The 56918-nt window shown below is 63.5% G+C and carries 56 protein-coding genes and 4 tRNA genes (1 of these 60 running past the window's edge); 32 read left to right on the forward strand and 28 right to left on the reverse strand.

Annotation, left to right across the window (positions count from 1 at the left end):
- The 5 genes from VIM95_RS04440 to VIM95_RS04460 form a co-directional block, all read right to left on the reverse strand.
- A partial coding sequence (locus tag VIM95_RS04440) for a GTP-binding protein (protein ID WP_331983620.1) occupies positions 1-159 on the reverse strand: 159 nt, incomplete at its 3' end.
- A 38-nt stretch (positions 160-197) separates the two neighbouring features.
- Positions 198-272 (reverse strand) — tRNA-Thr (locus VIM95_RS04445).
- 17 nt (positions 273-289) lie between these two features.
- Positions 290-363: transfer RNA gene (locus VIM95_RS04450), tRNA-Gly, on the reverse strand.
- Between the two features lie 73 nt (positions 364-436).
- Positions 437-521: transfer RNA gene (locus VIM95_RS04455), tRNA-Tyr, on the reverse strand.
- A 231-nt stretch (positions 522-752) separates the two neighbouring features.
- Positions 753-2723: a cation:proton antiporter gene (locus VIM95_RS04460; protein ID WP_331983433.1), complete on the reverse strand. Its 1971-nt coding sequence runs from the start codon at positions 2721-2723 to the stop codon at positions 753-755.
- A gap of 118 nt (positions 2724-2841) precedes the next feature.
- On the opposite strand from VIM95_RS04460, the gene VIM95_RS04465 reads away from it, so the two are divergent.
- From VIM95_RS04465 to VIM95_RS04520, 12 genes are all read left to right on the forward strand, one after another.
- Positions 2842-3813: a KpsF/GutQ family sugar-phosphate isomerase gene (locus tag VIM95_RS04465; RefSeq protein WP_331983622.1), complete on the forward strand. Its 972-nt coding sequence runs from the start codon at positions 2842-2844 to the stop codon at positions 3811-3813.
- 58 nt (positions 3814-3871) lie between these two features.
- The gene (locus tag VIM95_RS04470; RefSeq protein WP_331983624.1) at positions 3872-4357 is read left to right on the forward strand and encodes an HAD family hydrolase; all 486 of its coding nucleotides are present in this window, start codon (positions 3872-3874) and stop codon (positions 4355-4357) included.
- Between the two features lie 2 nt (positions 4358-4359).
- Entirely contained in the window at positions 4360-4935 is a 576-nt protein-coding gene (lptC, locus tag VIM95_RS04475) for an LPS export ABC transporter periplasmic protein LptC (RefSeq protein WP_331983435.1), read from the forward strand.
- A gap of 262 nt (positions 4936-5197) precedes the next feature.
- Entirely contained in the window at positions 5198-5680 is a 483-nt protein-coding gene (lptA, locus tag VIM95_RS04480; RefSeq protein WP_331983437.1) for a lipopolysaccharide transport periplasmic protein LptA, read from the forward strand.
- The gene (lptB, locus tag VIM95_RS04485; RefSeq protein ID WP_331983439.1) at positions 5677-6402 is read left to right on the forward strand and encodes an LPS export ABC transporter ATP-binding protein; all 726 of its coding nucleotides are present in this window, start codon (positions 5677-5679) and stop codon (positions 6400-6402) included. Before lptA ends, lptB begins: the two co-directional genes overlap by 4 nt.
- A gap of 11 nt (positions 6403-6413) precedes the next feature.
- Complete coding sequence (locus VIM95_RS04490; protein ID WP_331983441.1) at positions 6414-7880, forward strand: RNA polymerase factor sigma-54; 1467 nt, start codon at positions 6414-6416, stop codon at positions 7878-7880.
- Between the two features lie 43 nt (positions 7881-7923).
- Entirely contained in the window at positions 7924-8277 is a 354-nt protein-coding gene (gene hpf / locus VIM95_RS04495) for a ribosome hibernation-promoting factor, HPF/YfiA family (RefSeq protein WP_331983443.1), read from the forward strand.
- Between the two features lie 462 nt (positions 8278-8739).
- On the forward strand, positions 8740-9195 hold the full coding sequence (gene ptsN, locus VIM95_RS04500) for a PTS IIA-like nitrogen regulatory protein PtsN (RefSeq protein ID WP_331983445.1): 456 nt from the start codon (positions 8740-8742) through the stop codon (positions 9193-9195).
- A 219-nt stretch (positions 9196-9414) separates the two neighbouring features.
- Entirely contained in the window at positions 9415-10356 is a 942-nt protein-coding gene (gene hprK, locus VIM95_RS04505) for an HPr(Ser) kinase/phosphatase (protein ID WP_331983447.1), read from the forward strand.
- A 2-nt stretch (positions 10357-10358) separates the two neighbouring features.
- The gene (rapZ, locus tag VIM95_RS04510; protein ID WP_331983449.1) at positions 10359-11228 is read left to right on the forward strand and encodes an RNase adapter RapZ; all 870 of its coding nucleotides are present in this window, start codon (positions 10359-10361) and stop codon (positions 11226-11228) included.
- Positions 11225-11857 carry a flavin prenyltransferase UbiX gene (locus VIM95_RS04515; RefSeq protein WP_331983451.1) on the forward strand — a complete coding sequence of 211 codons (633 nt, stop codon included), beginning with the start codon at positions 11225-11227 and terminating at the stop codon, positions 11855-11857. Before rapZ ends, VIM95_RS04515 begins: the two co-directional genes overlap by 4 nt.
- 80 nt (positions 11858-11937) lie before the next feature.
- Positions 11938-12729, forward strand: a complete 792-nt coding sequence (locus tag VIM95_RS04520; protein ID WP_331983453.1) for a TIGR00266 family protein — start codon at positions 11938-11940, stop codon at positions 12727-12729.
- Positions 12730-12789: 60 nt separating this feature from the next.
- Here VIM95_RS04520 and VIM95_RS04525 read toward each other — a convergent pair whose 3' ends face one another.
- From VIM95_RS04525 to VIM95_RS04540, 4 genes are all read right to left on the reverse strand, one after another.
- Positions 12790-14133, reverse strand: coding sequence for a TolC family outer membrane protein (locus tag VIM95_RS04525; RefSeq protein WP_331983455.1), 1344 nt, complete (start codon positions 14131-14133; stop codon positions 12790-12792).
- A gap of 165 nt (positions 14134-14298) precedes the next feature.
- Positions 14299-17352, reverse strand: a complete 3054-nt coding sequence (locus VIM95_RS04530; protein ID WP_331983457.1) for an efflux RND transporter permease subunit — start codon at positions 17350-17352, stop codon at positions 14299-14301.
- A 21-nt stretch (positions 17353-17373) separates the two neighbouring features.
- Positions 17374-18420, reverse strand: a complete 1047-nt coding sequence (locus VIM95_RS04535; protein ID WP_331983459.1) for an efflux RND transporter periplasmic adaptor subunit — start codon at positions 18418-18420, stop codon at positions 17374-17376.
- Positions 18417-19106 (reverse strand): TetR/AcrR family transcriptional regulator, encoded by a 690-nt coding sequence (locus VIM95_RS04540; protein WP_331983461.1) that lies wholly within the window; start codon positions 19104-19106, stop codon positions 18417-18419. Before VIM95_RS04540 ends, VIM95_RS04535 begins: the two co-directional genes overlap by 4 nt.
- 158 nt (positions 19107-19264) lie before the next feature.
- Here VIM95_RS04540 and argB point away from each other — a divergent pair, with 158 nt between their 5' ends.
- Entirely contained in the window at positions 19265-20167 is a 903-nt protein-coding gene (argB, locus tag VIM95_RS04545) for an acetylglutamate kinase (protein ID WP_331983463.1), read from the forward strand.
- Between the two features lie 297 nt (positions 20168-20464).
- On the opposite strand, the gene VIM95_RS04550 is transcribed toward argB, so the two are convergent.
- Positions 20465-20719 (reverse strand): hypothetical protein, encoded by a 255-nt coding sequence (locus VIM95_RS04550; RefSeq protein WP_331983465.1) that lies wholly within the window; start codon positions 20717-20719, stop codon positions 20465-20467.
- 638 nt (positions 20720-21357) lie between these two features.
- On the opposite strand from VIM95_RS04550, the gene VIM95_RS04555 reads away from it, so the two are divergent.
- The 7 genes from VIM95_RS04555 (at position 21358) to VIM95_RS04590 (ending at position 26737) form a co-directional block, all read left to right on the forward strand.
- Positions 21358-21789 carry a CBS domain-containing protein gene (locus VIM95_RS04555; RefSeq protein ID WP_331983467.1) on the forward strand — a complete coding sequence of 144 codons (432 nt, stop codon included), beginning with the start codon at positions 21358-21360 and terminating at the stop codon, positions 21787-21789.
- 69 nt (positions 21790-21858) lie between these two features.
- Complete coding sequence (locus VIM95_RS04560; RefSeq protein WP_331983469.1) at positions 21859-22683, forward strand: hypothetical protein; 825 nt, start codon at positions 21859-21861, stop codon at positions 22681-22683.
- Between the two features lie 5 nt (positions 22684-22688).
- Positions 22689-23333 carry a pyrimidine 5'-nucleotidase gene (locus VIM95_RS04565; RefSeq protein WP_331983471.1) on the forward strand — a complete coding sequence of 215 codons (645 nt, stop codon included), beginning with the start codon at positions 22689-22691 and terminating at the stop codon, positions 23331-23333.
- A gap of 125 nt (positions 23334-23458) precedes the next feature.
- Positions 23459-24466, forward strand: a complete 1008-nt coding sequence (locus VIM95_RS04570; RefSeq protein WP_349258177.1) for a methionine ABC transporter ATP-binding protein — start codon at positions 23459-23461, stop codon at positions 24464-24466.
- A complete protein-coding gene (locus tag VIM95_RS04580) occupies positions 24463-25131 on the forward strand; it encodes a methionine ABC transporter permease (protein ID WP_331983473.1) in 669 nt (222 codons plus the stop codon). The genes VIM95_RS04570 and VIM95_RS04580 overlap by 4 nt, the downstream gene beginning before the upstream one ends.
- Before the next feature lie 56 nt (positions 25132-25187).
- Positions 25188-25967, forward strand: a complete 780-nt coding sequence (locus VIM95_RS04585; RefSeq protein ID WP_331983475.1) for a MetQ/NlpA family ABC transporter substrate-binding protein — start codon at positions 25188-25190, stop codon at positions 25965-25967.
- A gap of 170 nt (positions 25968-26137) precedes the next feature.
- Positions 26138-26737 (forward strand): 6-carboxytetrahydropterin synthase, encoded by a 600-nt coding sequence (locus tag VIM95_RS04590; protein WP_331983477.1) that lies wholly within the window; start codon positions 26138-26140, stop codon positions 26735-26737.
- A gap of 550 nt (positions 26738-27287) precedes the next feature.
- Here the strand turns inward: VIM95_RS04590 and VIM95_RS04595 are convergent.
- From VIM95_RS04595 to mutM, 4 genes are all read right to left on the reverse strand, one after another.
- Entirely contained in the window at positions 27288-28409 is a 1122-nt protein-coding gene (locus VIM95_RS04595; protein WP_331983479.1) for a VanZ family protein, read from the reverse strand.
- Between the two features lie 102 nt (positions 28410-28511).
- Positions 28512-28835 carry an H-NS histone family protein gene (locus VIM95_RS04600; protein WP_331983481.1) on the reverse strand — a complete coding sequence of 108 codons (324 nt, stop codon included), beginning with the start codon at positions 28833-28835 and terminating at the stop codon, positions 28512-28514.
- A 148-nt stretch (positions 28836-28983) separates the two neighbouring features.
- Positions 28984-30942 (reverse strand): dynamin family protein, encoded by a 1959-nt coding sequence (locus VIM95_RS04605; RefSeq protein WP_331983483.1) that lies wholly within the window; start codon positions 30940-30942, stop codon positions 28984-28986.
- 265 nt (positions 30943-31207) lie between these two features.
- Complete coding sequence (gene mutM / locus VIM95_RS04610; protein WP_331983485.1) at positions 31208-32035, reverse strand: bifunctional DNA-formamidopyrimidine glycosylase/DNA-(apurinic or apyrimidinic site) lyase; 828 nt, start codon at positions 32033-32035, stop codon at positions 31208-31210.
- An 89-nt stretch (positions 32036-32124) separates the two neighbouring features.
- Here mutM and VIM95_RS04615 point away from each other — a divergent pair, with 89 nt between their 5' ends.
- The 11 genes from VIM95_RS04615 to VIM95_RS04665 all read left to right on the forward strand — a co-directional run bounded on the left by VIM95_RS04615 (position 32125) and on the right by VIM95_RS04665 (position 42504).
- Positions 32125-33888, forward strand: coding sequence for a tetratricopeptide repeat protein (locus VIM95_RS04615; RefSeq protein ID WP_331983487.1), 1764 nt, complete (start codon positions 32125-32127; stop codon positions 33886-33888).
- Between the two features lies 1 nt (position 33889).
- The gene (lolB, locus tag VIM95_RS04620; protein WP_331983489.1) at positions 33890-34495 is read left to right on the forward strand and encodes a lipoprotein insertase outer membrane protein LolB; all 606 of its coding nucleotides are present in this window, start codon (positions 33890-33892) and stop codon (positions 34493-34495) included.
- A 20-nt stretch (positions 34496-34515) separates the two neighbouring features.
- The gene (gene ispE, locus VIM95_RS04625; RefSeq protein ID WP_331983491.1) at positions 34516-35355 is read left to right on the forward strand and encodes a 4-(cytidine 5'-diphospho)-2-C-methyl-D-erythritol kinase; all 840 of its coding nucleotides are present in this window, start codon (positions 34516-34518) and stop codon (positions 35353-35355) included.
- Positions 35356-35377: 22 nt separating this feature from the next.
- A tRNA-Gln gene (locus tag VIM95_RS04630) sits at positions 35378-35452 on the forward strand.
- Positions 35453-35563: 111 nt separating this feature from the next.
- Positions 35564-36514 (forward strand): ribose-phosphate pyrophosphokinase, encoded by a 951-nt coding sequence (locus VIM95_RS04635; RefSeq protein WP_331983493.1) that lies wholly within the window; start codon positions 35564-35566, stop codon positions 36512-36514.
- 98 nt (positions 36515-36612) lie between these two features.
- Positions 36613-37212 carry a 50S ribosomal protein L25/general stress protein Ctc gene (locus VIM95_RS04640; RefSeq protein WP_331983495.1) on the forward strand — a complete coding sequence of 200 codons (600 nt, stop codon included), beginning with the start codon at positions 36613-36615 and terminating at the stop codon, positions 37210-37212.
- Positions 37213-37311: 99 nt separating this feature from the next.
- A complete protein-coding gene (gene pth, locus VIM95_RS04645) occupies positions 37312-37938 on the forward strand; it encodes an aminoacyl-tRNA hydrolase (protein ID WP_331983497.1) in 627 nt (208 codons plus the stop codon).
- Positions 37939-37987: 49 nt separating this feature from the next.
- Positions 37988-39079 (forward strand): redox-regulated ATPase YchF, encoded by a 1092-nt coding sequence (gene ychF, locus VIM95_RS04650; protein ID WP_331983499.1) that lies wholly within the window; start codon positions 37988-37990, stop codon positions 39077-39079.
- 266 nt (positions 39080-39345) lie between these two features.
- Positions 39346-39618 carry an oxidative damage protection protein gene (locus tag VIM95_RS04655; RefSeq protein ID WP_331983501.1) on the forward strand — a complete coding sequence of 91 codons (273 nt, stop codon included), beginning with the start codon at positions 39346-39348 and terminating at the stop codon, positions 39616-39618.
- 124 nt (positions 39619-39742) lie between these two features.
- The gene (gene ppk1, locus VIM95_RS04660) at positions 39743-41842 is read left to right on the forward strand and encodes a polyphosphate kinase 1 (RefSeq protein ID WP_331983503.1); all 2100 of its coding nucleotides are present in this window, start codon (positions 39743-39745) and stop codon (positions 41840-41842) included.
- 203 nt (positions 41843-42045) lie between these two features.
- Positions 42046-42504, forward strand: a complete 459-nt coding sequence (locus VIM95_RS04665) for a SixA phosphatase family protein (protein WP_331983505.1) — start codon at positions 42046-42048, stop codon at positions 42502-42504.
- A gap of 18 nt (positions 42505-42522) precedes the next feature.
- Here VIM95_RS04665 and VIM95_RS04670 read toward each other — a convergent pair whose 3' ends face one another.
- The 14 genes from VIM95_RS04670 to VIM95_RS04735 all read right to left on the reverse strand — a co-directional run bounded on the left by VIM95_RS04670 (position 42523) and on the right by VIM95_RS04735 (position 56516).
- On the reverse strand, positions 42523-42966 hold the full coding sequence (locus VIM95_RS04670; RefSeq protein WP_331983507.1) for a DUF4124 domain-containing protein: 444 nt from the start codon (positions 42964-42966) through the stop codon (positions 42523-42525).
- Between the two features lies 1 nt (position 42967).
- Positions 42968-43411: a DUF2214 family protein gene (locus VIM95_RS04675; RefSeq protein WP_331983509.1), complete on the reverse strand. Its 444-nt coding sequence runs from the start codon at positions 43409-43411 to the stop codon at positions 42968-42970.
- The gene (locus tag VIM95_RS04680; protein ID WP_331983511.1) at positions 43408-44622 is read right to left on the reverse strand and encodes a heme biosynthesis HemY N-terminal domain-containing protein; all 1215 of its coding nucleotides are present in this window, start codon (positions 44620-44622) and stop codon (positions 43408-43410) included. Before VIM95_RS04680 ends, VIM95_RS04675 begins: the two co-directional genes overlap by 4 nt.
- Positions 44619-46430, reverse strand: coding sequence for a uroporphyrinogen-III C-methyltransferase (locus tag VIM95_RS04685; protein WP_331983513.1), 1812 nt, complete (start codon positions 46428-46430; stop codon positions 44619-44621). The genes VIM95_RS04680 and VIM95_RS04685 overlap by 4 nt, the downstream gene beginning before the upstream one ends.
- Before the next feature lie 4 nt (positions 46431-46434).
- Positions 46435-47364, reverse strand: coding sequence for a hydroxymethylbilane synthase (hemC, locus tag VIM95_RS04690; RefSeq protein ID WP_331983515.1), 930 nt, complete (start codon positions 47362-47364; stop codon positions 46435-46437).
- 312 nt (positions 47365-47676) lie between these two features.
- On the reverse strand, positions 47677-49011 hold the full coding sequence (locus VIM95_RS04695; protein WP_331983517.1) for a deoxyguanosinetriphosphate triphosphohydrolase: 1335 nt from the start codon (positions 49009-49011) through the stop codon (positions 47677-47679).
- 78 nt (positions 49012-49089) lie between these two features.
- Complete coding sequence (locus VIM95_RS04700; protein ID WP_331983519.1) at positions 49090-50718, reverse strand: isovaleryl-CoA dehydrogenase; 1629 nt, start codon at positions 50716-50718, stop codon at positions 49090-49092.
- 216 nt (positions 50719-50934) lie between these two features.
- Positions 50935-51627 (reverse strand): monofunctional biosynthetic peptidoglycan transglycosylase, encoded by a 693-nt coding sequence (gene mtgA, locus VIM95_RS04705; protein WP_331983521.1) that lies wholly within the window; start codon positions 51625-51627, stop codon positions 50935-50937.
- 27 nt (positions 51628-51654) lie between these two features.
- On the reverse strand, positions 51655-51840 hold the full coding sequence (locus VIM95_RS04710; protein ID WP_331983523.1) for a zf-HC2 domain-containing protein: 186 nt from the start codon (positions 51838-51840) through the stop codon (positions 51655-51657).
- A complete protein-coding gene (locus tag VIM95_RS04715) occupies positions 51837-52412 on the reverse strand; it encodes a sigma-70 family RNA polymerase sigma factor (protein ID WP_331983525.1) in 576 nt (191 codons plus the stop codon). The genes VIM95_RS04710 and VIM95_RS04715 overlap by 4 nt, the downstream gene beginning before the upstream one ends.
- Positions 52409-54307, reverse strand: coding sequence for a diguanylate cyclase (locus VIM95_RS04720; RefSeq protein ID WP_331983527.1), 1899 nt, complete (start codon positions 54305-54307; stop codon positions 52409-52411). Before VIM95_RS04720 ends, VIM95_RS04715 begins: the two co-directional genes overlap by 4 nt.
- An 81-nt stretch (positions 54308-54388) precedes the next feature.
- Complete coding sequence (locus tag VIM95_RS04725) at positions 54389-55333, reverse strand: homoserine kinase (RefSeq protein WP_331983529.1); 945 nt, start codon at positions 55331-55333, stop codon at positions 54389-54391.
- Between the two features lie 72 nt (positions 55334-55405).
- Positions 55406-55732 (reverse strand): DUF2782 domain-containing protein, encoded by a 327-nt coding sequence (locus tag VIM95_RS04730; protein WP_331983531.1) that lies wholly within the window; start codon positions 55730-55732, stop codon positions 55406-55408.
- Between the two features lie 49 nt (positions 55733-55781).
- Positions 55782-56516, reverse strand: a complete 735-nt coding sequence (locus tag VIM95_RS04735) for a TIGR00730 family Rossman fold protein (RefSeq protein ID WP_331983533.1) — start codon at positions 56514-56516, stop codon at positions 55782-55784.
- 94 nt (positions 56517-56610) lie between these two features.
- Here VIM95_RS04735 and polA point away from each other — a divergent pair, with 94 nt between their 5' ends.
- Positions 56611-56918 carry the start of a DNA polymerase I gene (gene polA, locus VIM95_RS04740; RefSeq protein WP_331983535.1) on the forward strand. 2461 nt of this gene lie beyond the right edge of the window, so the window shows 308 of its 2769 coding nt (coding positions 1-308); its start codon is at positions 56611-56613; its stop codon lies off the right edge, out of view.

Consider the following 56918-nt stretch of genomic DNA (forward strand, 5'->3'; position numbering starts at 1 on the left):
CGCGCTGTCGATCTGGTCGTAGCCCTTGGCTTCGCCACCGAACTTCTTCGACAGAATGGTGGTGATCGCGGCGGTCAGCGTGGTCTTACCGTGGTCAACGTGACCGATGGTGCCAACGTTTACGTGCGGTTTGGTCCGCTCAAATTTCTCTTTTGCCATTTTGGAGTCCTTGATTGCGAATAGAAACGATCAAGCGATGGTGCCCATGGGCAGAATTGAACTGCCGACCTCTCCCTTACCAAGGGAGTGCTCTACCCCTGAGCTACATGGGCATTCCACACAAAACAGATGGAGCGGGTGAAGGGAATCGAACCCTCGTCGTAAGCTTGGAAGGCTTCTGCTCTACCATTGAGCTACACCCGCACGACAGGACTTCGAACCACTTGCCGCACAGCGCCTGGTACGCCGCACAACTAACCTGCTACTTCAGTAATTCTGGTGGAGGGGGAAGGATTCGAACCTTCGAAGGCAGAGCCGTCAGATTTACAGTCTGATCCCTTTGACCGCTCGGGAACCCCTCCTGAATGAGCCGCGCATTATGGGCACACTCTCCCCACCTGTCAAACCCCTTTGCAAAATATTTCGCAGGTGGCGGTTAATTTTTTTGCCCATTGCCCGCCAAGCGAGCCGGCAAGCGGCTTGCAGGGCGTCGCATGGCGGCAACACCCTGCCTGTCAGATCAAGAAGTTAGCCTCGAAGGGCAGGGCTGAAACGCATAGATATAGTTAGTAGCGAGGACGTGCCGCCGGCACCTATTCACCGCGCAGCAAACGCCGTTCTGCCCGCGCCAACAGTTCCGGCGCCCCCAGCAGCACCAGTACATCACCGGCCTGCAGGGTCTCGCCATTCTCGGGCTCGTCGATACGGGCGCCGCCACGCCGCAGGGTCTTGAGCAGCACGCCCAGCTCAGCCAGGCCAACCTCGCCCACGCTGCAGCCTACCGCGCGGGCGCTGGCATCGAGCTGTAGCGAATGCAGCCTGGGCTGCGCCTGCTCATCCAGGCTCTCATCGGTAGCGCCGCGGAAGAAACCCTTGAACAGGCTGTAGCGCTCCTCGCGCGCGCCGCGGATATGCCGCAGCACCCGGCTCAAGGGCACGCCCAGCAGCATCATGGCGTGCGAGGCCAGCATCAGGCTGCCTTCCATGATCTCGGCCACCACCTCGTCGGCCCCGGCAGTACGCAACCGCTCGATATCGCTGTCGTCCCAGGTCCGCACGATCACCGGCAGGTCCGGCCGCTCCTTGCGCACCACGCTCAGGATCTTGAGCGCCGAGCCGGTATCGTCGTAGGTCACGATCAAGGCGCGCGCCCGCGCCAGGCCGGCCGACATCAACACTTCGCGGCGGGTAGCATCGCCAAAGGAGACATTCTCGCCAGCCACCGCCGCTTCCTTGACCCGCTCCGGGTCGAGGTCCAGCGCATAGATATTGATGTCCTCCTTCTGCAGCAGCCGCGCCAGGGCCTGGCCACTACGGCCGTAGCCGCACAGGATGACGTGGTCCGAGGTGGCCATGGTCTTGGCGGCCAACTGGGTCAAGCGCATGGCCTGCAGCATCCAGTCCGAGGCAATAAAGCGTCTTACGAGCGCATCCGAATGCTGGATCAGGAAGGGTGCGGACAGCATGGATAGCAGGATGGCTGCGAGGCCGACCTGCTCGGCCGCGGCCGGCAAGAGGCCGGAGCCTGCCGCCAACGCCAGCAGCACGAAGCCGAACTCCCCGCCCTGCGCCAGCGCCATGCCGGTACGCACGGCGGTGCCGGGACTACGACCAAAGACACGGGTCATCAGTGCAATTGTCGCCGTCTTGCCCACGGTGAGGAATAGAAATACCAGCAACACCGCACCCAGCTGCTGCCAGACCGCCGGCAGGCTCAAGCGCATGCCCACGGTAATGAAAAAGAGGCCGAGCAAGAGATCACGAAAGGGCCGGATGTCTTCTTCCACCTGGTGCCGGTATTCGGTCTCGGCGATCAGCATGCCGGCCAGGAAGGCGCCCAGCGCCAAGCTCAGCCCAGCCTGGGCGGTGGCGTAGGCGATGCCCAGCGTCACCAGCAGCACGTTGAGCACAAACAATTCGGTGGAACGGCCCTTGGCCACCAGGTGGAACAGCGGTCGCAACAGGCGCGGACCGAAGTAGAGCAGGATCACCAGGGTCAGGGCGATCTTGAGTACCGCCCAACCCAGCACCTCCCACGGATCGCCACCAGCACGCCCCAGGGCCGGGATGATGATGAGCAGCGGCACCACGGCCAGATCCTGGAACAAGAGGATACCGATGGCGTGCTGGCCGTGCGGCGCATTGACCTCCATGCGCTCGGCCAGGAGCTTGCTGACGATGGCAGTGGACGACATCGCCAGTGCGCCACCCAGCGCCACACCGGCCTGCCAGGGCAAGCCTGCCAGCATTGCGCCGCCCAGCACCAGCACCAGGGTGCCGATGACCTGTGCGGAACCAAGACCAAATACCACGGTACGCATGGCCATGAGCTTGGGCAGGCTGAACTCCAGCCCCAGGGTGAACATCAGGAAGACCACACCGTACTCGGCCAGCTCGCTCGCTTCAGCCGATGAGGCGATCAACCCCAGTGCGTGCGGGCCGATGGCAATCCCCACCACCAGGTAACCCAGCATGGCCGGGAGCTGTGCCTGCCGGCACAGGGTGACGACCGCCACAGCGGCGGCAAGCAGGAGCAGGACGACTTCTAGAGCGTGGTGGGGCATGGCAGGCGCAAGGTGGGCAATGCAAGGATTATACGAAGATGCGCGGCGGGCATAGGCGCCCGCGACGGGACGAGGAACGGCGCATCCCTTATACTTCTGTCCTATGACTGCACAAAGCATACCTACTTCGCAGGATCTGCTCGATCTTGCCCGCGAAGTCCTGACCATCGAGGCCGACGCCATCCGCGGCGTGGCCGCGCGCCTGGACGAATCCTTCGTCGCCGCGCACGCCATGATGCTGACCTGCAAAGGCCGGGTCGTGGTCAGCGGCATCGGCAAATCCGGCCACATCGGCCGCAAGCTCGCTGCCACCCTGGCCTCCACCGGTACGCCTGCCTTCTTCATGCACCCGGCCGAGGCTGCGCACGGCGACCTGGGCATGATCACCGGTGACGATGTGGTACTGGCGCTGTCCTATTCCGGCGCAGTGGAGGAGCTGGTAAGCCTTTTGCCGGCCATCAAGCGCCGCGGCGCCCGTATCGTGGCCATTACCGGCAACCCGGACTCCGCCCTGGGCCAGGCAGCCGATGTGCACCTGAACGCCCGCGTGGACAAGGAAGCCTGCCCGCTCAATCTGGCACCAACCGCCAGCACCACCGCCACGCTGGCGCTGGGCGATGCACTGGCGGTGAGCCTTTTGGAAGCGCGCGGCTTCAGTCGCGACGACTTTGCCCTTTCGCACCCTGGTGGCAGCCTGGGCCGCAAGCTGCTGGTCCATGTGCGCGACGTGATGCACCAGGGCGAGGCGCTGGCCGTGGTCGGCCGCCACGCCAGTGTGCGCGACGCGCTGTTTGAAATCACCCGCAAGGGCCTGGGCCTGACCGCCGTGGTGGACGAGGCCGGCAACCTGCTGGGCGTCTTTACCGACGGCGACCTGCGCCGGGCCATGGACCAGGATGTCGACCTCAAGTCGGCCCGGATCGAGACCGTGATGACCCGCCAGCCCAAGACCATCGAGGCCGGCCGGCTGGCGGTGGAGGCGGTGCAGCTGATGGAGAAGTCCAAGGTCTACGTGCTGCTGGTCCTGGAGCACGGCAAGCTGGCCGGCGCCGTGCGCATGCACGACCTACTGCAGGCCGGCGTGGTCTGACCCCCGAATACCGAGACAAGGAAGCCCTGTGCTGGAACGCGCCCAACCCGTAAAACTGATGATCTTCGACGTCGATGGCGTCATGACCGACGGCAGTCTGTTCTATACCGATGCCGGTGAAGAGATCAAAGCCTTCAATTCGCTCGACGGCCACGGTCTCAAGATGCTGACCGGCACCGGCGTGCAACTGGCCATCATCACCGGCCGCACTTCGCGCCTGGTTGAGCACCGTGCCCGCAACCTGGGTGTGCAGCACCTGATCCAGGGTGCGCATGACAAGCTGGCCTCCTTCGAGCAATTGCTGCTTGAGACCGGCTACACCGCCGAGCAGTGCGGCTACATGGGTGACGACGTGATCGACCTGCCGGTCATGCGTCGCGTCAACTTCGCAGTCGCCGTGCCGGATTCACCCACCCTGGTACGCCAGCACGCCCACTATGTGACCGGCGCCCGGGGCGGCCACGGAGCGGTTCGGGAAGTCTGCGAGTTCATCATGCAGGCGCAGGGCACCTTTGACGCACTGATGGCGCACTACCTCCGGTGAGCATGCTGCCCGACCGCGCCGCGCGCGCCCTCCCGCTGCTGCTGCTCGGCCTTTTGGCCGGGCTGGCCTTGTTGCTTGACCGTGCGACCAGCCTGCCCTTCTTCTCGCCGGGCATGGGCCGCAACGACCCGGACCTGCAGATCAGGCGCTTCGTGGCCACCGGCTTTGGCCCGGACGGCAAGCCGCTCTATACGCTGACCGCGGACGCCATGCAGCATTACCCGCTGGACGACCGCTCCGAACTCGCCCATGCCAAACTGGTCCGCACCCTGCCGGGCGAGCCCACGCTGGACGTGACCGCCGCCCAGGCAAGAGTGACTGAGAGCGGCGACAAGATTGAATTCGAGAAAGATGTCGTCATGTACCGGGAGCCGACGCCCGCCCTGCCCGCCATGACTCTGCGCACCAGCCACATGACCATGGATACGGTCGCCGGCCAGGCCAACTCGGAAGCCCCCGCCACCTTGCTCAGCAACGGCGATAAGGTGCAATCGACCGGCTTCGATTACGATCATACGAATGCGCGCCTACAGCTGCGCTCCAAAGTGAGCATCAACTATGCCCCGCCAAAACGCTAAGCTCGCCCTGCATATGGCTGAGATTCTGAACTGCAACGCTGCGACCGGCGTAGCCGGTCGTTTTGACGTCCCAGCTCAGCCACCGCAATCGCGTTTCCCTGATTTATCCCTCTCCCCCCGAGCTTTGCACGCACAGGTTCTAGGCTCGCAAGCTCGCCAAGAACTCTGGCAGCCTCGCCGCCGCGAGGGGGCCGCGCTTGAGCGCGTCAGTGGGTTTTTCCGGCGTGGTTTAGGCATTCTCGCCAGCCTGGCGCTGCTGCCCGTGTTGGCCCACGCCGAGCTGGCCGATAGCTACAAGCCCATCAATGTCGACGCCGGTCGCGTCGCGCAGGACCAGAAGGCCGGCCGTGCCGTGCTGGAGGGAGGCGTCCATCTTACCCAGGGCACCCTTTCGCTTGATGCCGACACCGCCACCATCATCGACATGCCCAACGGCGAACGCGTGGTGCACGCGGTGGGCCGGCAGGTGAAGTTCCGTCAGAAGATGGAAGGCCAGAACCTGTGGCTGGACGCCAAGGCCGACAAGCTCGACTACGACAGCAAGAGCGGCGAGGTAAAGCTGACCGGCAATGCCTGGGTCAAGAAGGGCGAGGATGAAAGCACCGGCAGCCTGATGACCTACAACTCGGTCAGCGAACAGTTCAGTGCCGAAGGTGGCGCCGGCACCAGCAGCAACGCCGACGGCCGCGTGCGCATGGTCATCCAGTCCAAGAAGAAGGCACCGGAGGGCGAAGCCAAGCCATGACCGCCCGTCTGTCCGCGCAACACCTGCAAAAACGCTACAAGACCCGCACCGTGGTGCGCGACGTGTCCATGCACGTCGATGCCGGCGAGGTGGTCGGCCTGCTCGGCCCCAACGGTGCCGGCAAGACCACCAGTTTCTATATGATCGTGGGCCTGGTGGCCCTCAATGGCGGCCAGATCTTCCTCGACGACACCGACATCACCCATCGCCCCATCCATGAGCGTGCGCGCCTGGGCCTCGGCTACCTGCCGCAGGAAGCCTCCATCTTCCGCCGCATGACCGTGGCCGAGAATGTGCGCGCCATTCTGGAGCTGCACGAGCGCAACAGCGATGCGGTCGAACATCGCTTGGACGAACTCCTGCGCGAGCTCAATATCGGTCACCTGCGCGAAAGCAGCGCACTCTCGTTGTCCGGTGGCGAGCGCCGCCGGTGCGAGATCGCCCGCGCCCTGGCTGCCAACCCGCGCTTTATCCTGCTGGATGAGCCCTTCGCGGGCGTCGACCCGATTGCGGTGATGGATATCCAGAAGATCATCCGTTTCCTCAAGGACCGCCAGATCGGCGTCCTGATCACCGACCACAACGTCCGGGAGACCCTGGGCATCTGCGACCGCGCCTACATCATCAATGAAGGCAGCGTGTTGGCCTCGGGGACCGCCGAGGAGATCGTCCATAATGACAACGTTCGCCGGGTCTACCTCGGCGAGCATTTCAGACTGTAGACAAGCCCGGCATGAAACAGTCTCTCCAGCTCAAAGTCTCGCAGTCCCTGACGCTGACCCCTCAGCTGCAGCAGTCGATCAAGCTGCTGCAGCTCTCCACGCTCGACCTCAACCAGGAGATCGAGCGCTTCCTGCAAGACAACCCCATGCTCGAGCGGGAAGACGAGAACGAACCCGAGGTGCACCAGGTCCGCGAGGACGGCACGCCGGTCGAAGCCGCGCCGGAAACCCCCTCGCTCGATGAAGCCCCCTCCAGCGACAGCGCCGAGCCGGACTTCGACATGGACGACGCGCTGGGGGACAACTACTGGAACGAGGCCAGCGGCAGTGGCAAAAGCCGTGACGGCGACGACGACGAGTTTGATCCCCAGGCCAACGTGGCGCGCATCTCCACCCTGCGCGAGCACCTCTTGGAGCAACTTGGCCTGTTGCCACTCAGCATGCGCGACCGCGCCATCGCCAATCTGGTGATCGATGCCCTGGACGACCACGGTTACCTCGGCCTGAGCCTGGAGGAAATCTTCGAGCTGATCCCGGTCGAGCTGCGCGAGGAGCTGGAACTGGAGCTCGAGGAACTGCAGATCGGCTGGCAACTGGTGCGTCAGCTGGAACCTTGTGGCGTAGCGGCGGTCGACCTGAAGGACTGCCTGAGTTTGCAGATCAGGCAGTTGCTGGCGCATGAACCGGCTAGCGGATTGGCCCTCTCCATCGTGGCTGAACATCTCGATTTATTGGCCAACAAGGACTACAGTAAGCTTAAGAGAACGCTGAAATGCGACGACACGGCACTGCGGGCCGCCCAGCTGTTGATACAGCGGCTGAACCCGCGGCCTGGCGCCGAATTCGGTGAAATGGACACGCGCTACGTGGTGGCCGATGTGACGGTAAAGAAGCTGCGTCAGGGCTGGACGGTACAGCTCAACGAAGCGGCGATGCCCAAACTCAAGGTCAACCAGCTGTACGCCAACCTGCTCCGGCAGCAGCGCGAAAATGGCGCCGGGCTGTCAGGGCAGTTGCAGGAAGCCAAATGGCTGATCAAGAACGTCCAGCAACGCTTCGATACCATCCTCCGGGTGGCGCAGGCGATCGTCGAGAAGCAGCAACGCTTCTTCGAGCACGGCGAAGTGGCCATGCGGCCTCTTGTGCTGCGCGACATTGCCGAGGAGCTCGACCTGCATGAATCGACCATCTCCCGCGTCACCACCCAGAAATACATGCTTACGCCGCGAGGCATCTATGAATTCAAGTATTTCTTTGGCAGCCATGTTGAAACCGATTCCGGCGGCGAGTGTTCCGCGATCGCCATCAAGGCCCTGATCAAGCAACTGATCCAGACTGAAGACCCCAAGAAACCGCTCAGCGACAGCACGATTGCCGAGGTGCTCGGCAAGCAGGGTATCAATGTTGCCCGCCGTACCGTCGCCAAGTACCGAGAAGCCATGCAAATCCCTCCCGTGAACCAAAGAAAGTCCCTGTAGCCGCCTTGCAGTTCGGCGGCGTCCTTAACACAAGGAGAGTCGTATGAACCTGACCATCAGTGGGCACCACCTCGACGTAACCCCAGCCATCCGCGAATACGTGGAGACGAAGCTGGAGAGGGTCACACGCCATTTCGATCATGTGATCGATATGGGCGTGATGCTCAGTGTCGATAAGCTGCGGCAGAAGGTGGAAGTGAATGTCCACCTGCGCGGCAAGGATATACACGTGGAAGCCACCGAGCCCGATATGTACGCCGCCATCGACCTGGTCGCGGACAAGCTGGATCGGCAGGTACTGAAGCACAAGGAAAAGCGTTACGGCGATCGCCACAGCGATGCAATGAAGTACCAAACCGGCCCGGAAAGCCAGGAAAGCGCACAACCGGCCGCCTGAGCGCGGTCCAAATAATCGCAGCATAGTGCGAGAGGGAGCGGGAACGGTACAGGGACACCGTTCCCGTTTTCACGTGCACGGTCAGATTTCACTGCAGGCTGAATCTTCAGCGCATCAGCCGGGTGTTAATCGGCAAATGATGTTCACAGGCGCATTTGCTTCTATATCTCTCACTCCCCCGCCCTCGCTCCGCGAGGGAGCCTCGCTGACGCTCGTCAGTGGCTTCGATGACCTTCTTCCGTGACACTCGTAGGGCGGGTCTTTAGACCCGCGCGGACCGCCTTCGCAGAAGGCGTATTACTCGCCGAAGCGTCTGTCTCCCTTTGCTCAATCCTCACATCGCGAGGCTCTGTAGCATCTGCGCACGATCTGTCAGCTAGCTCTCAGCAATATGTGCTTGCTTACCTTGTTCTCGGGATTGTCCGGCGTACAATGGCGGCCTATTTCAGCACCAGCACATTCATGGCTTCGATCGCCTCCATCCTGCCGCCAAGCAACGTCTTTCTCGATCTTGACCTCACCAGCAAGAAGCGCTTGTTTGAGCAGGCCGGGCTCTTGTTCGAGAACAGCCACGGCATTGCCCGCAGCGCCATCTTCGACGCCCTGTTCGCGCGCGAGAAGCTCGGCTCCACCGGCCTTGGCCAATGCGTCGCCATTCCGCACGGCCGTATCAAGGGGCTCAAGGAAGCGGTCGGCATGTTTGTGCGCCTCAAGCAGCCCATTCCCTTCGAGGCCCCGGACGGCAAGGCCGTGCAGCTCGCCTTCGTGCTGCTGGTGCCGGACCAGGCTACCGATCTGCACCTGATGATCCTGTCCGAGCTGGCCCAGCTGTTCAGCGACAAAAAGGTGCGCGAAGCCTTGCTGCAAGCCCCTACCGCCGAAGCAGTGCACCAGCTGCTCACCCAGTGGCAAAGTTGAGGGCCTGCGGCTACCCCAAGGTCGTATCCGCCTCGTAAACGCCCGGCTCACCCGGGCGTTTGGTATTTAATAGGCTCCTGGCCCGCTGTCGCTATATTGGTATCCGGTCATAAACGGCTACAGCCCACGCCCGCCACACGCTAAGATGACGGCAATGACGCGTCGGTCCTATGCCGACACCGTTTCGCTCCTATCAGTCCACGGAATACCACCGCCGCCATGCCGCAGATCACCGTCCGCCAGCTATTCATCGATAACGCCGAGAAGCTGCGCCTGACCTGGCTGGCAGGGCAAAGCGGCGCCAATAACCTACTCTCCAACGAAGCCGACAGCCAAAAGCCGGCGCACGCGCTGGTGGGCCACCTCAACTTCGTCCACCCCAACCGCATCCAGGTGCTGGGCCTGGCCGAGATCGCCTACCTGCAGGAGGTGGAGCCCGCGGCGCTGAAGAAGTCGCTGGACCATCTCTTCAGCACCGATATGGCCGCCATGATCGTGGCCAACGCCCAGGCCACGCCCGACGTGCTGCGTGAGGCCTGCGAGCGCGCCCACGTGCCGCTCCTGACTTCGCCCGAGCAGTCGCCCTACCTCATGGACGTGCTGCGCTTCTATCTGGCCAAGGCGCTGGCCGTCTCCACCAATCTGCACGGTGTGTTCCTCGATGTGCTGGAGGTCGGTGTGCTGATCACCGGCGAGAGCGCCATGGGTAAGAGCGAATTGGCGCTGGAACTGATCTCGCGCGGCCATGGCATCGTCGCCGACGACGTGGTCGAGCTCTACCGCATCGCCCCCGATACGCTGGAAGGCCGCTGCCCGCCACTACTGCGCGACTTCCTGGAAGTGCGCGGCCTCGGTGTACTGAATATCCGTACCATCTTCGGTGAGACGGCGGTACGGCCCAAGAAGAACCTCAAGCTCATCATCCACCTGACCAAGCAGGCCGAATCCATCACCCCGCTCGACAGGCTGCAGATGCAGGCCGCCACCCAGTCGGTGCTGGACGTGGCTGTCCGCAAGGTGGTCCTGCCGGTGGCCGCCGGCCGCAACCTCGCCGTGCTGGTCGAGGCCGCGGTGCGCAACTACATCCTGCAGCTACGCGGCATCGATTCCACCCGTGAGTTCATCGAGCGTCACCAGCGCTTTATGGAGTCGGGAGAATAGCCATGCCCATGGCCACCACCCAGATCGTGCTGATCTCCGGCCTCTCCGGCTCGGGCAAGAGCGTCGCACTTAAGCTGCTCGAGGATCTGGATTACTTCTGCATCGACAACCTGCCGGCCACCCTGCTCTTGCAGACGGTCTGCATGCTGCGCGAACAGGGCCACCAGCGCATCGGCATCAGCGTCGACATCCGCGGCGCGCAGAGCCTGCCAGCCCTGCCGGCCTGCGTGGCTGAGCTCAAGGCGCAGCGCGCCGATGTGCGGGTGCTGTTCCTGGAGGCCAAGACCGAATCCCTGCTCAAGCGTTTCTCCGAGACCCGCCGCAAGCACCCCTTGAGTACCCAGAACCCGGACCTCACGGTGACCGAATGCATCGTGCTTGAGCGCGAGGTCCTGGCCGAGATCGCCGACCTGGCGCACCGCCTCGACACCAGCGACCTTTCGGCCAATGCCCTGCGCGGCTGGGTCAAACAATGGCTGGCACTGGACCAGTCGCGGCTCACACTGATCTGCCAGTCCTTTGGCTTCAAGCACGGCCTGCCGCTCGATGCCGACTTCGTGTTCGATGTGCGCTGCCTGCCCAACCCCTACTACGACCCGGTCCTACGCCCGCTGACCGGTCGCGACAAGCCGGTGATCGATTACCTCGAAGCCGAAGCCACCGCCCAAGCCATGTACGAGGACGTACGCGGCTACCTGATGCACTGGCTACCCCTGTTCGATCGTGACAACCGCAGCTACGTCACCGTTGCCATAGGCTGTACCGGCGGCCAGCACCGCTCGGTCTGGCTGGCCGAAAAGCTGGCCGAGCATTTCGGTGCCGAGCGCCAGGTGCTGGTGCGGCACCGTGAATATCCCGGGGACCTGGCATGAGACCCGTCCCCCGTACCGTCACCCTGGCCCTGACCGGAGCCTCTGGCATGCCCTTCGGTCTGCGCCTCTTGGAATGCCTCTTGGCCGCCGGGGTACAGGTCTACCTGCTCTACTCGCAGGCCGCCCAGGTGGTGGCACGCCAGGAGCTGGGCGAGACCTGGCCCTCGCGGGCGCGCGAACTGGAAGCCCTGCTCAGCCAGCGCTACGGCGTTGCCACACCGCAGCTCAGGGTGTTCGGCCGTGAAGAATGGTTTGCCCCGGTTGCCTCCGGCTCCAACCCGGCCGACGCCATGGTCGTCTGCCCCTGCACCATGGGAACCCTGGCGGCCATCGCCGCCGGCATGAGCGACAACCTGATCGAGCGTGCCGCCGATGTCAGCATCAAGGAGGGGCGCCCCCTGGTCCTGGTTCCGCGCGAAACGCCCTACTCGGCCATCCACCTTGAGAATATGCTCAAGCTGGCCCGCCTCGGCGTCTGCATCCTGCCGCCCAACCCCGGCTTCTACCACCATCCACAGAGCATGGCCGACCTGGTGGACTTCGTGGTCGCCCGCATCCTCGACCAGCTCGCCGTGCCGCACCAGCTGATGGCCCGCTGGGGCAGCGAAGACGCCCCGGACGCCGCCTGAGCCGGCATCCCCCGGCACCACACAAACACATAGAACCTAATAACGGAGGCGAGTCACGCCTCGCTACAAAGGAGAAGCAGATGACGATGGATGTAGTGGACTACGAGATCTTTGGCGACGACATGCAGTACGTCGAGGTCGAGCTCGACCCGGGCGAAGCCGCTGTCGGTGAGGCAGGCACGATGTTCTATATGCAGGATGGCATCCAGATGGACACCATCTTCGGCGATGGCTCGGCGCAGCAAAGTGGCTTCATGGGCAAGCTCATGGGCGCCGGCAAGCGCCTCCTGACCGGCGAGTCGCTGTTCACCACCGTCTTCGTCAATCAGGGCATGGGCAAGAAGCGGGTCGCCTTCAGCGCCGCCTATCCGGGCAAGATCATCCCGGTGCACCTGCCGGACGTGGGCGGCACCCTCTTGTGCCAGAAAGATGCCTTCCTCTGCGCCGCCAAGGGCGTGTCGCTGGGTATCGCCTTCCAGAAGAAACTCGGTGCCGGCTTCTTTGGCGGCGAAGGTTTCATCCTGCAAAAGCTGGACGGTGACGGCCTGGCCTTTATCCATGCCGGCGGCGCCATCATGGAAAAGACCCTGCAGCCCGGCGAGACGCTGCGGGTCGATACCGGCTGCGTAGTCGCCTTCGCCCCGACCGTGGACTTCGACATCCAGTACGTGGGCAATATCAAGAGCGCCCTGTTCGGCGGTGAAGGCCTGTTCTTCGCTACCCTGCGCGGCCCAGGCAAGGTCTGGCTGCAGTCGCTGCCACTGGCGCGCCTCGCCAACCGCATCGTCGGCGCCTCAAAGGTTGGTGGCAGCAAGGGCGGCGAGCAGGGCTCGGTGCTAGGCGGCTTGGGCAACCTGTTCGAACAAGAGTAAGTCAGCGCCCCAAACAAAAAAGCCACCCTAAGGTGGCTTTTTTGTTGCCTGCCAATCGCGTTACCGGGCCAACTTGTTGTTGATGGACTCAACGTCACGCTCGCTCAGGTTACCCACCGCTGCCGACAAGCGCAGCTGGTTCAGCAGATAGTTGTAACGAGCCTGCGCCAGGTCGCGCTTGGTCGAATAGTACTGCTGCTGTGCGTTCAACAGGTCCAAGGTGGTGCGCACGCCCACTTCCTTACCCAGCTTGGTCGAATCAAGCGAACTCTGGGCCGATACCAGGGCCTGCTCCAGTGCCTTGATCTGTGCCGCGCCGGATTCCACGCCCAGATAGGCCTGCTTGGTGTTTTGCGCCGTGCTGCGGCGGGTTGCTTCCAGGTCGAACTGGGCCTTGTCGCGCAGGGCGATGGATTCACGCAGCTTGGAACTGGTGGCACCACCGGTGAAGATGGGGATATTCAGCTGCACACCGATCGAGGTATTGCTGCTGTTGTTGGCACCACGCGCCACGGCCAGGCCATTCTTGTTCCAGGTCTCGCCGTACTGGGCAACCAAATCCAGGGTAGGCTGGCGCAGGAGGCGATAGCGGTCGATCTCGGCCTCGGCAATCGCCAAGGTGCCGCGCTGGCTGTCGATGGCCAGGCTCTTCTGCTCGGCCTGCTTGAGCCAGACATTCATGTCAGCCGGCTCGGGCGGCTGGGCCGCCATCTTGCCCGGCAGCACCGAAAGACCTTCACCCGGCACACCGGTCACCTGCAGAAAGGCGTTCTGCTTCACCGCCAGGTCGTTCAGCGCGGCGATCTCGCTGGCCACGATGGCGTCGTACTTGGCTTGCGCTTCGTGGGTGTCGGTAATGGTGGCAACGCCCACCTCGAAGCTCTTCTTGGCCTGGGCCAGCTGCTGCGACACTGCGTCCTTCTGGGCGCGCACGTATTCCAGGCTGTCCTGGGCGTACAGCACGTCGAAGTAGGCCTGGGCCACTCGCAGGATCAGGTCCTGACGAGCGGAGGCGAAGCTCACCTCGGCAAGGCGGGCCTGCTCCTGCAGCTGGCTGCTGCCTACGCTGCTTGAGGCCCGATAGATGGGCTGGGTGGCCTGCACGGTATAACCATAGGTGTTGCCCGAAGCGGAACCGCTGGCGGTCGTACCGGCGGCGGTCATGCCCTCGCTCTCGGTCTTGGCATGGGTATAGTTGCCATCCAGACCTACCTGCGGCAACCACAGCGCCCGCGCCTGGTTGGCCTTTTCCTGGCCGGCACGCAGGGCGGCCTCGGCACCAGCGTAGGTGGCGTCGTATTTCTTGGCTTCCTGGTAGACCTGCAGCAGGTCGGCGGCCAGGGCGTGAGAACCCGCGGCGAGCATCACAGCCAGCGACAGGGCGCGGATTGCATAGCGTTGCATGGTTGATCCTCTGAATGAGCGCGTTATATAAGCATACCGATCGGTATCTTACTATGAGTCGTAACTGAATTCTAAGTCAGTTTATTGTCCTAGGGTGGAATCCTTGCATAAATCCCACCGCTGGCAACAAGGCCGGCCGGGCATCCGGCCAGCCTTGTCGGATCGCTAGTGGGCGTCCAGGGGCTTCTTGACCCCGTACCAGGTGGCGTACAACGCCGGCAGGAACAAGAGCGTCAGCACCGTGGCCACCAGGAGCCCCCCCATGATGGACCAGGCCATCGGGCCCCAGAAGGTGGAGCGGGTCAGCGGCACCATGGCCAGGATGGCCGCCGCCGCCGTCAGCATGATGGGCCTGAAGCGCCGCACCGCCGATTCAACGATGGCGTGCCAGGGGTGTTCCCCCTCGCGGGTGTGCTGGTCGATCTGGTCCACCAGGATCACCGAATTGCGCATGATCATCCCAGCCAGTGCGATCACCCCGAGCTGGGCCACAAAGCCGAACGGCACCTGGAACAGCAGCAGGATGGCTGCCACGCCTATCATCCCCAGTGGCGCGGTCAGCAGTACCAGCACCATCTTGCCGATGTTCTGCAGCTGGAACATCAAGAGCGTCATCACCGTCAGCAGCATCAGCGGCATGACCGCCACGATGGAACCCTGGCTACGCAGACTGGACTCCTGCGAGCCGCCGATCTCGATGCCGTAGCCTATGGGCAGGCTGTCCGACAAGGCCTTCACCTTGGGCCACAGCGCCATGGTCACGTCCGGCGCCTGGGCTCCCTCCACGTCGGCCCGTACCGAGATGGTCGGCATGCGGTTGCGGCGCCAGATCAGGCTCTCCTCGCTCTCCAGCTTGAGGTGGGCGATCTGGCTCACCGGCACGTATTTGCCGGCACCGAGGTAGACCTTGGCATCCTTGAGGTTGTCGAGGTCGGTACGCTCCGGCGCATCCAGCCGCGCCACCACATCGATGGTACGGTCGTACTCGCGGTACTGGGTAACGGTAATCCCGGAGAGCGAGGTCTGCAGCGCGGTCGACAGTTGCTGCGAAGTCATGCCCAGCGCACGCGCCTTGTCCTGGTCCACCTCCAGCCGCACCACCTTGACCCGTTCGCTCCAGTCGGTATTCACATTGCGTACCGCCGGGTTGTCACGCATCAAGGCCGCCACCTGCTCGGCAATACCCTTGATCCTGGTCTGGTCCGGGCCAGAAACGCGGAACTGCACCGGGTAGCCCACCGGCGGACCATTCTCCAGCCGGGTCACACGGCCGCGTACCAGGGGAAAGTCGGTCTCGAACAGCTTCTGGATCTTGACCAGCACCTGGTCACGCACATGCTCGTTCTTGGTCATGACCATGAGCTGGGCGAAGTTCAGGTTGGGCAGCTGCTGCTCCAGCGGCAGGTAGAAGCGCGGGCTGCCGTTACCCACATAGCTCGTGACGCTCTCGATATTCGGGTCACCCTTGAGCTTCTGCTCCAGCGCCTTCACCTGCGCCTCGGTCTGCAGATAGGTCGAGGCCTGCGGCAGCCACACATCCACCATCAGCTCGGGCCGGTTGGAAGACGGGAAGAACTGCTTGGGCACGAAGCGGAACAAGCCCACCGACACCACGAAGGCCAGCACCGTGATCACGATCACCGTCTTGCGGTAGTCCAGGCACCAGCTCACCAGCCGGCGGAAGCGCACATAGAAGCCCTTCTGATAGACAGCGTTCTCATCACCATGGTGCTTGGTCTCCGGCAGGAGCTTGAAGCCCAGATAGGGCGTGAACACCACCGCCACAATCCAGCTCAGGATCAGCGAGATACCGACCACCTGGAAGATGGACACGGTGTACTCGCCGGCATTGGACTTGGCGAGGCCCACCGGCATAAAGCCGGCGGCGGTGATCAGGGTACCGGTGAGCATGGGGAAGGCCGTGGTGGTGTAGGCATAGGTCGCCGCCCGCAGCCGGTCCCAGCCCTGCTCCAATTTGAGCGCCATCATCTCCACCGCGATGATCGCGTCGTCCACCAAGAGGCCCAGCGCAATGATGAGCGCACCCAGCGAGATACGCTGCAGATCGAGTCCAAAGGCATACATGACCAGGAAGGTCATGGCGAGCACCAGGGGGATGGACAGGGCCACCACGAGGCCGGTACGCAGGCCCAGCGAGACAAAGGACACCGCCAGCACGATCACCACCGCCTCGATCAGGCTCTTGATGAACTCGTGGATGGAATCCCCCACCACCTTGGGTTGGTCGGATACGGCGTGCACCTGCACCCCTACCGGCAACTCAGCGCGGATACGCGCCAGGCTGGCATCCAGCTTCTGGCCCAGCTGGATCACGTCGCCACCCTTGCGCATGCTGATCGCAAGGCCTATCGCCTCCTGCCCGTTGTAGCGGAACTTGATCGCAGTCGGATCGGTATAGCCACGGTAGACATGGGCCACGTCACCCAGACGGAAGGTCCGGCCATTGGCGCGCAGACCGATATTGCGGATTGCCTCGATGGAATCGAACTCGCCGGTCACCCGCAGTGCTACCCGCTCGCTGCCCGTCTCCACCACCCCGGCCGGCACCACCGCGTTGGTGGCCTGCAGGGTCTGGAATACCAGCTGCGGGTCTATCCCCAGGGACGAGAGCTTGGCGTTGGACGTCTCGACATAGATCTTCTCGTCCTGCACGCCCACATAGTCGACCTTGTTCACGTCTGGAACGCGCAACAGCTCGGCACGGGCGGCGTCTACATACTTCTTCAGCTCGGCATAGCTGAAACCGTCGGTGGTGAAGGCATAGAGGTTGCCAAAGGTATCGCCGAATTCGTCATTGAAGAACGGCCCCTGCACCCCGCTGGGTAAGGTGTACTTCATGTCGCCTATCTTCTTGCGCACCTGGTACCAGACATTCGGCACCTCGTGCGGCGGCAGGGATTCCTTGAGGCTGATCAGGAGCTGGTTTTCACCGGCCTTGGAGTAGGAGCGCACATAGTCGATCTCCGACATCTCCTGCAGCTTCTTCTCCATCTTGTCGGTGACCTGCAGCTCCATATCGCTGGCCGAGGCCCCCGGCCAATAGGTCTGGATCACCATGGCCTTGAAGGTGAACTCGGGGTCCTCCTTCTGCCCCAGCCGGGTGTAGGAAAACACCCCGGCGAGCATAAAGACCACGATGAAATACAGCACCAGCTGCTGGTGCTTGAGCGCCCATTCGGACAGATTGATACCGCGCATGCTGTATACCTCTCCGAATGACTAGGGACGGCTAAGTTGGCTCTCGGCCAACCTTACTGCCTGATTGGCATGCAGGAGGTGCGCACCCGCGGTCACCACCGTCTCACCCGCCTTTAGGCCGCCCGCCACCAACACCACGTCGTTGCGGGCGCCAGCCAGCTGCACCGGCCGCGCACTCACGCGCTGGGTCTGGGTATTCACCACCCATACCTTGGGCTGGCCATCCTGGTCATAGATCGCCGTCAGCGGCAGGCTGTAGCCCTGCTGCGCATTCACGCCGGGCAACAGCACATTGGCGGTCATGCCCAGCCGCACGCTGTCGTCCGGCTTGATAATGGTGATACGGGCCGCATAGGTGCGGGTCACCGGGTCGGTATCCGGCGCCAGCTCACGCAGCTTGGCGTCGAACTGCTTGTCGGCGGCCGCCCACAGCGAGACCTTGAGGGTCGGCGCCTTGCGCAATTCCTCCACGCGCGACTCCGGAATGCTCACCACCACCTCGCGCTCGCCGTCCTCGGCCACCTTCACCACCGGCGTACCGGCCGCCACCACCTGGCCGACCTCGGCGTTGAGGGCGGTCACGAGGCCAGCACGCTCGGCCTTGAGCACCGTATAGCCCCCTTGGTTGCTGCTGAGTTTGTACTGCGAGCTGGCAGCGTCGAACGCTACCTGGGCCTGGTCCACATTGGACTGGCTGACAAAGCCCTGTGCCTTCAGCTGCTTGGCCCGCTCCAGGTCCATACGGGCCTTGTCGAACTGGCTCTTGGCCGAGGCCTGCTGTAAGGCCACGTCACGCGGGTCCAGCTTCATCAGTGCCTGGCCGGCCTTCACCGCCTGGCCCACCTCCACATAGCGCTCGATGATCTGGCCGGCGAGCCGAAAGCCCAGCTGGCTCTCCCGCCTGGCCTTTACCTCGCCCGAATAGCTCGCACCGGTGGCAATGCTGGCAGGCTGCACCACCACGGTCCGCACCGGCCGCACATCCTCGTGCTTGGGAGCCTCCTTGCTACAGGCGGCCAGCGCGGTCGCCACCACGGCCGCCAGCAGGGCCAGTTTCCAATTGTTCATCTCTCTCTCCGCTCGGCTTGCTCGGCCGGGCGGGCGCCCAGGCCGTATATCAGGGTCTGGATGACTTCATCCAGGTACTTCGGAATATCCAGTCCAGCGGTGTGGCAAGCCTCGGTGTGCATCCACACCATGGCCATCACCACCGGCGCTGTCACCACCTTCACCGCCAGCTCCAGCGGCATGGGGCGGAATTCGCCCCGGTCTATGCCGTACTGCAGCGCCTTGGCAATCACGGCCTCGCCGCGCGCCACCACCTCTTCGCTATGAAAACGCGCCAGCTCCGGAAAGTTGTTGGCCTCGGCGATCATCAGCTTGGGTATGCCCGAGAGGCGGGTCGCGCCATGCACCGCCCACCAGGTGTGCACCACCTCGGTCAAGAGCTCGGCAGCAGTGCCGGTATATTGGTTGATCAGCTGCTCGCCCTCCTCCAGCGTAGGCGAGAAGGATTCGCGTATCAGCGCCTTGAGGATGTCTTCCTTGCCGCCGAAGTAACGGTAGATCGTGCCGGCGGTCACGCCGGCAGCCCGGGCAATATCCTCCACCTTGGTCGCGGCAAAGCCGCGCGCCACGAAGAGGTCGAGGGCGGCGTCGAGAATCTCGCCGGGGCGGGCATCCTTGCGGCGTACCCAACGCCCGGCAGCCTCGCCGTCGGCGGACGAATCAGGGGATAGGTCGGCAGCAGACATGATATCGTTCATTTCAGAAAAATAAATGAATGTTTATTTATTTTTCGAACTATACCCGCCGGCCTTGCGCCGCACAAGCCGGTTGCAATGCACAATCGCGCCCGCCCGTCGGCCGGAACGGCGGTAAAATCGCCCAACTACAACGCCAAGGATTTGCCATGCCCACCGTCGAGCCGATTTCCGCCCAGATCGCCGCCAACAAGGCCAGCGTACTGGCCGAAGCCATGCCCTATATGCGGCGCTTCTACGATAAGACCATCGTGATCAAGTACGGCGGCAATGCCATGACCGAGCCCGAGCTCAAGGAAGGCTTCGCCCGCGACGTGGTCCTGCTCAAGCTCGTGGGCATGAACCCGGTGGTGGTGCACGGCGGCGGCCCGCAGATCAACGACCTATTGGCCAAGGTAGGCAAGCAGGGCGAGTTCATCCAGGGCATGCGCGTCACCGACAGCGAGACCATGGACATCGTCGAGATGGTCCTGGGCGGCCTCGTCAACAAGGAGATCGTCAGCCTGATCAACCAGCACGGCGGTCGCGCCGTCGGCCTGACCGGCAAGGACGGCCACATGATCCGCGCCAAGAAGATGTTCCTGCGCGGCGAGAACGATGAAGAACAGATCGACATCGGCCAGGTCGGCGAGATCGAATCCATCAGCCCCGATCTCGTGGCGCTGCTCGACACCCGCGACTTCATCCCGGTCATCGCCCCCATCGGCGTGGGCAGCGAAGGCGAAGCCTTCAACATCAACGCCGACCTGGTCGCCGGCAAGCTGGCCGAAGTGCTGGGCGCCGAAAAGCTGATCCTGATGACCAACACCCCCGGCGTGCTCGACAAGCAAGGCCAACTGCTGACCGGCCTTACCCCCAAGATCGTGGACGAACTGGTCGCCAACGGCACCATCTCCGGCGGCATGATCCCCAAGATCAGCTCGGCGCTGGAGGCCGCGGTCAACGGCGTCAACGCCGTCCACATCATCGACGGCCGGGTGAAGCATGCCCTGCTGCTTGAGGTTCTGACCGACCATGGCGTGGGGACCATGATCCAACGAGATGAACCCTAATTGCTGCAGTGAAGGTTGGTAGCAGTCGATAAGCGCCCGGCAAAGCCGGGCGTTTTGCTGCATACGAAGTTCAAACGCGCTTCGCTTCTATATCAACCACTCCCCCCGCCCTCGCCTCAGGCGAGGGAGCCTCGCTAGCGCTCGTCAGCGGATTCGATGACCTTCTTCGGAGCCACTATCCCGTAGAGCGGAAAAGCGCAGCGCCTTCCGCCACAGGCACGTTGGTGGAAGGCGTTGCCACGCGTACCCCCCATAGCAAACGCATTTCCAACGCGCGCCACGATCAATGCCGGCGGCTCACCGGCCTCGCTCCGGCATAAATTCCAGCGAAATTTCCCGCACATAGAGGTTCTCGTCAGCCTCGCTAAAGAGCAGCGAGCACGCCACGCCACCCACCTTGAAGCTGTACTCAGCCAACGGCTCGGTTGCATGCGGGGTCAATAAGCGCTGACGCCGGCCTTCAGGGTAACGCGCCAGCACCGAACCGAGCTTGAGACCAGGCGCCTCAATCGTCAGCGCTGCTCGTGCTCCATCGCTTACTCTCGTCTTCAAGAGCAAGGCCTTACTGCTGCCCAAACCTGGTATGCGCACATCTCTACAGTCGTAGACTTCGAATTGCTCGTTCTGCACACGCAAGCCACAGCTCCCACCCAGAAAACCCTGCGTAGCCCCAGCCTCCTGCAGCAGACTCGGCCTAACGTGGGACAACCACCCCAAGAAGGTTGCCTCTTCGCTGACTTTCGTCTGGGCCAACACTGGGCTAACCAAGGCAAGCCAGAGCAAAGTTCTGAACACGATTCCCTTCCTCACTTGTCGGCACACATATGGCGTGCGCGCACATTTTGTTTTGGTGACCAGTACCCTAAAGGTAATGCGCCATATCAAAGGTACGGCCTTTTGTTGCAGAACGCACTGTCACCAAACCGAGACACTAACGAGCGTCAGCGAGGCTCCCTCGCGGCGGCGAGGGCGGGGGGAGTGGGCGATATGGAAGCGAAGGCGCGCCCGAGCATCAACTGCCAATTAGCGCCCGGCTCTGCCGGGCGGTGAGCTGAGCGCCTGGATGCCACGCAGACCGAGCGACTCCACCCCATGACGCATTGCACAACCATTCCTTCTTGGGTGCGGGCTTCACGGCTGTTTATAGTGGTTCTGGTGCCGTTCCCGATCTTCCATGGAGAGTGTGTCGCATGAAAACCGCCCGTCAGCTCCTGCAGGAAAAGTCACGCCAGGCCATCTTCTCGGTGCCGCCGACCGCCACGGTCTACCAGGCACTGCAATTGATGGCGGAGAAGGACATCGGCGCCGTGCTGGTCATGGAAGGCGATGACCTGGTCGGCATCTTTTCGGAGCGGGATTACGCCCGCAAGGTGGTGCTGCAGGGCAAGACTTCGGCGGGGACCCCTATCGTCGACATCATGACCAAACGGGTAGTATTCGCCAAACCGTCGCAGACGGTAGACCAGCTGATGGCCATCATGTCCGAGAAGCGCTTTCGCCACCTGCCGGTGATGGATGGCGAACATGTGCTCGGGGTGCTGTCCATCACCGACCTGGTGCGCGAGCAGATTGCCGAGCAGCAGTTTCTGATCGAGCAGCTGGAGAACTATATCCACGGCTAGCGCCGCGCCCAAGCTCAGCCCAAGCCGGCCACGCGCCGGCTTTGTTTTTGCCCGCTTTCCGGAGTCCGCTTGAAGTTCCTGCCATCCCTCCTGCTCGCCGCCCCGCTCGCCGTCCAGGCCGCCCAAGCCACCGACTGCCCGCCGCTGGATGTCACTCCGCTGTTGGCGCGTCAGCCCGACTTCCTGCTGCTGGGCGAGATGCACGGCACCGAACAGGCACCCGCCTTCGCCGGCGACCTGGCCTGCCAGTTGCTCAAGACAAGCCGGCCTGTGATCCTGGGTCTGGAGCTCCCCTCCTCCGAGCAGGCCCGGCTCGATGCCTACCTCGCCTCCGAGGGCGATGCGGCAGCCCGTGCCGCTCTGCTCAAGGGCCCGCACTGGGACAGCGCCAGCTGGGCCGATGGCCGCAATAGCGCCGCCATGTTGCAGCTGATCGAGCGAGTACGCAGTTGGCGCCAGGCCGGCAAGGCCATACAGCTGCTTGCCTTTGCCGATGGTGGCGACGCGGGCTACGCCCAGCGACTCAGCGCCGCTCGCAAGCAACCAGAGCAACTGGTACTCGCCCTGGTCGGCAACGTGCACGCCAACCGCGCCCAGCTGAACAAGCTGACCGGTGCCCGCCCCATGGGCTCGCTACTAGGCGACAGTGGCAACACCCTCAGCCTCAATATCAGCTACCCCGGTGGCGAAGCCTGGATCTGCCAGACGGCCGAGGTCGCCAGTTGCGGCATCATGGGCTTGCGTGGCAGCCCCAAGGCCATCGCCGCCGGCCAGATCACCCTGGTCGAGGCCCGCCGCGAGAATACCCTGCTGTACGACGGCTGGTTCGACGTTGGCCCGCTCAGCGCCTCCCTGCCGGCGGTACCCCTTCCGCCCGTCAAGACGCCAGGCTGAATCCCATGCCCACCTGGATCTTCGACCTCGACAACACCCTGCACGACGCCGAGCCCTACATCTTCCCCGAGATGAACAAGCTCATGACCGCCTACGTCGCGCAGCACCTCGGTATCAACGCCGCCGAGGCCGACGCGCTGCGGCTGCACTACTGGCAACGCTACGGCACCACCCTGGCCGGCCTCTTGCGGCACGGTCATGTCGACCCGGAACACTTCCTGGCCGAGACCCACCGCTTTCCCGATCTGGCCCGCCAGCTACGGCCCATGCAGGCCCTGCACGCCACCCTGGCCCAGTTGCCTGGCCGCAAAATCCTCTTCACCAACGCCCCGGAGGCCTACGCCGTCAGCGTACTGCGCGGCCTGCGCGTCGCCCAGTTGTTCGACGGCCTGGTGGCCATCCAACATACCGGTATGCGCCCCAAACCCAGCCACAGTGGCTATCGCCGCCTGCTCCGCCGCTACCGGCTGCAGGCGCGCGACTGCATCATGGTCGAGGACACCGCCGCCAACCTCGTGACCGCCAAGCGCCTGGGTATGCGCACCGTTTGGCTCGGAGCCAAGACCCATCGTAACGCCCATGTGGATGTCGCGATCCACCGCCTCCTGGACCTGCCGCGCCAAGCCAACCGGCTAGGTTGGCTTGGATAAATTCCAACTGGTTATTTTCAGAATAACTAACAGTATTTAACCGATATATAGAGATCCGCTAAAGTTTGTCCCGCTGCCACGGTCACCCACCAAGGCCGCGCTTTGATACATCCAACGGACAACCCGTGATCTCGCTGCACCACCTTTACAAGACCTACCCGGTCAACGGCCAAGCCTACACCGCCCTCAACGATGTCAGCCTCGACATCGCACAGGGTGAAATCTTCGGCATCATCGGCCGCTCCGGCGCCGGCAAGAGCACCCTGCTGCGCACGCTCAACCTGCTCGAACGCCCCGATAGTGGCCAGGTACTGATCGCCGATCAGGACGTTACCGCCCTGGACGCCGCCGGCCTGCGCGGCCTGCGCCAGCAGATCGGCATGGTCTTCCAGCACTTCAATCTGCTGAGCCATCGTACCGTCGCCGGCAATATCCGCTTCCCGCTCGAACTCGCCGGCCAACTGAGCCCGGTCGAGATGGACGCCCGCGTCGACGAGCTGCTGGAACTGGTCGGCCTCAGCCAGCAACAGGCCCAGTACCCCAGCCAGCTCTCCGGTGGCCAGAAGCAGCGCGTCGGCATTGCCCGCGCATTGGCCAACCACCCCAAGCTCCTCTTGTGCGACGAGGCCACCTCGGCGCTGGACCCGCAGACCACCCAGTCCATCCTGGCCCTCTTGCGTGACATCAACAGCCGGCTGGGCCTCACCATCGTACTGATCACCCACGAGATGGCCGTCGTGCGCGCCATCTGCGACCGCGTTGCAGTCATCGACCATGGCCGCATCGTCGAGCACGGCCCGGTTGCCGAAGTCTTCCTGCACCCCAGCCATGAAGCCACCCGCAATATGGTGGCCGAGGACGGCCATGCCGCCGCACTGGACCACGCTGGCCGTCTCTACGCCAACATCGGTCAGCTCTTGCGCCTAACCTTCGTCGATGACGCCACCTATGAGCCGGTGCTGAGTGAGGTCGGCCGCGAGCTCGACCTGCCCATCCGCATCCTGCAAGGCAGCGTCGGCCGCATCAAGGACCGCCCCTATGGCCAACTGATCGTCGGCATAGACGGCGAGCTGCCCGCGGTACGGGCCGCCCTCGAAGCCCGCGGCGTACGTTGCGAGGAGGTCGCAGCATGAACGGATTCGACTGGAACCTGATCGACTGGGCGGATATCGGCACCGCCAGTCTCGACACCCTCACCATGCTTGGCGTCTCGCTGGGCTTTACCATCCTGCTGGGCCTGCCGCTGGGCGTGCTGCTGTTCCTGCTGAGCCCGCGCCAACTGCTGGCCAACCGAGCCGCCTACGCCACGCTGGCCTTCGTGGTCAACGCCCTGCGCTCCTTGCCCTTCGTCATCCTCTTGATCGTGCTGATCCCGGTCACCGTCAAGCTGGTCGGCACCTCCATCGGCGTGGCCGGCGCCATCCCTCCACTGGTGGTTGGCGCCGCGCCCTTCTTCGCCCGCCTGGTCGAAGCCGCCCTGCGCGAGGTCGACCGCGGCGTGGTCGAAGCCAGCCAGGCCATGGGCGCCACGCTGTGGCAGATCGTCGGCCGCGTGCTGTTGCCCGAGGCGCTGCCGGGCCTCTTGGCCGCCAGCACGGTCACCGCCGTCACCCTGGTGTCCTACACCGCCATGTCCGGCGTGATCGGCGGCGGCGGCCTCGGTGACCTCGCCATCCGCTATGGCTACCAGCGCTTCCAGACCGAGGTCATGGTCGTCACCGTGCTCGCCCTCCTGGCCCTCGTACAACTGCTGCAGATGGGTGGCGACTGGCTGGTCCGGCGCGCCACCCGCAAATAGCGCAACCGAACTCCCCGCCCTACCAAGACCATAAATCCAGACCAAGGCCCCCAAACATGAAACTGCTCAAGTCCCTCCTGATCGCCGCCACCGGCCTCGCCGCCCTCTCCGCCCAGGCTGAAAAGCTGGTGGTCGCCGCCACCGCCGTGCCGCACGCCGAGATCCTCGAATTCATCAAGCCCAAGCTGGCCCAGCAAGGCGTGGAGTTGGATGTGAAGGTATTCACCGACTACATCCAGCCCAATGTGCAACTGGCTGAAAAGCGCGTCGACGCCAACTACTTCCAGACCAAGCCCTACCTCAATGAATTCAACAAGAACCGCGGCACCAGCCTGATCACCGGCGTTGCCGTCCATGTCGAGCCCTTCGGCGCCTATTCCCGCAAGGTCAAGCAAGCCAGCGAGCTCAAGGAAGGCGCCGTAGTCGCCATCCCCAACGAGGCCTCCAATGCCGGCCGCGCCCTGGTGCTGCTCGACAAGAATGGCGTGATCAAGCTCAAGGATCCGAGCAACATCCTTTCCAGCGTCAAGGACATCGCCAGCAACCCGAAGAAGCTGAAGTTCAAGGAACTGGAAGCCGCCACCCTGCCGCGAGTGCTGGACCAGGTCGATCTCGCCCTGATCAACACCAACTACGCCCTGGAAGCCAAGCTGGTTCCCACCCGTGACGCCCTGTTCATCGAAGATGCCCAGTCGCCCTACGCCAACTACCTGGTCACCCGCACCGACAACCAGGCCGCCCCGGCGGTGAAGAAGCTGGCCGCCGCACTCACCAGCCCGGAGGTAAAGAAATTCATCGCCGAGAAATACAAAGGCGCCGTGATCCCGGCCTTTTGATACTAGATAGCAGCACCCGGTTTTCGTAGTCCGTAGTACCCGTATCGCAGCTTGATGCGGTTCGTTAGACCTGTCTCACTCCATACGTAGTCCTTGAGCCACGCCTTGCGCGTGGCTTTTTTTTGTCCGGGTGGCAAAATGGCCGCTCATCGCACCACCGGTACTGCCCCATGTTGATCCGCAAGCTGTTCAAGTTCGAGAACGCCCACATCGTCCGCAATTGCAGTAGCGACCGCTGTCGCCATTCCATCCACGGCCATAGCTACAAGGTCGAGGTACTGCTCGAGGCGAACGCGCTGGATCACGGCCAGATGGTCTACGACTTTGGCCTGATGAAGGGCACCATCCGCGATGTCATCGACGCCTTCGACCACGCCATCTGCTTCTGGGATCGGGACGAGGCCGACTACATCGCCTGGGCCCAGCGCTACTCGCAGCGCTGGATCTCCATGCCGGTATCCCCCTCGGCCGAGCAATTCTCGCGCCTCTTCTTCGTGCTGATCGATGCCATCCTCAAGAACACCCGGATGGCCAACGGCGAGCAGGACGTCGTACTGCACTCCGTCATCGCCCACGAGACCGAAACCGGCTACGCCCAGTGCTTCCGCGCCGACGCCTACAACCCGCGCATGGGCGACATCAAGCTGACCGAGATCGTCTTCTCGGAGCAGTGCAAAGCCGAATGGCACGACCCCACCATGCTGGACAAACTCCTGCGCGGCGAACCCTTTCTCAACCCCACCATCCCCCTCCAGGTAGAGCCTCGCTAAGCCCTGAGTCGTTGGCTTAGCGGCTATCGCCGCGATATCCGCACTACGTGCGGCTTGGGGTGGGAGTCCGTCCCGCAGCCGGGTTACTTTCTATCTGACGTACCGCGTCGCCGGAGAAAGTCGCCAAAGAAAAGGCGACCCCGGGTTCCCCGCCCCGCTACGCGGGGTCCCTTCCGCTTCTCGCCAGTCTCGGCCGGAGCGCGAAACTCGCCCCGTAGGCTCAAACAACGCGCCCCAGATAGCCCCGATCTTGACTGCGATGCTCAGCGGCTCACACGGGGACCCCAAATCCCTCCGTGGCCGGCATTCGCTGATCTCAAAGAAAAAACCGCCGCGCTTAATCAGTACGATGGGTTCCGAATGCACCACAGGTAATCGAAGCCCCTGACGAGCGTCAGCGAGGCTCCCTCGCGGCGGCGAGGGCGGGGGAGTGGAAGCGATAAAGCGAAAGGGGTAGCGATGCTGCCAGCCCTCACAAATGGCAAGCGCTCGGTTTTCCCGAGCGCCTCAACTGTCCGTGCCCATTACGCGGCGCCAGTTCAAAAATAGGCTACCCCAATATCGTCGGCTGCCCACTCCGCCGCCAATCCACCAAGGTCAGCCACACCAGATAGAGCCCGGCCAACCAGGGCCAGACCTCGGACAAGGTCTGGGTCAGCCCACCAAAGTCACGCAGATGGCCGTAGTGCCACTTGAACAAGCCGCTCATGCTGGCAGGCTGCGCAGTCAGCGGCCACAACTCTTCCACCCACTGTGCCAACACCACGCAGAGTAGCGCCGACAAGGCCTGCCAGCGGCGCTTGAACCGCAAGGTGACCGCCAGCAAAAAGCCGGCCGCCAGCGCACCGATCAGCACGTTGAGGTTGAACCAGGCCAGGAATTCCGCCGGCTTGAGCAAGGCCCCGGCAAAGACGATCTTGACCAGCAAGGCAAGCAGCACCAGGCTGCTGATGCCCTTTACCGCATCGCGCCGGTGCGCCAGCAGGGTGGCGATCAACAGCCCCACCGCGGTCAGACTCAACATCACCCCCAAGGATTCCAGCACCCGCAGAAAGAGGATGGCATTGCCAATTGGCGACACCCAGGGCTGTGGCAAGCCGGTAGGTTGCACCACCACGCCAAACAGGGGTACCGCCGGGTTGAGCTGAGTCAACAGCCACAACACCATCAGGGTCAGGCCAAAGTCGGCCTGCGCCCCCTCGCGCAACCAGCGCTGCCGCCAGACATGCCAGCTGCGCAGCACCAGGAGCTTGGACATCAGCCCCGCCAGCAGTGCACCCAGGAGCCCGCCCAGAGCGTTGTAGAAGAGATCGAGGTTGGAGGCGACCCGGTCGGGCAGGAACTGCTGCACGAACTCCACCGTGCCCGACAACATGGCCGCCAGCAGCAAGGCCGCCAGCGGCGCGTGCCAGCGGCAGCGGAAATACAGCGCCCAGGCATAGCCCAGCGGTATATAGGCCAGCACGTTGAGCGTATTGTCGGTCAGCGTGTGGTAATAAGGCAGGGGGTAGAACAGAAAGGCCAGCACCGGCTCGCCGGTATAACGCCAGCCGCTGAAGGGGTACCAGCTCACTACCAGGATCACCGCATGCCAGGCCAGCAGAAAGTGCCGTCCCAGCCAGGACGGTGCCGTGCTGCGGGCGAGGTAGGAAATCGGTAGTTGCAGGCGCATGGAGGGCAAGATTACCACGGGCCAGCCAAGCGCCAGCACAGGCTGTATAACGAAAAAAGGAAGCCGCAGCTTCCTTTTTTCGTTCGGGCTCAGGCCCGGCGATCAGACGCGCAGGCTGTCGATGTTGCCACCGCTGGCCAGGTGGTCGGCCACCCATTGCGGCTTACGGCCACGGCCGCTCCAGGTCTGCTCCGGATTGGCCGGGTTCTTGAACTGGGCAGCCACCGGACCGCGCTTGCTACCACGCTTGCCCTGCACTTCGGCACCCAGCAATTCAGACAGGCTGAAACCACGTTCTGCCGCCAACTTTTGCAGATCGGCGATGGCCTTGTGCTTGTCCTCTACCTTACGGCGGGAAATTTCGCGGTCAAGATCCTTTTGCAGCTGGTAAAGCTGGGGCAGCGCCAGGCTGGACAAATCCACCATTTTCCATTCTCCAAATTCAGTCGACATCATGGTCAATTAAAGCTTGGTTTTTATTATGCAGCTCCACCAACACTGAATCAACCCGATATTGCAACAAAAATGCTTTATATGAAGCACATATGTCAATGGGATTAGCATTTGCCGATAATCAGGCAGCGTGTCGCTCCACCGGTTGCATCAAGGCATTCAAAGCCTCGTAAGCCTTTTTCAGACGCGCATCCAGCTCGGCCAATTGCTGCTGGATAACCGTATCGATCTCGTTCAATTCCTCGATCCGATCTTCCAGCGTATCGGTAGCCTTATGGATACGCTTGACGCTTTCCAAGCGGCGACGCAACTGCATCTGATGCTCACGCACCTGCGTTTCCATTGGCGCCATCACCGCTTTGAGCCAATTCTCTGCATCGCGGTTGGCAACCTCGTAGACATAGACAACGCGGCTGGCAATAGTTTCAAAGAATTTCTTGGTCAGCTTGTTTTGCGAAGTTGTCAGGATCGCGCCAAAGGTATTGAAATGCTCATTGAAGCTCTTCTCCAGGCGCGCGATTTCCTTGTGATATTTCAAGGTGGAGAAAGGCGGCGGGGTAACGGCACCCAGACCATGCTCTTCGCTGAATTTCTTGTACATCCCGGCCATCATGGCCTGGATTTCCGCCACCTGTTCAGCAGAGCGCGTGATATTGCCGTTGATATCCTTGAAGAACTTCTGCATCGCGCCGGTCAAGCCCGAGGAAAAGCTCGATGCATCCATTTCCACGCGGATCTTGGTGATCCGGTTCTTCAGGTTATCCATGCCCAGATAGCCGAACAGGACGTTGGTCTGCTGCGAAAAGACGCTACGCAGCGCCTGGAAGCGCTGCATACCGCGCTCGAAGTGCACCTTCTCTTCCTGGATCTTGTCCAGCATGTGCTCGATCACGTCGCGGTTCTTACCGCGCAGCGCAGTCAGTTCCTCCAGCTGCTCGCGCACACCGTCGCCACGGGCGTTGAGGATGCCACGGGTGGCCAATACCAGGTCTTCCACCTCGGTATGGGTATTGTCGCGAACGATCTCCTGCTTGAAGGGAATCAGATCCTCCGACAGTGCCTTTTCCAGCTGGCGCAGGCGCGCCTTTTCCAACAGCGGCAGGTCGTCATTGATCTTGGCCACCAGACCCTTCTGGGCAGATACCGGGAACACCTGGCTGGGCTTGATGCCCAAGAGGTCGGCGCTGGTCTTCACCTGCTTGTCGATCTCGGCATTGATCTCGGCCTCGCTCTTGAGGCTGTCCCACAGGCCGTCGATCTTGTTCAGCACCGCCATGCGGCCACGCTGGCCACCCTGGGCCTTACCGATATGGTTACGCCAGACGTCGATGTCGGTCTTGGTCACGCCGGTGTCGGCGGCCAGGATAAACAGGATGGCGTGGGCGTTCGGCAAGAGGTTGAGCGTCAGCTCAGGCTCGGTACCGATGGCATTCAGACCCGGGGTGTCGAGGATCACCAGGCCTTGCTTGAGCAAGGGGTGCGGGAAGTTGATGATGGCATGGCGCCAGCAGGGGATCTCGATCTGCCCATTCTGCACCGACAGCTTGTGATCCGGGTCCTGCTCATCGTAAAGGCCCAGCTTCTTGGCCTCGTCCACCGTCACCCACTTTTTCTGGCCCACTTGCTGGAAGGCAGCCAGCATGGCTTCGCCGGAATCGATATCCAGCGAGATGGTGGTCCACTCTTCCGGGTAGCGGCGGTATTCCGAGGTCGTGGTATCGGTACCGCGGGTCTCGATCGGCAAGAGCTGGATGCAGTTTGGGCGCTCGGCGTCGTACTGCAGCTCGGTCGGGCACATGGTGGTACGACCGGCCGAGGAGGGCAGCACGCGCTGCTTGTATTCGGCAAAGAAGATGGCATTGATCAGCTCGGACTTGCCGCGCGAAAACTCGGCCACGAAGGCGATATTGAGCTTGTCCTCCCGCAGCTTGTCGATCAAATGCTGGATGCGCATATTGGTCTGCGCATCGTTCAGGTCCTGCTCGGACAACCAACGCTGCAATTCGCCAATGCGTTGAATAAGATTGCTGCGCCATTCACTGTACGCTTCAAAATTGGCGACCAGATTGTCGTTCGACATCCTAATTTCCTTGGCGCATGGCAGCCTAGGCTACGTGCGCATGTATTGGCGAATAAATTTCGTTGTCATTAAATAACGCGGCAGGCCAGCGTGCAAGCGCGGTCATCAGCAGGCCTACGCCTTTCGGCGTCCCGGTTTTATCCACAAGGCCCCGCCGCCGCCTGCAATCTCAACCTGAGGCAAACCTTGGCGGCGTGCTCAAAAGTCGCCCGGCAAGACAGTCCGGCCAGGCGAAAGCGCTTTTTATATATATCTGCATGCAGCATCAGCGCGGCTGGCAATGCGGGCACCAGAATGTGGCACGCTGCCCCAGCCGCGTTTGCCGTATCTCTTCACCACAACGCAGGCAAGGCTCGGCTTCACGCCCATAGACAAAATAGCGCTGCTGGAAATAACCCGGTTTGCCTTCACTATCGACAAAATCACGCAAGGTGCTGCCGCCAGCGGCAATCGCCTCAAGCAGGGTTTCCTTCACCGTCTGCACCAGCCGCTCACAATCGGCCCGGCTCAGCTTCTCGGCCGGCCGGGTCGGCTTGATCCCGGCGCGGAACAGCGCTTCATTGGCGTAAATATTGCCAACGCCGACCACGATATGGTTATCCATCAGCGCGAGCTTGATGGCGACCCGCTTGCGCCCCAGTGCAGCTTTTAAATACGCCGCGGTAAAACCTTCTTCCAGAGGCTCTGGTCCGAGCCTGGCCAGCAGCGGATGGCCTTGCAGCTCGCCCGGCTGCCACAGCAGCGCGCCAAAACGACGTGGGTCGCGGTAACGCAAGGCACGTGGCCGCTCACCGCCAGCCAGCAGCAGGTCCACATGGTCGTGCTTGCCGGGCGGGGTGTCGGCATCGACCACCCGCAGGCTGCCGGACATACCCAGATGCAGGATCAAATGGCCGTGGCCGAGGTCAAACAACAGGTACTTGGCCCGTCGCCAGATACGCAGCAAGGGCCGGCCGGCCACCAATGCGTCGAGTTCCGGCGGTACCGGCCAGCGCAGACGCGCGTCGCGAACAACGGCACCTTCGAAGCGCCCGCCTTCGATGGCCGCCGCAATACCGCGGCGGGTGGTTTCGACCTCTGGCAATTCAGGCATGGTTTGCGCCGAAAGGGTTAAGATACAAAGTGAGCGGCCGACTATAGCACGGCCGCAGACGCCGCCGAGCCGGCGACAAGGACACCAGCATGCCCACCTCTCTCTCCTCCCGTACCGGTCTCTCCCTGCTGCTTGCTGCCCTGCTTGCCGCCTGTGCCACACCGGTTGCTCCGCCCGCACCGGCCACCACTGCCGCAGCCGTTGACGACGACAACGCTGACGATGCCGCCGGCAATGCCGACGAACAGCAATATCCCAAGCAGGCAATGACACCCGACCTGCTGTTCGGCTTCCTGGTCGGCGACTTCGCCGCCAATACCGGCAACAAAGCCCTGGCTGCCGATACCTGGCTGGAGCTGGCGCGCCGTACCCGCGACCCACGGGCCGCAGAGCGCGCCGTGGAAACGAGCTTCCAGGCTGGCAAGGCAGAAGACGCCATCGCCGCCACCCGGCTCTGGCGCGAACTGGCACCGGACAATCTCCGCGCCCGCCAGACCCAGCTCTCGGTCCTGGCCCGCACCGGCCAGCTCAAGGCCGCCGAGGCCGAGCTCGACCAATGGTTCACCGAGCGCCCGGCCGACGTCCCGGCCCTCTTGATGCAAATGCATAGCTTCTGGGCGCCGCAGACAGACCGCCGCGCCGTGCTGGCCATGACCCAGCGGCTGGCTGGCCGCTACCCCAAGCTGCCGGAAGCCTCCCTGTCCATCGCCCTGGCCGCCAGCCGGGCCGGTGACGTCGACACCGCGCTGGCCGCCAGTGACACCGCCATCCAGCTACGCCCGGGCTGGGAAACCGCCATCCTGTTCCGCGCCACCCTGACCGACGCCCGCTCGCCCGAGGAGGCCGCGGACTACCTGCGCGCCGCGGTACAGCGCCAGCCCAAGTCGCGCGATCTGCGCTCCGCACTGGCGCAGCAACTGAGCGGCATCAAACGCTTTGACGAGTGCTATGCCGTCTATGGCTCGCTGGCCAAGGACTACCCGGACGAGGTCGAATACACCGTGGGTCTGGCCCAGGCAGCCATCCAGGTACAGCGCTACGCCGAAGCGGAAACCGCGCTCGAACGTGCGCTGACCCTCGGTGTCGCCAAACCGCAGGCCATCCACTACTACCTGGGCCTGGTGACCGAGGAGCAGGGCAAGCTGCCGGTCGCGCTCAAGCACTACCGCGAGATCGAAGACGGCGAACACCTGCCCGCCGCACTGACCCGCATCGCCCGCATCGAAGCCAAGCTGGGTCACCAGGATGCCGCCCTCGCCGCGGTCAACCGCCTACCCACCGCTACTGGCGCCGACCAGGTCGCCCGTATCCAGCTCGAGGCGCAGATCTGGCGCGAGCTCAAACAACTCGACAAGGCCCGCGAGGCGCTCGATGTAGGTCTTGCCAAGCACGCCGACAGCGCCGACCTGCTCTACGACCGTTCGCTGATCTATGACCAGCAAGGCGATCTCGATAATGCCGAGCGTGATCTGCGCCGTTATCTGACGCTCAAACCCGACAGCCCCATCGGCCTCAATGCGCTGGGCTACACCCTGGCCAACCGCAGCACCCGCTTCGAGGAAGCCGAATCGCTGCTGCAGAAAGCCCTTAGCCAGGAGCCGGACAATCCGGTCATCATCGATAGCATGGGCTGGCTGCAATACCGCCGCGGCAACCTGGCCGAAGCCGTGAAGTGGCTGTCGCGCGCCTTCACCACCCTGCGCGACCCCGAGATTGCCGCTCACTACGGCGAGGCACTGTGGCAATCGGGGAAACATGCGGAAGCACGCAAGATCTGGGAAGAAGGCAAGAAGCTCGACCCCGGCCACGAAGTGCTGAGCGAAACCGTACAGCGCCTGACGACGGGCCGCTGAAATGAAGGCGCTCCGTATCGCCCCGGCGCTGGTCGCCGGCCTGTTGCTGGCTGCCTGCGCCACCCAGCGCCCGGCACCCGGCGCACTCTCGCACCTGCCGGAGCAATACAGCGTGGCCGGCCGCGTCGCCGTCAACGCCGCCGGCAAGGGCTATAACGCCCGCTTCAGCTGGACCCATCAAGCTGCGCTCGACACGGTGGATGTCAGCAATCCGCTGGGCCAGGTCGTGGCCCGCCTGGAGCTGGCGCCGGATGGTGCACGCTTCTTTGACAGCGACGGCAAGCGCAAGGAGGCCGGCGACGTCGAAGCCCTGAGCGAGAAGGAACTGGGCTGGCGCCTGCCCGCCGAAGGCCTGCGTTACTGGCTGCTCGGCCTGGCCGACCCGCGTCGACCTTCGCAATGGCGGCAGGAGACGGGTGCCCAGGTACTGGAACAGGATGACTGGCAGATCCGCTACCCGATCAAGGCCGGCCAAGCGGAAACAGGCCGTACTGCTCCCAACGCGCTGACCCTGATCAGGCCCGACCTGGAAGTCCGCATCGCCCTCTATGACTGGGAGCTGGCTACGCCGGCCGCCACGCCATCTAACAACCCCGCCAGCCACTGAGCCGGCCGACCAGCCTATCCATGACGCCGTACCAAAGCTTTCCCGCCCCCGCCAAACTCAATCTCTTTCTGCACGTCACCGGTCGCCGACCCGACGGCTACCACCTGCTGCAGACCGCCTTCCGCTTGATAGACCACGGCGATACCGTCCATATCGCCGTACGCGATGATGGCCGCATCGAGCACGACAACCCGCTGCCGGGCGTGCCGGCCGAGAGCGATCTGATCATCCGCGCAGCCCGGCTGTTGCAGTCGCACACCGGCAGCAAGCTGGGCTGCAATCTGCGTTTGGACAAGCGCCTGCCCATGGGCGGCGGCGTGGGTGGTGGCAGCTCCGACGCCGCTACCGTATTGATCGCCCTCAACCACCTCTGGCGAACCGGCCTCAAGCGAGCTGAATTGCAGGCGCTGGGGCTGCAATTGGGCGCCGACGTGCCGGTTTTCGTGTTTGGCCGCAATGCATTTGCAGAAGGCGTAGGCGAACTGCTACAGGAAATTTCTCTGCCGCCTCAATGGTATAGTGTGTTGATTCCGCCCGTATCGGTCCCCACTGCCGCAATTTTTTCGGACCCAGGCTTGACACGTGATACCAAGCCCATAATAATGGCGGCCTTTCCGAGCTGCCAGGTCCGAAACGATCTCGAAACGGTAGCCAAACGGAAATACCCCGTCATCGCCGAATACCTGTCCTGGCTAGGGCAATATGGCGAAGCGATGATGACCGGATCCGGTGCCTGTGTGTTTGCTGCATTCAATACACAAGCGGAAGCCCAGCGTGTACTGGACGCCCTGCCTGCCACAATGCAAGGGTTTGTCGCGCAGGGATTGATGCAGCACCCTTTGTTTGATTTGTTGGATTGATGTTTGGATCCGGCAAGTTTGTAGGGGAGTCGCCAAGTGGTAAGGCATCGGATTTTGATTCCGACATTCGTAGGTTCGATCCCTACCTCCCCTGCCAATATCTGCAAAGCGTTCGGGCGGTTGCGCCATGCGCTCACCTAACGCAAAAAGAAACCAGAAAGCGTGTAATAACGATTACACGCTTTCTTTTTTTGTTAAGGATCAGGACATGGCCTACGACAGCTTGATGGTCTTCACCGGCAACGCCAACCCCCAGTTGGCCGATGCGGTCGCCAAGCACCTCGATATCACCGTAGGCCGTGCCACCGTCGGTCGCTTCAGCGACGGCGAAGCCACCGTGGAACTGCTGGAGAATGTTCGCGGCCGCGACGTCTTCGTGCTGCAGTCCACCTGCGCCCCCACCAATGACAACCTGATGGAAGTGCTGCTGATGGTCGACGCGCTCAAGCGCGCCTCGGCCGGCCGTATCACCGCCGCCATGCCTTACTTCGGCTACGCCCGTCAGGACCGTCGTCCGCGTTCGGCCCGGGTGCCGATCTCGGCCAAGGTGGTCGCCAATATGTTGCAAGCCGCCGGTGTGGACCGCCTCCTGACTGTCGACCTGCATGCTGACCAGATCCAGGGTTTCTTCGACATCCCGGTGGACAATATCTACGCCACCCCGGTGCTGCTCGACGACGTCCGCACCAAGAACTACGAAGACCTGATGGTGGTCTCGCCTGACGTGGGCGGCGTGCTGCGTGCCCGCGCCATGGCCAAGCAACTGAATACCGAACTCGCCATCATCGACAAGCGTCGCCCCAAGGCCAATGTGGCCGAGGTGATGCACATCATCGGTGATGTCGAAGGCCGTACCTGCCTGATCATGGACGACATGGTCGACACCGCCAACACCCTGTGCAAGGCCGCCGAAGCACTCAAGCAACACGGTGCCAAGCGCGTGCTGGCCTACTCGACCCACCCGGTGCTGTCCGGTCCGGCCGTCGAACGCATCGGCCAGTCCGAGCTCGATGAGCTGGTGGTCACCGATACCGTGCCGCTCAGCGAAGCCGCCAAGAAATCCAACCGCATCCGCGTCGTCAGCCTGGCTCCGCTGCTGGCCGAGACGCTGCGGCGCATCAACAACGAAGAATCGGTCTCCACCCTCTTCGTCGATTGACCCTGATTTGCGGCCGACCCATGCGGGTTGGCCGCTTTCGCAAGCACTGCCTGGTCGCGGGCGGTGCTTTTTATCTGTAGTTGTATTGGAGTAAGACTATGTCTATCGAAGTTATCGCCACCAAGCGCGTCGAACAGGGCACCGGAGCGAGCCGCCGCCTGCGTCACGCTGGCAAGGTCCCCGGCATCATCTACGGCGCAGGCCAAGAGCCCGTCGCCATCGAACTGGTGCACAACGACCTGTACTACGCCATGCAGAACGAAGCTTTCCACGCTTCCATCCTGACCCTGAAGGTCGATGGCAAGGCCGAGCCCGTGCTGATCCGTGACGCTCAGTACCACCCCTGGAAGCAGATCGTCATGCACGTCGACTTCCAGCGCGTGAACCCGAACGAAAAGATCCACACCAAGGTTCCGTTCCACTTCATCAACGCTGACGTGGCTCCTGGCGTGAAGCTGGGCGGCGGCATCGTGTCGCACGTCATGACCGAAGCCGAAGTCGAGTGCCTGCCGAACCAGCTGCCCGAGTTCATCGAAGTTGACCTGAAGAACCTGGAAGCCGGTCACTCGCTGCACCTCGACAGCATCAAGCTGCCGGCTGGCGTTGCTTTCGTGGCCCTCAAGCATGGCGACAACGGTACCGTTGCCACCATCCTGTCGGTCCGTGGCGCTGCCACCGAGGAAGCCGCTGCCGAGTAATCGGTCGCGCCTCCGCGCAACGGCTCGTCGCCTTCACCGGCTGACGGGCCGTTTTTACTTGGCGCCTCGCAGCGCCCCCCTCTCGACCGCTACGCCATCATGACCACCACGCCACCTATCCGCCTCGTCGTCGGCCTCGGCAACCCCGGGCCGGAGTATGCCGATACCCGCCACAACGCCGGCTTCTGGTGGGTGGATGCACTGGCTCGCGAGCTGGGCACCACGCTCAAGGTCGAGAGCAAATTCCACGGCCTTGCCGGCCGCGCCCGCCAGGGCGACGGCGAGGTCTGGCTGCTGGAACCCAGCACCTATATGAACCGCTCTGGCCAGTCGGTGGCCGCGCTGGCACGCTTCTACAAGATCCAGCCACAGGAAATCCTGGTCGTCCATGACGAGCTGGACCTCCTGCCCGGCGAGACCAAGCTCAAGCAGGGCGGCAGCCATGCCGGCCATAACGGCCTCAAGGACATCCAGGCCCTGCTCGGCACCGCCGACTTCTGGCGCCTGCGCGTGGGCGTCGGCCATCCACGCTCGCTGGGCCTGAACCAGCCGGTGGTGGACTTCGTACTGCACCGTCCGCGCCAGGACGAACAGCCGCTGATAGCCGAAGCCATCAACCGCACCCTGGATGCCTGGCCCCTGCTGGCGCGTGGCGAGTACGAGCGTGCCACCATGCGCATCAATACCAAGCCCAAGCCACCCAAGGCGGCCAAGCCGGCGGCGTGATGGCGCCGCTCGCAGCGTTTACAATGTTGTTTTACCGGAAGGATTACCCATGAGCCTGAAATGCGGCATCGTCGGCTTGCCCAACGTCGGCAAGTCCACCCTGTTCAATGCCCTGACCAAGGCCGGCATCGCTGCCGAGAACTACCCCTTCTGCACCATTGAGCCCAATGTCGGCATCGTTGAAGTACCGGACCCCCGCCTGGCCGAGCTGTCCAAGATCGTCAACCCGCAGAAGATTCAGCCCGCCATCGTCGAGTTCGTCGATATCGCCGGCCTTGTAGCCGGCGCGAGCAAAGGCGAAGGCCTGGGTAACCAGTTCCTGGCCAATATCCGCGAGACCGACGCCATCGTGAACGTGGTGCGCTGCTTCGACGACGAGAACGTGGTCCACGTCTCCGGCCGTGTCGATCCGCTGGCCGATATCGAAGTCATCGTCACCGAACTCGCACTGGCCGATCTGGCCGGCGTCGAGAAGGCCATCCAGCGCGAAGGCAAGAAGGCCAAGTCGGGCGACAAGGATGCGCAAAAGCTGGTCGCTGCCTGCGAGAAGCTGCTGCCCCACCTCAACGAAGGCAAGCCGGCCCGCACCCTCGCGCTGAGCGACGATGAGAAGGCCCTGCTCAAGCCGCTGTGCCTTTTGACCATCAAGCCCGCCATGTATGTCGGCAACGTGCTTGAAGATGGCTTCGAGAACAACCCCCACCTCGAGCGCCTCAAGGCCCACGCCGCCGCCGAAGGCGCGCCGGTGGTCGCCCTCTGCGCCAAGATCGAGATGGAACTCTCTGACCTCGACGACGAAGACAAGCAAGCCTTCCTGGCCGACCTCGGCTTCGAAGAGCCCGGCCTCAACCGCCTGATCCGCGCCGGCTACAAGCTCCTGGGCCTGCAGACCTACTTCACCGCCGGCGTGAAGGAAGTCCGCGCCTGGACCATCCATGTTGGCGACACTGCCCCGCAGGCAGCCGGTGTGATCCATACCGACTTCGAACGTGGCTTTATCCGCGCCCAGACCATCTCTTTTGACGACTACATCCAGTACAAGGGTGAGCAAGGCGCAAAGGAAGCCGGCAAGATGCGCTCGGAAGGCAAGGAGTATGTGGTGAAGGACGGCGACGTCCTGAACTTCCTGTTTAACGTCTGATCTTTGTCGACGATGGCAGCATGACCAACTACAGCTCAGCACCCGGCATAGCCGGGTGTTAAGCGGCAGTTCAAAACTGAATCGGCGCCGACGTTAACGGCTTAATCGCTTCCTACTCCCCCGCCCTCGCCGCCGCGAGGGGCGGCAGTGATCGTAACCGCTGCCGTGTGGGTGGTAGCGTGAAAAAAGCGGTGCAGCCCCAATCTGAATCTTTTGTTTCATCGCAGTGTCATCTATCGCTGCTAGTTTCTGAGAGGAATACCGATATGGCCAGAACGGTAAATTGCATCAAGCTTGGTCGCGAGGCCGAGGGGCTGGACTTCCCGCCGCTGCCGGGCGAGATGGGCAAGAAGATCTTCGACAATGTCTCCAAGGAGGCATGGGCAGCCTGGGTCAAGCACCAGACCATGCTGATCAACGAGAATCGCCTCAATCTCGCCGATAGCCGCGCTCGCCAGTACCTGCAGCAGCAGTTGCAGAACTACTTCTTCGGCAGTGGCGCCGACGCCGTGCAGGGCTATGTCCCGCCGCAGGAGTAAACGCAACGCGCAATCAGATGGCCGCCTCGTGCGGCCATTTTGCTTTGTGGCTGCAGGCAGCCCGGCGGGATGGTTATACTGCTTCGTTCCGGCCAAGTCATCGCCAGTCAGCTAGCCTCTAAACATGACCCACGCACACCACCCGCAGACGCCCTCCGAACACAGCACCGACCTGTTCCTCAACCGGGAACTGGGGCTGCTGGAATTCAACCGCCGCGTGCTGGCCCAGGCCGAGGACGCCAACAACCCGCTGCTGGAACGGCTGCGCTTTTTGTGCATCGTATCTTCCAATATGGATGAGTTCTTCGAGGTCCGGGTGGCCTGGCTCAAGGAAAGCATCCGCATGCACAACGCCCGGCCGGCGCCGGATGGTCTCTCTCCCGAGGCAGCCTTCCATCGCATCGCCGAGGATGCACATGCCCTGGTGGAGAAGCAGTACAAGATCCTGCGCGAGGTATTGCTGCCAGCACTGGCCGAGGAAGGCGTGGTCTTCCTGCGCCGTACCATGTGGACCGAGTCGCAGCGTGCCTGGGTGCGCGAATACTTCGACCGTGAGCTGGCCCCGGTCCTGACCCCTATCGGCCTGGACCCCGCCCACCCCTTCCCGCGCCTCTTGAACAAAAGCCTCAACTTCGTGGTCGAGCTCGATGGACGCGACGCCTTTGGCCGCAGCTCCGGCGTCGCCATCGTGCAAGCGCCACGCATCTTCCCGCGCTTTATCAAGCTGCCGCCCGAGGTCTCCGGCGTCGAGCATGGCTTCGTCTTCCTGTCCTCGGTACTGCATGCCCATGTGGATGAACTCTTCCCCGGCATGACGGTACGGGGCTGCTACCAATTCCGCGTCACGCGCGATTCCGACGTCAACGTCGACGAAGAAGACGTCAAGGACCTGCGCGCCGCCCTACAGGGTGAACTCAGTCAGCGCCAGTTCGGCGACGGCGTGCGGCTCGAGGTGGCAGACAACTGCCCGCACCATATCTCCGACTTCCTGCTCGAGCAGTTCGGCCTGCAGCATGAAGACCTCTACCGCGTGGACGGCCCGGTGAACCTGGTGCGCTTCATGCAGGTGCCCGACCAGGTCGACCGTCCCGACCTCAAGTTCCAGCCTTTCATGCCGGGCGTGCCCAAGGAATTGCGCAAGCAGCCGGACATGTTCTGCGCCATCCGCCAGGGCGACATCCTGCTGCACCACCCCTTCCAGAGCTTTACTCCGGTCATCGACCTCTTGCAGCAGGCCGCCCGCGACCCGCAGGTGGTCGCCATCAAGATGACGGTCTACCGCACTTCCAAGGAATCGGCGCTGATGGAAGCGCTGATCGAGGCTGCCGAAGCCGGCAAGGAAGTGACTGCGGTGGTGGAGCTGATGGCCCGCTTCGATGAGGAGGCCAATATCAACTGGGCGGCCAAGCTCGAACGCGTGGGTGCCCATGTGGTGTACGGTGTCTACGGCTACAAGACTCACGCCAAGATGCTCCTGATCGTGCGCCGCGAGGAAGGCCGGCTGCGCCGCTACGCCCACCTGGGTACCGGCAACTACCACCAGCGTACCGCCAAGCTCTATACCGACTTCGGCCTGCTCACCGCCAACGAAGAGAAGTGTGCCGACGTCAACGACGTCTTTATCCAGCTCACCGGCATGGGCAACCCCGGCAAGCTCAAGCACTTGTGGCAGTCGCCCTTCACCATGCACTCCTCCATGGTGGCGGCCATCAACCGCGAGGCCGACATTGCCCGCGCCGGCCGCCGGGCGGTCATCATCGCCAAGATGAACTCGCTGCTGGAGCCGGCCCTGATCCAGGCGCTGTACGACGCAAGCCAGGCCGGCGTCACCATCCACCTGATCGTGCGTGGTGTCTGCACCCTGCGCCCCGGCGTGAAAGGCTTGAGTGAGAACATCAAGGTGCGCTCCATCGTCGGTCGCTTCCTCGAGCACACCCGCGTGTTCTATTTCTATAACGATGGTGCCGAGAACCTCTACCTGGGCTCGGCCGACTGGATGGGCCGCAACTTCTTCCGCCGTATCGAGGTCGCCTTCCCGATCTTCGACGCCAAGAGCAAGCGCCGCGTCATCCGCGAAGGCCTGCGCCCCTACCTGGTCGACAATGCCCAGGCCTGGGAGATGCAGTCCGACGGTCGTTACCGCAAAAAGAGCGCGCGTGGCGGCAAGCTGCGCAGCGCGCAGGGCATGTTGTTGGCAGACCTGGCCGCCAAGGCCAGGGATTAAAAGAAATGGGGCGCTACGGCGCCCCTTTTTTTGAGCCGTTAACAAAACCCAACGCAGCGGTTCTGGCTTCCCCCGAGGAGGAAGCCGTGGTTGTAAGGTGCCAAGGCACCAACAACCACGCTTAGGCGTGCAAACGAAGCCAACGGCAAGTTGGCACTACAAGGCCAGAAGGGTTCTGTTAGTGGCTCATAATGGGATAGAGGATGAAGACCAACCTAATACTCTGGCGCCATGCCGAGGCCGAGGACGGCCCGGATGACCTCAGCCGCAGTCTGACCGAACGCGGCCACAAGCAGGCCCGCAAGATGGCGCAGTGGCTATCCGCCCGTCTACCCAGCCATGTCCGCATCCTGGCGAGCGAAGCGCTACGCGCCCGTCAGACCGCAGCCGCACTGGACCCGGCCCACCAGGTCGACGCCGGGCTCAACCCGGGTGCCAGCACCGATGCCTATCTGCAGATCGCCAACTGGCCCGAGTACGGCGGCACCACCATTCTGGTCGGCCACCAGCCGACACTGGGGCGCCTGGCGGCAAAGCTATTGAGTGGCATGGAGGCCGACTGGGCGGCCAAGAAGGGGGCGATCTGGTGGCTGCAGTACCGCTTGCGGGACGGCAAGGCCCAGGTGGGCCTCAAGGCCATGTTGGCGCCCGATCAGCTGTAACCGGTGCCAGGGCGGGGCTCAGTCCTCGCCACCGCCACCATAACGGCAGGCGCGGGCGGCGCGTTTGTAGAGCTCACGCGTCTTGTCCGACTCACAAGTCGCCGTCGCCCAGCACAAGAGATTGCCCTTGGCCTCGACATACTCCCGGCGCGCCGTCGCGCAGAGATCCTTGTCGATGCGCGTGCTGGCCGAGGTACGCGTACCGCTGACGCGCACCGTCTCATCGCCCTCGATAAACCTGGCAGCCCTCTGCCCCTGCAACTCCAGTTGGCCTTGCAGATCGCTGCCACTACCGCCGATCACGCTCTCAACCGTACGCACGCGGTCAGCGCGACTGCCCTGGGCACAGGGCAGGTCGGAGAATTGGCGCTTGCCATTGGCGTCGGTACAGAGATTGACGCTACCCGCCCAGGCCGTCGAGCCCAGCAGCAGCGCCAGCAGAGCGCTACGCAAGCCAGGCATGTTAGAAGCCTCGCGCCATAAAGCTGGCCACGATGGGCAGCAGGAGCAGCAAGGTCAGCTCCAGTCGCACCAGCATCAGTACCCGGCGGTACTCGGCCGGAGCCGGCGCCAATGCCTCCACGCTGGCCGCGGCACGGCGCCAGGCGAGGATGCGCAGGGTCGGGTAGATGGACATCAGGCCCAGGGCCACGAACAAGGTCAGCTTGAGGTGGAAGAGCCCGCTGTGTAGATAGAAATCACTACCCTTCTCCAGCCAGATACGGCCGAGACCGCTACCGATCTGTGCCATGGCCAGGAGGCCGTAGAGCGCATCGATGCGGCCCAGCTTGCGTAGCGTGCCCGTCTCCATGCGCGGCGCCAGCAGCATATGCTCGGTCAAGAGACAGGCCATCAGCAGCATGGCGCCCAGGTAGTGCAGACCCGCTATCAGCGCCGTGCTCATCATGCCCGCTTCTCCAGGAGGTCCAGCGCCAAGCCCAGGCTGGCGCGGTAGTGCTGATCGGCGACTTCGCGCTCATCCAGCTGCTCCAGGAGCTGGCCCAGCTCAGCATGTGCCACCGGCGTGGCGGCCACCGCCACGCTGGCTTCCAGGTAATTACGTGCCTTGCCCCAGAGCGCCGCATCGCGACACATCCGGCCCAGGGCCAGTAGCAATTGGTGATCGTTGGGGTGATGGCGCAGCCAATCCTCAGCCCGCGCCAGACGCTTCACCGCGTCGCCTTTCACACCCAACCGATCCAGCTCGCCATAGACCTCCAGCGGCGCCACATCCCACTCTGCTTCCAGGGCATCGACCAACACACTCTCGGCCTGTTCGCCCTCGCCTACGCGGATGAACTCCTTGGCAGCGGCGGCGGCCAGCTTGGGCTGTACCCGCTCCTCGCGTTTGAGCCCCCCCCACCAGCGGTTGAGTTCGCGCGGCTCCATGGGCCCCAACTTGAGCTGGGCCAGGCGTGCCTGGCTGCGGATACGCGCAGCGTGGTTCGGGTCCAGGCCGTCGCTCTTCTCCAGCAGATCAGTCAGCTCGATCACCCGTGCCGGATGGTTCTCCTGCTGCCGGATCTTGAGTTCCAACTTGAGCGCGGCCGTCAGCTTGGGCGATTGCGCATACACCCGCTGCAAGGCGGCCAATGCTTCGCGGTTGCGGTACTGGTCGTAGCACATCTCGGCTTCCAGCATATCGAGCGCCAGCGAGCGGCCACCGCTGGCGTCGCGCGCCTCCTCGACAAACTTGTCGCGCGCCTCGTAGTCGCGGCCCAGATGCGCCGAGCGGGCCGCGATCAAGGTGTCGATCAGCTTCATATCGCGCTCATCTTCGGCCTCGCGGGCTACCCGGCTGGCACGTACCGCCTTGTGGTAGCGTCCCTCGGCCATGGCCGTGATCGCGTCGCGGCGATAGCGGCGGGCATCACGCTGGCGCTTGGCCGCATGGTAGCGGCGTACATTGCGCGGCATGGCCAGGAGCCAATCCACCAGTTTGACGATGGCGTAACCGCCCAGCACCAGGAGGGCAAACAGCAGCACGAAGGCATTCAAGGACAGCTCTACCCGCCAGGGCGGGAAGAACAGCAGGGCGTAACCGGAGTTGTAGCGGGCGAACAGGGCCAGGCCGACCGCCAGGCCGAACAGGGCCAGCAACCAGAACAGGAATCTCACTTGCTGTCCTCCCGGCTGGCCTTGCGGCGGGCATCACGGGCGGCATTCAGGCTGTCGGCCAGGCTAGGCAGTACCTGCGCCGGCTGGGCGCTCTGCAGCTCGCGCAGCGTGGTCAGCGTGGCGATCACCGGCTTGGCGCGGATATCAAAGTGCTTGCGCAGCTCCGCATCGGCCGCCACCAGATCATGCCGGAAGGTCGGCTCGTCACGCTGCAACAGCGCCAGGCGAGCATTCAGAAGCCGCAACTTCACATGCTCGCGCAGGTAGAGCGACTGCTCCGGCGCCAGCAACACCGGGTCCGGCTGGTCTATGCGGCGTATCTCCACCAAGGCGCCCAGGGCACGCCCCAGCTCGCCCCAGAAGCCGGTGCGCGGCGCAGCCTCGCTGGCGGCCTGGTCCTCGGGTGTCTTGGCGTCGACCACCAGAGGCAGACGGTCCACGCTGCCGGCCAGGGTATCGAGCTTGTTGGAGAGTCCCACGTAATCGACCCACGGCACCCGTTTGAGGCTGTCGATATCCTTGGCCAAAGCACGTCGCAACGGCATCAGGCGGGGCTTGTCATGGCCGGCCAGCCGCTCATCCAAACGGTACAGCGCAGCCAGACTGGCGCCCACATTGCCGGTCAGTTGCAGCTGCTGGCTGGCCAGCGAGAGCGTCAGCTCGGCGTCGGCCAGCAAGGTTTCTTCCTGGTCACCGGCGATCGCGCCGTACAAGGACTGCAGATCGACCTGCTGGGCGCGCAGTTCCTCAATATGGTGGTTGATCGACTCCAGCTGCGCGTCGAGCTGGCTCATACGACCACCGTCGCGCTGCTCACCAGCACTCAGCATCTGCTGGCGGCGCTCCAGTTCGTTGAAACGGCTGCCCAGCTCCGCGCGCAGCATCTGCCGCTGGTAGTGGACGATGGCAAGCGAAACCAGCACCGCCAGCACCACCGCCGTGACGATCCAACGCCATTGGCCTTGCGGCCGGGCACCGGCCACAGGGGCGTGCAACGGCGCCGGCTTGCCGGCATCGGCGCTCGCGGCCGGCACCGCTGTCGGCGCGGGGGCCGGCGCGGAAAAGTACTCACGCAGCGAGGCCACGATGCCGGCATCGCCGGTACGGGTGCCCACCACTTCGCTCACGCCAAACTGGCGCACCGTCTCGGCAATGGCCGGGTGGCTGGCAAAGAAACGGGTTTGCCGCAGCTGGCCCGCCAACACTTCGTCACACAGGGCAAACAGGTTCTGCGCTGCCTCGCTACTGGTCACGATCACCCCGTCGCAACCGTCGGCCAGCAAAGCCGCCACCTGCTCGCGGCCCAGTTCGGGCGGCAGGCGCCGGTAGGCCTCCACCACCTCCACCGTGGCGCCACGCGCCAACAAGGTATCGGCCAGCAGCTCGCGGCCGCCGTTGCCACGGAACAGCACCACCCGCCGGCCGGCCATCTGCTGCAACAAGGGGTGCTCCAGCAGTCCCTCGCTGTCAAAACGTGCCTCCGGGCTGATCACGTCGCGCATGCCCAACTCTTGCGCCCGCGCCTGCGAGGCCGGCCCGACCACCGCCACCGTCAGCTCAGCGGGCCAGCTCACCACCTTGGCGGCCACCTCATCGAGCGCGGTCGGGCTGACAAAGACCGCCAGGTCAAAGTCCTCCAGTCGCGCCAGTACCGCCGTCAACAGCTCCGGTGCACCGCTGGGTGCGATGGCGATCATGGGCGCGCGCAAGGGCACGGCCCCTTGTTCGGTCAACAGCTCAGCCAGGTGCTCGGCCTGTTTGGCCGGGCGGGTCAGCAGGAAACGGCGGGAAGCAAGCGGCTTGGTCATAAGATCAGGCTTTGGGAATAAGCAGGGCGCGAGCGCCCTCGGTCAGCATCAGGTCGGCCACCTGCCGACCCAGTCCTTGGGCGGCGGCACGGCTGCCGTTCGATTCAGCGCGCAATATCTGGCTGCCATCGGGGCTGGCGACAAAACCCCGCATACGCAGGAAGGCGTCGTCCACCACCTCGGCAAAGCCGCCCAGCGGGGTCTCGCAGGAGCCATCCAAGCGCAGGCTCATGGCCCGCTCGGCGGTCACGCAATCAGCCGTCTCGGCGTGGTTCAGCGGTGCCAGCAGGTTCATCAGTTCCACCCGGTCAGCGCGAATTTCAATCCCCAGTGCGCCCTGGCCCGGTGCAGGCAGACTCTCTTCCGGGCTCAGCAGGGCGCGGATGCGATCGGCGAGGCCCAGTCGCTTGAGCCCGGCCGCCGCCAGGATGATGGCGTCGTAGTCACCGGCATCGAGTTTGCCCAGCCGGGTCTGCACGTTGCCACGCAGGGGTTTGACCACCAGACCCGGGTAGGCTGCACGGATCTGTGCCTCGCGACGCAGGCTGGAGGTACCCACCACGGCGCCCTCGGGCAGGGCGGCGAGATCGGCATAGGTATTGGAGACAAAGGCATCGCGCGGATCTTCTCGCTCGGTGATGGCCGCGATGGCAAAGCCCTCGGGCAGGCGCATCGGCACGTCCTTCATGGAGTGCACCGCCAGGTCGGCACGACCTTCCTGCAAGGCCGTCTCCAGCTCTTTGACGAACAACCCCTTGCCGCCGATCTTGTTCAAGGTCACGTCGAGGATACGGTCGCCTTGGGTAGTCATACCCAGGAGCTCCACCTTGAGGCCGGGGTATAGCGTTTCCAGGCGGGCGGCGATGTGGCGGGCTTGCCACAGGGCAAGGGCAGATTCACGGGTGGCGATGACGAGGCGATCAGGTACAGACACAGCGGGCAGTCTCAGGGAATGGACGTATTTGCTCGGATTCTAGCACGTACGCCGTGCCTGACCCGGCGGCGGCAGGCTGTGGCGATCTCCCCACAGCTCGGCACCAAGCGCTAAAAAATCCGCCCACTCGCGGCGGCGAGGGCGAGGGGAGTGGGTTCTATTGAGCGGGGCGGGGTCGATTTTCCACTGCCGGTTAGCGCCCGGGTGAGCGAAGTCGTTGCCACCTTCAGGTGGCTTACTACTTCGGCCTCCTCCTTGCGGGGATTCCCGGGCAGAGCCATGCCGCCGGAGATCACCACCTCCCGTAGAGCATCACCTTCCCATACCCCCGACCTGTTGCGCCAGATAGGTTGCGTAGTTGTCAGTCATGCCGCCGATAAAGTCCAGCACCCGCATGTAGCTCTCGTATAGCGGCCACTCGCGGTGCGGCGCGTTGTACTCCATCAGGTCCAGGATGCGCTTGTTCCTGAAGCTCAATCGTTCCGGCTCTATGCGCAACTGGTAGGACGCGCCGCAGAAGGCCTCCAAAAGGATATCCAGGCAGGTGAAGCTGCCTACCTCGATCTCGACCTTGCGGCGGTTATTGAAGATGCGCTCGCGCGCCAGCTGCTTGGCGTCGCGTATGCCGTGTCGCACAAAGTCGGGGCAGGCGGCGATCAGGTCGCCCTCGTACTCGCCGGCCAACAGCGCATCGTGGTGGCGCAGAAAGGCCGCCGTCACTTCGCGTACGCAGCGATCTACCGCCTTGGAGCGCAGCAGCGACATCTTGCGGCGCACGCTGGGTGCACCGGCCACTTCCAGCGCCAGCAGGTCGTCGTCGATGCCGGCCAGGCGGATCAGCATGGGGGCGATGGTATCGAAGGGCAGCATGCCGATCTCCACCCCGTCCTCCAGGTCCAGGATGGCGTAGCAGATATCGTCGGCTGCCTCCATCAGATAGCTCAAAGGGTGGCGGCACCACACGCCCGGCCCCTTGGCGATCAGGCCCAGCTCCTGCGCTACCTCATCCAGCAGCTTCTTCTCGGCCTGGTAGCAGCTGAATTTCTCCTTCACCCCGGCATGCTCGCTGGTCCAGGGGTATTTGAGTGTCGCGCCCAGGGTGGCAAAGGTCAGTCGCATACCGCCATCGAAGCGGTGGTTTTCCAGCTGGGTCACCACCCGAAAGCCCTGCGCATTACCCTCGAAGGTCTGCACGTCACGACGCTCGTCGGCACTCAGGTTCTGCAGCAGATAGGCATTGCCCGACTGGCGGAACCAGTCGCGGATGGCGTATTCGCCAGCATGGCCAAAGGGCGGGTTGCCGATATCGTGGGCCAGGCAGGCCGCCTGTACGATGGCACCGATATCGTAGGGAATAATGTGCGCCGGCAGCTTGTCGCCCAGCGCCTGCCCCACCATGATGCCTAGCGAACGACCCACGCAGCCAACCTCGATCGAGTGGGTCAGCCGGGTGTGCACATGATCGTTTTCGGTCATGGGATGCACCTGGGTCTTGCGCCCCAGCCGCCGGAACGGCGAAGAGAAGGCCAGCCTGTCGTGATCCTTGTGGAAGTCGGAGCGGCCGATGGCGGGACCGGTCTCCGGCAGACGGCGCGGTGCCCGCAGGCGATCCGCGGACAGCAATTGCGGCCAATTCATGTGCGGCATGAGACAGCTACCTTGCAAGCCCGTAGTGGGAATGCCGCATTGTAGCTGCCCGGCGCGTGCTTGCACGCGCCGGCGGGGCTATAGAACCAAGGCCCGTGCCTGAATCGCCGCAAAATCACAGTTGCCGGGCAGCGTCCCGAAGCTGTCGCCCCAGTCTCCCGCCAAGCGTGATTGCACAAAGGCCTCGGCCACAAAATCCGGGGCATGCTGCAATAAGAGGCTGGCCTGCAGCGCCAGCACCAGCTGCTGGGTCAGCCGCCGTGCCCGTGCTTCCAACCCCGCTGTCTCGGCAAACTGCCGTTGCAGCGCGGCCACATGGCCGTCATAGGCCGGGTGGCGGCCCAACGCCGGCGCCAACTCCGCCTGCAGCACTTGCAGCGTGCGCGGGCTCTTGGCCAGCGCGCGCAGCACGTCCAGGCACATGATATTGCCCGAACCCTCCCAGATCGAATTGACCGGCATTTCGCGGTAGATGCGGGCATGCACGCCCTCTTCCACATAGCCATTGCCGCCCATCACCTCCATGGCCTCGGCCGCCAGCTCCGGCCCGCGCTTGCAGACCCAGTACTTGGCCGCCGGTGTCAAAAGGCGTCGCAGCAGCGTCTCGCCCTCGTCATCCTGGGCGTCGAAGGCACGCGCCATGCGCAGTGCCAACACGATGGCCGCCTCGGTCTCCAGCGCCATATCGGCCAGCACATTGCGCATCAAGGGCTGCTCGGCCAGCACCTGGCCGAAGGCCGCGCGGTGCCGCGCATGATGCAGCGCGGCACTGAGCGCCTGCCGCATCATGCCGGTACTGCCCAGCACGCAGTCGAGCCGGGTATACGTCCCCATCTCCAGGATGGTAGGCACGCCCCGCCCCTCTTCGCCCAGCAGCACGCCATAGGCCGCCTGGAACTCCACCTCGCTGGAAGCGTTGGACTTGTTGCCCAGCTTGTCCTTGAGCCGCTGTACCAGTACAGGGTTCTTGCTACCGTCCGGCTGCCAGCGCGGCACAAAGAAGCAGGAGAGGCCCGCCTGGACCTGCGCCAGCACCAGGTGGGCATCGCACTGCGGGGCCGAAAAGAACCACTTGTGCCCGGTCAGCCGGTAGCTGCCGTCCGGCTGACGCTCAGCCCGGGTGGTATTGGCCCGCACATCCGAGCCTCCCTGCTTCTCGGTCATGCCCATGCCGATCAGTGCGCCACGCTTCTGTGCCAGCGGCAGATCGCGGCTATCGTAGTCTCGGCTGCCTATCACCGGCAGCCATTCGGCCGCCAAGGCCGCATGGCGGGCAATGGCCGGCACAGCACCATAGGTCATGGTGGTCGGGCACAGGCTGCCCGCCTCCACCTGTGCCTGCATCAGATAGCCCGCTGCTCGTGCAGCATGGACGCCCGGTCCCGGCTGCGCCCACGGCCCGCTATGAAAGCCGCGCGCCACGATGCCCTGCATCAGCGAGTGCCAGGCTGGGTGGAATTCAATCTGATCGCGCCGAAAGCCCTTGCTGTCAAAGGCCCGCAAAACGGGCGGGTGCTGGTTGGCCAGCCGGCCCAGCTCCTGCATCTGCTGCGTCCCCAAGACCGCGCCCGTCCCCAGCAGCAGCGCCTCGGCACCCTTGGCGCCTTCCCGCAAGGCGGCCTCGCGCAAAGCCGGGTCGGCCGCGAACAGGTTGTAGTCCGGCAGGGGTGGCGACTGGTTCAGTACGGTGTGGGTGGGCCAGGTCATGGGAAGCTCCTCGTATATTAAGGAGAGACTAGACCCTGCCCATGAATTCGAGCAAGCGCTCGGAAAATCAGGGTTTGGCTTGAAATTCTAGAACGATGACAAATCCCACTGACTCGCTCCAGCGAGGGCAGGGGGGAGTGGCGCGCACCTGGGTATCAATTGCAATTTAGCGCCCGGCTGTGCCGGGCGGAGCACTAACGCAGCAGGCACCCGCGCTCACGGAATATCTGCATACGGCATGCGCCGCTCGATAATGGCCGCCTTGCGCAGGAGGCCACGCGCATTACGGTTCTTGTCGTAAAAGCGCGGGTTGGGGACCATGGCCGCCAGCTTGGCCGACTGGCTCGCCCCCAGCCCTGCCGCACCGGTCTTGTAGTAGTGCCGCGCGGCCGCCTCGGCGCCGAACACGCCATTGCCCCACTCGATCACATTGAGGTAGATCTCGAAGATACGTCGCTTGCTCATCACCGCCTCCAGCATCAGGGTGATGGCAGCCTCCTCCATCTTGCGCAGATAGCTGCGCTTGCCGCTCAGAAAGAGGTTTTTGGCCAGTTGCTGGCTGATGGTCGACCCACCGGCCGAGATCCGGCCCTTCTTCTGGTTCTTCTCCCAGGCGGCCTGTATGCCCTCCCAGTCAAAGCCCTCATGCTCCAGGAACTTAGCATCCTCGCTCGCCACCAGCGCCCGCTTGAGCTGCGGCGAGATTTTCTCGTAGGGCACCCACTGGTGCTTGAGTTCGGCATCCGGGTTCTTGTCCTGCAGCGCACTCAGTTGCTCGTCCATGAAGGCCGTGTCGGCCGGGTTGTGGTCGCGCCACCACAGCACGTGGGCAAAGATCCACAACTGGTAGAGCAGGAACAAGAGGATCAGGGCCAGCAGAATGCGGCCGAACAGGCGGAATAGACTCATGGCGGGCGATTATATCGCCGCCCACTGCTAGCCGCTGTCCTTGGGTAGTCGGGGCGCACGCCGCGCCGCCCGGCGCAAAAAACGCACCTGGGTGGAGAAGTCGGTACAGTAGTGGCAGATAAAGAGGTGCAGCCGCAGCCGCACGCGCTCGCCCAATGCGAGTTGGCGGTCGAGTCCTTCGGAAACGAGCCGGGTGGCGTCCTTGCACTTCATCGGGCCTCCTGACCGAACCAGTTTTTTTCCAGACACAGGCGCAAGCTCATGCGCGCCCGGTAAAGCAGTACCGAACAATTGGTCGCGGTGATCTCAAGATTCTGACAGATCTCCTCGATCTCGAAGCCCAGACTCTCCCGCATGGCAAAGACCAGCGCGGTACGCTTGGGCATGCGCTCGGCACACTCCTCATATACCCGCCAGAAATCCTGCTGCTCCAGCGCCGCATCCGGGTGCGCCCAGGTCCGCGGGCCATCGCTGCCCCAATGGCCGGTCTTGTCGAACAGACTGTCAAAGTCGCTGACGCTGCCATCCTCGTCCAGCCGCTCATCGAGCTGCAGCGGGTCGCGGCTGAGCTTGCGCTGCGCATCGATCAGCTTGTGCTTGAGTATGCCGGTCAGCCAGGTCTTCACACTGGATTGGGCGGCAAAACCCTCCTTGGCCTGCAAGGCAGCCAGCAGCGTGTCCTGCACCGCCTCCTCGGCAGCCGCCTCGTCGCGCAGACGGTACAAGGCGTAGCGCAGCAGATAGTCCCGGTATTCGGCCAGTTGCTGGCCATCGGGCGCACTCAAGACATCTTCTCCCCCAGATTCTCATCCGCCATGACCCGGTTACGACCGGCGTCCTTGGCGCGATAAAGCGCGGCATCGGCCGCGATCAACAACAGGTGCAGCTCGGCATCGGCAGCCCTGAGCTCGGCCACTCCCACGCTGATGGTCACCGGTACCAAGGTGCCATCCTCCAGCGTCAACGGCGCATTCTCCACCCCCTCGCGTATCCGTTCGGCCGCCTCGATCGCCCGGGCCAGCCCGGTTTCGGGCAGCAGCACCACAAACTCCTCACCGCCCAGGCGGGCCGGTAGATCACCTTGGCGACGCGAAGTTTCCAACAACCGGGCAACGCGTACCAGCACTTCATCACCAACCGCGTGGCCAAAGGTATCGTTCACCTGCTTGAAGTGGTCCAGGTCCAGCATCAGCAGTGACATGGGCCGCTGGTGTCGGCGCGCCAGCTCGAACAGTTCACTGCCGCGCTCAAAGAACCGCCGCCGGTTGGCAAGACCGGTCAGGGCATCGGTACTCGCCTGCTCCGACAGCCGGGTCTCACGCGCATGCCGGGCAGTCACGTCCATCAAACTCAAGAGCACATCCTCGCCGCCATCGAGCAAGGTCGCCGAAACCACCACCCAGCGCTCTACCCCGTCGGCACAACGCAAGGCATGCTCCATCTCGCGCAGGGTACCGGCCTCGTGCAACGCGCGGCTGAGCGCATGCCACTCCTCGGGCCGCACAAACAGGTCGGCCACCGCGACCCCGGCCAGCTCAGGCAGGGGCATGCCGAACAAGGCGGCCAGATCGGGCGTGCCGTAGCGTATACGGTCCGGCCCATGCTCGATCAGCCCCAGGGCACAGGGCGAGGCCTCCAGCATGCTACGCATGCGCTGTTCGCGCGCCCGCAGCAGCATCTCGCTCTCAGCCAAAGCCTTGGCCTGGCCACCGGTGCGCCAGAGCAATGCCAGTACCCCCATGCCCAGCAGTATCAACAGGCCCATGCCGAGCAAGGACACCGTCAGGCCAGCCCGCCAATCTTTCAGATAATCGTTTTCCGAGATGCCTACCCCGACCAGGAAGGGGTAACCCCGCACCTGCCGTGCCACTATCAGGCGTCGCTCACCGTCGACGGGTGTCACCATCTCATAGGCCTCTTCGGCCCGCTCGATAGGCCGCCAGGCCTGGGCCGGGAAGACCTTGCCGATTTGGTCCTGACGCAAGGCCGGCAGCCGTGCCACCAGCCTGTGGCCCTTATCCAGCACCACCGCCTCACCAGCGGAGCCCAGGTCGATATCGTCAAAATGACGCCCCCAGGTCTCGACATGCATGCCGGCCAGCACCACCGCCTTGAGTCGGCCATCCGGGCCATATACCGGTCGCGCAAAGGCCACCCCCAACCGTCCGGTGGTACGCAGCACATAGGGCGAGGAGATCACCGCGGGCGCACCGCGCGCAGTAGTCGCGTGCAGCAGCGGCGCCAGGTAGAGCAGGTCGGAGAAATCCGCCTGCGGCAAGGCCATGGTCGAATAGGCCACCCGACCATGTGCATCCAGCACCGTCAGCACCGCCATATGCGGTACCCGCGCCACCTTGTCACGTAGCAGCATGATGGCCTCGAAGCCGACCGGATCGCTCCAGTCCGAGGGCGGCTCGGTCGGCAGCCGCTCCACATCGCGCGCCACGTCCTTGAGCATCAGGTCGATCTCACGGGTCGTGGCCAGCACCCGCTCTTCCAGCAGCCGCGCCGTATTAAAGGCCTGCAATGCCGCCCGCTGTCGGGCCGCCTCATGACCATTGGCCAGCCACCAGCCCATGGCGGCCGCCAGCATCACGATCAGCACCAATACCCCGGCCATGGCCAGGCGGGTATTGCGCGGCATGTCGGCGTAGTGGGTTGGTCGCTGCGGCGAAAGCAAGATGGGCTTATCCCTGGGTAGCAGTGTTTGACCTAGACAAATTAGCCCAATACCGGTCTTTCCGCTGCCCGTGACCGGCTGCTACAACCAGTGCGGCCCATCTCCACGGGCCGCGTGCGCGGCCAACACCCGCTGGAACGCGCCCGGATCCTTGCGGAAGGTCAGCTCGCCAGCCTGCGGCTTGTGCCAATCCCACAATCTCGATACCCAGAAGCGCAAGGCCGCCGCACGCAGCATCAAGGGCCATGCCTCACGCTCATCCGCCGAAAGCGGACGTACCGACTGGTAGCCGGCACACAGCGCGGTAGCCAGGGCATCGTCCATCCCGCCATCTGGCAAGCTGCACCAGTCGTTCAGCGTGATCGCCAGGTCGTAGATCAGGATGTCGTTGCAGGCGTAGTAGAAATCGATAAAGCCGCCTATGCGTTCACCATGCATCAGCACATTGTCACGGAACAGATCGGCGTGGATCACCCCGCTGGGCAGATGGGCAAAGCGATGCCGCGACTGCAACGCCACCTCGGCCTGCAACTGGCTGCGCTCGGCTGCACTGAGGTAACCGTACAGATCCTGTGCCGCGGCGTTCCACCAGGCCGGGCCACGGGGGTTCTCCATCCGCCCGGCATAGGTCTCGCCGGCCCGGTGCATCTGCGCCAGCATGGCGCCCAGCGCCCGGCACTGGCCCGTGCTGGGGCGCTCCACCGGCTGCCCCTCCAGCCAGCTCACCAGCACGGTGGGCTTGCCGTTCAGGCTATCGATGTACTCGTCGCGCAGATTGGCGATCGGCGCCGCGCAGGCAATGCCATGGTGCGCCAGATGGGCCATCAGGTTGACGTAGAAAGGCAGCTCGCTGGCCTGCAGGGTCTCGAACAGGGTCAACACATAGCGCCCCTGGCTGGTGGTCACCGCGTAGTTGGTATTGGTAATGCCGGCGGCAATCCCCTTGAGCTCGGCCAGCTCGCCCAAGGAATAGTGCTTAAGCCATTCGCGCAATTGCGCGGGAGTGACGGTAGTGAAGACGGACATGGGACGCTATCGGCCAGAAAGGCGCGCCCAGTCGGCACGCCGGGGACAGGGCGGCCAGGCCGCCCTACCTGCTTAAAAACGCTTGATCACCCACATCGGCGGGCGGATCACCTGCTGGCCGTCCTTACGGACCAGCTTACCGGTGCCATCGTCATCGCTCAGGAAGTACTCCGGCCCGACCTTGGGCTTGACCTTCACCAGATAGAGCCGGCCGCCCACCCGGTATTCGGTCACGGTGGCATCGTCACGCTGGATGATGGTCACCTCGGGCTCCTCCGAGGGATCATCCGCCGCCGCAGCCGGCAGCGGTGGGGGCGGCGGCACCACCGGCTTGGGGGGCTCAGCGGCGTGCAAGGGGAAGGCCGCCGCCATCACGAGGGCCAACAGCAGGGTACGCATGGTGCTATCTCCGGGCAGGCCCGCCGGCAGCCGGCGGGCAGGGTTCAGGTCACAGGCTGAGCTGCATCTCGCGCTCGGCCGGGCTCAGGCCAAAACCGCGCGTCTCGTAGAAGGAAAAGATGGCATCGACCACCGCACGCGGCTCGTCGATCACCTGCATCAGGTCCATGTCCACGGCATTGATCATGCCCTCAGCCAGCAAGGCATTACGGAACCAGTCCAGCATCCCGCCCCAGAAGGCACTGCCGACCAGGATGATGGGCATCTTGCGGGTCTTGCCGGTCTGGATCAAGGTCAGCGCTTCCGAGAGCTCATCCAGTGTGCCGAATCCACCCGGCATCACCACATAGGCCGTCGCGTTCTTGACGAACATCACCTTGCGGGCAAAGAAATGCCGGAAGGTCTGGCTCACGTCCTGATAGGGGTTGCCATTTTGCTCGTGCGGCAGCTGGATATTGAGCCCCACCGAGGGAGACTTGCCATGGAAGGCACCCTTGTTGGCCGCCTCCATGATGCCCGGGCCACCGCCCGAGATCACACTGAAACCCGCATCGCTCAAGAGCCGGGCGATCTCCTCGGTCAGCTTGAAATAGGGATGGTCACGGGGCGTGCGGGCCGAGCCGAAGATGGACACCGCAGGTTGGATCGCCTGCAGGCGCTCGGTCGCCTCGACGAATTCGGACATAATCTCGAAAACGCGCCACGCCTCGCGCGAGCGGTAGGCATGGGTGGCGGCCATTGCAGCCGGGTCGGAATCGCTCGGTAGTTTGCTCTTGGCACTCATGGTTTCTTCTCTATCTTATGTATTTTGTAGGAGCTGTCCGGCCCCCAGCGGTTCCCGCCAGCCTACTCCTGCAGCCTGACCAGGGTTATCACACATGTCCACCAAAACGCTCTTGCTGATCGACGGCTCCTCCTATCTGTATAGAGCGTTCCACGCCCTACCCGATCTGCGCAGCCCGGCTGGCGCACCCACCGGCGCGCTACGCGGCATCCTGGCCATGCTCAAGCGGCTGATGAAGGATGTGCCAGCCGATTATATCGGCTGCGTCTTCGACGCCAAGGGCAAGACCTTCCGCGATGACCTTTATTCGGATTACAAGGCCCAGCGCCCACCCATGCCGGACGATCTGCGCGCCCAGATCGAACCCATCCACGCCGCCATCGCCGCCATGGGCCTGCCCAT

Origin of the sequence: Chitinimonas sp. (genome assembly GCF_036568685.1) — a bacterium.
Classification (GTDB): Bacteria; Pseudomonadota; Gammaproteobacteria; order Burkholderiales; family Chitinimonadaceae; genus Chitinimonas.

Coding starts and splice junctions, on each gene's coding strand:
- VIM95_RS04460 (WP_331983433.1), bottom strand. CDS start 2,723: ATGCCCCACCACGCTCTAGAAGTCGTCCTGCTCCTGCTTGCCGCCGCT.
- VIM95_RS04470 (WP_331983624.1), top strand. CDS start 3,872: ATGATCTTCGACGTCGATGGCGTCATGACCGACGGCAGTCTGTTCTAT.
- lptC (WP_331983435.1), top strand. CDS start 4,360: ATGCTGCCCGACCGCGCCGCGCGCGCCCTCCCGCTGCTGCTGCTCGGC.
- lptB (WP_331983439.1), top strand. CDS start 5,677: ATGACCGCCCGTCTGTCCGCGCAACACCTGCAAAAACGCTACAAGACC.
- VIM95_RS04490 (WP_331983441.1), top strand. CDS start 6,414: ATGAAACAGTCTCTCCAGCTCAAAGTCTCGCAGTCCCTGACGCTGACC.
- hpf (WP_331983443.1), top strand. CDS start 7,924: ATGAACCTGACCATCAGTGGGCACCACCTCGACGTAACCCCAGCCATC.
- ptsN (WP_331983445.1), top strand. CDS start 8,740: ATGGCTTCGATCGCCTCCATCCTGCCGCCAAGCAACGTCTTTCTCGAT.
- hprK (WP_331983447.1), top strand. CDS start 9,415: ATGCCGCAGATCACCGTCCGCCAGCTATTCATCGATAACGCCGAGAAG.
- rapZ (WP_331983449.1), top strand. CDS start 10,359: ATGCCCATGGCCACCACCCAGATCGTGCTGATCTCCGGCCTCTCCGGC.
- VIM95_RS04515 (WP_331983451.1), top strand. CDS start 11,225: ATGAGACCCGTCCCCCGTACCGTCACCCTGGCCCTGACCGGAGCCTCT.
- VIM95_RS04520 (WP_331983453.1), top strand. CDS start 11,938: ATGACGATGGATGTAGTGGACTACGAGATCTTTGGCGACGACATGCAG.
- VIM95_RS04525 (WP_331983455.1), bottom strand. CDS start 14,133: ATGCAACGCTATGCAATCCGCGCCCTGTCGCTGGCTGTGATGCTCGCC.
- VIM95_RS04530 (WP_331983457.1), bottom strand. CDS start 17,352: ATGCGCGGTATCAATCTGTCCGAATGGGCGCTCAAGCACCAGCAGCTG.
- VIM95_RS04535 (WP_331983459.1), bottom strand. CDS start 18,420: ATGAACAATTGGAAACTGGCCCTGCTGGCGGCCGTGGTGGCGACCGCG.
- VIM95_RS04540 (WP_331983461.1), bottom strand. CDS start 19,106: ATGTCTGCTGCCGACCTATCCCCTGATTCGTCCGCCGACGGCGAGGCT.
- argB (WP_331983463.1), top strand. CDS start 19,265: ATGCCCACCGTCGAGCCGATTTCCGCCCAGATCGCCGCCAACAAGGCC.
- VIM95_RS04555 (WP_331983467.1), top strand. CDS start 21,358: ATGAAAACCGCCCGTCAGCTCCTGCAGGAAAAGTCACGCCAGGCCATC.
- VIM95_RS04565 (WP_331983471.1), top strand. CDS start 22,689: ATGCCCACCTGGATCTTCGACCTCGACAACACCCTGCACGACGCCGAG.
- VIM95_RS04580 (WP_331983473.1), top strand. CDS start 24,463: ATGAACGGATTCGACTGGAACCTGATCGACTGGGCGGATATCGGCACC.
- VIM95_RS04585 (WP_331983475.1), top strand. CDS start 25,188: ATGAAACTGCTCAAGTCCCTCCTGATCGCCGCCACCGGCCTCGCCGCC.
- VIM95_RS04590 (WP_331983477.1), top strand. CDS start 26,138: ATGTTGATCCGCAAGCTGTTCAAGTTCGAGAACGCCCACATCGTCCGC.
- VIM95_RS04595 (WP_331983479.1), bottom strand. CDS start 28,409: ATGCGCCTGCAACTACCGATTTCCTACCTCGCCCGCAGCACGGCACCG.
- VIM95_RS04600 (WP_331983481.1), bottom strand. CDS start 28,835: ATGGTGGATTTGTCCAGCCTGGCGCTGCCCCAGCTTTACCAGCTGCAA.
- VIM95_RS04605 (WP_331983483.1), bottom strand. CDS start 30,942: ATGTCGAACGACAATCTGGTCGCCAATTTTGAAGCGTACAGTGAATGG.
- mutM (WP_331983485.1), bottom strand. CDS start 32,035: ATGCCTGAATTGCCAGAGGTCGAAACCACCCGCCGCGGTATTGCGGCG.
- VIM95_RS04615 (WP_331983487.1), top strand. CDS start 32,125: ATGCCCACCTCTCTCTCCTCCCGTACCGGTCTCTCCCTGCTGCTTGCT.
- lolB (WP_331983489.1), top strand. CDS start 33,890: ATGAAGGCGCTCCGTATCGCCCCGGCGCTGGTCGCCGGCCTGTTGCTG.
- ispE (WP_331983491.1), top strand. CDS start 34,516: ATGACGCCGTACCAAAGCTTTCCCGCCCCCGCCAAACTCAATCTCTTT.
- VIM95_RS04635 (WP_331983493.1), top strand. CDS start 35,564: ATGGCCTACGACAGCTTGATGGTCTTCACCGGCAACGCCAACCCCCAG.
- VIM95_RS04640 (WP_331983495.1), top strand. CDS start 36,613: ATGTCTATCGAAGTTATCGCCACCAAGCGCGTCGAACAGGGCACCGGA.
- pth (WP_331983497.1), top strand. CDS start 37,312: ATGACCACCACGCCACCTATCCGCCTCGTCGTCGGCCTCGGCAACCCC.
- ychF (WP_331983499.1), top strand. CDS start 37,988: ATGAGCCTGAAATGCGGCATCGTCGGCTTGCCCAACGTCGGCAAGTCC.
- VIM95_RS04655 (WP_331983501.1), top strand. CDS start 39,346: ATGGCCAGAACGGTAAATTGCATCAAGCTTGGTCGCGAGGCCGAGGGG.
- ppk1 (WP_331983503.1), top strand. CDS start 39,743: ATGACCCACGCACACCACCCGCAGACGCCCTCCGAACACAGCACCGAC.
- VIM95_RS04665 (WP_331983505.1), top strand. CDS start 42,046: ATGAAGACCAACCTAATACTCTGGCGCCATGCCGAGGCCGAGGACGGC.
- VIM95_RS04670 (WP_331983507.1), bottom strand. CDS start 42,966: ATGCCTGGCTTGCGTAGCGCTCTGCTGGCGCTGCTGCTGGGCTCGACG.
- VIM95_RS04675 (WP_331983509.1), bottom strand. CDS start 43,411: ATGATGAGCACGGCGCTGATAGCGGGTCTGCACTACCTGGGCGCCATG.
- VIM95_RS04685 (WP_331983513.1), bottom strand. CDS start 46,430: ATGACCAAGCCGCTTGCTTCCCGCCGTTTCCTGCTGACCCGCCCGGCC.
- VIM95_RS04695 (WP_331983517.1), bottom strand. CDS start 49,011: ATGCCGCACATGAATTGGCCGCAATTGCTGTCCGCGGATCGCCTGCGG.
- VIM95_RS04700 (WP_331983519.1), bottom strand. CDS start 50,718: ATGACCTGGCCCACCCACACCGTACTGAACCAGTCGCCACCCCTGCCG.
- mtgA (WP_331983521.1), bottom strand. CDS start 51,627: ATGAGTCTATTCCGCCTGTTCGGCCGCATTCTGCTGGCCCTGATCCTC.
- VIM95_RS04710 (WP_331983523.1), bottom strand. CDS start 51,840: ATGAAGTGCAAGGACGCCACCCGGCTCGTTTCCGAAGGACTCGACCGC.
- VIM95_RS04725 (WP_331983529.1), bottom strand. CDS start 55,333: ATGTCCGTCTTCACTACCGTCACTCCCGCGCAATTGCGCGAATGGCTT.
- VIM95_RS04730 (WP_331983531.1), bottom strand. CDS start 55,732: ATGCGTACCCTGCTGTTGGCCCTCGTGATGGCGGCGGCCTTCCCCTTG.
- VIM95_RS04735 (WP_331983533.1), bottom strand. CDS start 56,516: ATGAGTGCCAAGAGCAAACTACCGAGCGATTCCGACCCGGCTGCAATG.